Annotated in this window: 46 protein-coding genes, 1 tRNA gene and 2 pseudogenes (1 of these 49 running past the window's edge); 24 read left to right on the top strand and 25 right to left on the bottom strand. The window is 59.3% G+C overall.

Going from position 1 to position 57671, the window contains the following annotated elements:
- From ACIOYV_RS14290 to ACIOYV_RS14255, 8 genes and pseudogenes are all read left to right on the top strand, one after another.
- Positions 1-390: the 3' portion of a cupin domain-containing protein gene (locus tag ACIOYV_RS14290; RefSeq protein ID WP_401324474.1), read on the top strand. The gene continues 102 nt to the left of window position 1, outside the view; the window shows 390 of its 492 coding nt (coding positions 103-492); its start codon lies beyond the left edge, outside the window; the stop codon is at positions 388-390.
- A 306-nt stretch (positions 391-696) separates the two neighbouring features.
- The gene (locus tag ACIOYV_RS14285) at positions 697-1482 is read left to right on the top strand and encodes a carboxymuconolactone decarboxylase family protein (RefSeq protein ID WP_401324764.1); all 786 of its coding nucleotides are present in this window, start codon (positions 697-699) and stop codon (positions 1480-1482) included.
- A 2-nt stretch (positions 1483-1484) separates the two neighbouring features.
- Positions 1485-2561, top strand: coding sequence for an alpha/beta fold hydrolase (locus tag ACIOYV_RS14280; protein ID WP_401324472.1), 1077 nt, complete (start codon positions 1485-1487; stop codon positions 2559-2561).
- 83 nt (positions 2562-2644) lie between these two features.
- Entirely contained in the window at positions 2645-3700 is a 1056-nt protein-coding gene (locus tag ACIOYV_RS14275; protein WP_401324470.1) for an alpha/beta hydrolase, read from the top strand.
- A gap of 127 nt (positions 3701-3827) precedes the next feature.
- Entirely contained in the window at positions 3828-4721 is an 894-nt protein-coding gene (locus tag ACIOYV_RS14270; RefSeq protein ID WP_401324468.1) for a LysR substrate-binding domain-containing protein, read from the top strand.
- Positions 4722-5057: 336 nt separating this feature from the next.
- Positions 5058-6512, top strand: coding sequence for a tyrosine-type recombinase/integrase (locus ACIOYV_RS14265; protein ID WP_401324466.1), 1455 nt, complete (start codon positions 5058-5060; stop codon positions 6510-6512).
- A gap of 175 nt (positions 6513-6687) precedes the next feature.
- A pseudogene (locus ACIOYV_RS14260) lies at positions 6688-7740 on the top strand (transposase); the annotation flags it as partial.
- 243 nt (positions 7741-7983) lie between these two features.
- A complete protein-coding gene (locus ACIOYV_RS14255; protein WP_274610189.1) occupies positions 7984-8517 on the top strand; it encodes a phosphate-starvation-inducible PsiE family protein in 534 nt (177 codons plus the stop codon).
- A 434-nt stretch (positions 8518-8951) separates the two neighbouring features.
- Here the strand turns inward: ACIOYV_RS14255 and ACIOYV_RS14250 are convergent, their stop codons facing one another.
- Complete coding sequence (locus ACIOYV_RS14250) at positions 8952-9740, bottom strand: IclR family transcriptional regulator C-terminal domain-containing protein (RefSeq protein WP_083348756.1); 789 nt, start codon at positions 9738-9740, stop codon at positions 8952-8954.
- Between the two features lie 136 nt (positions 9741-9876).
- Between ACIOYV_RS14250 and ACIOYV_RS14245 the strand changes: the two genes are divergently transcribed.
- From ACIOYV_RS14245 to ACIOYV_RS14210, 8 genes are all read left to right on the top strand, one after another.
- Positions 9877-11136, top strand: coding sequence for an aromatic ring-hydroxylating dioxygenase subunit alpha (locus ACIOYV_RS14245; protein WP_401324463.1), 1260 nt, complete (start codon positions 9877-9879; stop codon positions 11134-11136).
- Between the two features lie 14 nt (positions 11137-11150).
- Positions 11151-11621 carry an aromatic-ring-hydroxylating dioxygenase subunit beta gene (locus tag ACIOYV_RS14240; protein ID WP_401324461.1) on the top strand — a complete coding sequence of 157 codons (471 nt, stop codon included), beginning with the start codon at positions 11151-11153 and terminating at the stop codon, positions 11619-11621.
- Entirely contained in the window at positions 11618-12616 is a 999-nt protein-coding gene (locus ACIOYV_RS14235) for a PdxA family protein (RefSeq protein WP_401324460.1), read from the top strand. The genes ACIOYV_RS14240 and ACIOYV_RS14235 overlap by 4 nt, the downstream gene beginning before the upstream one ends.
- Positions 12613-13623 (top strand): 2Fe-2S iron-sulfur cluster-binding protein, encoded by a 1011-nt coding sequence (locus ACIOYV_RS14230; protein WP_401324459.1) that lies wholly within the window; start codon positions 12613-12615, stop codon positions 13621-13623. Before ACIOYV_RS14235 ends, ACIOYV_RS14230 begins: the two co-directional genes overlap by 4 nt.
- Before the next feature lie 70 nt (positions 13624-13693).
- On the top strand, positions 13694-15037 hold the full coding sequence (locus ACIOYV_RS14225; RefSeq protein ID WP_401324457.1) for an MFS transporter: 1344 nt from the start codon (positions 13694-13696) through the stop codon (positions 15035-15037).
- Between the two features lie 230 nt (positions 15038-15267).
- Positions 15268-16701 carry an alginate export family protein gene (locus tag ACIOYV_RS14220; protein ID WP_401324455.1) on the top strand — a complete coding sequence of 478 codons (1434 nt, stop codon included), beginning with the start codon at positions 15268-15270 and terminating at the stop codon, positions 16699-16701.
- A gap of 479 nt (positions 16702-17180) precedes the next feature.
- A complete protein-coding gene (locus ACIOYV_RS14215; RefSeq protein WP_401324453.1) occupies positions 17181-17852 on the top strand; it encodes an SPOR domain-containing protein in 672 nt (223 codons plus the stop codon).
- A gap of 69 nt (positions 17853-17921) precedes the next feature.
- Positions 17922-18212 (top strand): DUF6388 family protein, encoded by a 291-nt coding sequence (locus ACIOYV_RS14210; protein ID WP_401324451.1) that lies wholly within the window; start codon positions 17922-17924, stop codon positions 18210-18212.
- 104 nt (positions 18213-18316) lie between these two features.
- Here the strand turns inward: ACIOYV_RS14210 and ACIOYV_RS14205 are convergent, their stop codons facing one another.
- Positions 18317-19171 carry an AraC family transcriptional regulator gene (locus tag ACIOYV_RS14205; protein WP_401324449.1) on the bottom strand — a complete coding sequence of 285 codons (855 nt, stop codon included), beginning with the start codon at positions 19169-19171 and terminating at the stop codon, positions 18317-18319.
- A gap of 189 nt (positions 19172-19360) precedes the next feature.
- Positions 19361-20332, bottom strand: coding sequence for an XdhC family protein (locus ACIOYV_RS14200; RefSeq protein ID WP_401324448.1), 972 nt, complete (start codon positions 20330-20332; stop codon positions 19361-19363).
- Positions 20333-20422: 90 nt separating this feature from the next.
- On the opposite strand from ACIOYV_RS14200, the gene ACIOYV_RS14195 reads away from it, so the two are divergent.
- A complete protein-coding gene (locus ACIOYV_RS14195) occupies positions 20423-21202 on the top strand; it encodes an alpha/beta fold hydrolase (RefSeq protein ID WP_401324447.1) in 780 nt (259 codons plus the stop codon).
- Positions 21203-21218: 16 nt separating this feature from the next.
- On the opposite strand, the gene ACIOYV_RS14190 is transcribed toward ACIOYV_RS14195, so the two are convergent.
- The 13 genes from ACIOYV_RS14190 to ACIOYV_RS14130 form a co-directional block, all read right to left on the bottom strand.
- Positions 21219-21842, bottom strand: a complete 624-nt coding sequence (locus ACIOYV_RS14190) for a UbiX family flavin prenyltransferase (RefSeq protein ID WP_401324446.1) — start codon at positions 21840-21842, stop codon at positions 21219-21221.
- On the bottom strand, positions 21826-22779 hold the full coding sequence (locus ACIOYV_RS14185) for a LysR family transcriptional regulator (RefSeq protein ID WP_401324444.1): 954 nt from the start codon (positions 22777-22779) through the stop codon (positions 21826-21828). The genes ACIOYV_RS14190 and ACIOYV_RS14185 overlap by 17 nt, the downstream gene beginning before the upstream one ends.
- Before the next feature lie 20 nt (positions 22780-22799).
- On the bottom strand, positions 22800-24242 hold the full coding sequence (locus ACIOYV_RS14180; RefSeq protein WP_401324442.1) for an aldehyde dehydrogenase family protein: 1443 nt from the start codon (positions 24240-24242) through the stop codon (positions 22800-22802).
- Between the two features lie 14 nt (positions 24243-24256).
- Positions 24257-25015 carry an SDR family NAD(P)-dependent oxidoreductase gene (locus tag ACIOYV_RS14175; protein ID WP_401324440.1) on the bottom strand — a complete coding sequence of 253 codons (759 nt, stop codon included), beginning with the start codon at positions 25013-25015 and terminating at the stop codon, positions 24257-24259.
- An 11-nt stretch (positions 25016-25026) separates the two neighbouring features.
- Positions 25027-26376: an MFS transporter gene (locus tag ACIOYV_RS14170; protein ID WP_401324438.1), complete on the bottom strand. Its 1350-nt coding sequence runs from the start codon at positions 26374-26376 to the stop codon at positions 25027-25029.
- Between the two features lie 78 nt (positions 26377-26454).
- Positions 26455-27888, bottom strand: a complete 1434-nt coding sequence (locus ACIOYV_RS14165) for a UbiD family decarboxylase (RefSeq protein WP_401324436.1) — start codon at positions 27886-27888, stop codon at positions 26455-26457.
- A 74-nt stretch (positions 27889-27962) separates the two neighbouring features.
- Positions 27963-29381 (bottom strand): sodium:solute symporter family protein, encoded by a 1419-nt coding sequence (locus ACIOYV_RS14160; protein WP_401324434.1) that lies wholly within the window; start codon positions 29379-29381, stop codon positions 27963-27965.
- A gap of 194 nt (positions 29382-29575) precedes the next feature.
- Positions 29576-30379 (bottom strand): enoyl-CoA hydratase/isomerase family protein, encoded by an 804-nt coding sequence (locus ACIOYV_RS14155; RefSeq protein ID WP_201112902.1) that lies wholly within the window; start codon positions 30377-30379, stop codon positions 29576-29578.
- 19 nt (positions 30380-30398) lie between these two features.
- Positions 30399-31937: an AMP-binding protein gene (locus tag ACIOYV_RS14150; RefSeq protein ID WP_401324431.1), complete on the bottom strand. Its 1539-nt coding sequence runs from the start codon at positions 31935-31937 to the stop codon at positions 30399-30401.
- Between the two features lie 5 nt (positions 31938-31942).
- Positions 31943-32443 carry a (2Fe-2S)-binding protein gene (locus tag ACIOYV_RS14145; protein WP_008060977.1) on the bottom strand — a complete coding sequence of 167 codons (501 nt, stop codon included), beginning with the start codon at positions 32441-32443 and terminating at the stop codon, positions 31943-31945.
- A gap of 2 nt (positions 32444-32445) precedes the next feature.
- A complete protein-coding gene (locus ACIOYV_RS14140) occupies positions 32446-33252 on the bottom strand; it encodes an FAD binding domain-containing protein (RefSeq protein ID WP_401324429.1) in 807 nt (268 codons plus the stop codon).
- The gene (locus ACIOYV_RS14135; protein WP_401324427.1) at positions 33249-36248 is read right to left on the bottom strand and encodes a molybdopterin cofactor-binding domain-containing protein; all 3000 of its coding nucleotides are present in this window, start codon (positions 36246-36248) and stop codon (positions 33249-33251) included. The genes ACIOYV_RS14140 and ACIOYV_RS14135 overlap by 4 nt, the downstream gene beginning before the upstream one ends.
- A 163-nt stretch (positions 36249-36411) precedes the next feature.
- Entirely contained in the window at positions 36412-38625 is a 2214-nt protein-coding gene (locus ACIOYV_RS14130; RefSeq protein WP_401324425.1) for a putative bifunctional diguanylate cyclase/phosphodiesterase, read from the bottom strand.
- Positions 38626-39330: 705 nt separating this feature from the next.
- Here ACIOYV_RS14130 and ACIOYV_RS14125 point away from each other — a divergent pair.
- The 7 genes and pseudogenes from ACIOYV_RS14125 to ACIOYV_RS14095 form a co-directional block, all read left to right on the top strand.
- Positions 39331-39510: pseudogene (locus ACIOYV_RS14125) on the top strand (site-specific integrase); the annotation flags it as partial.
- A 225-nt stretch (positions 39511-39735) separates the two neighbouring features.
- The gene (locus ACIOYV_RS14120; protein WP_201180478.1) at positions 39736-40305 is read left to right on the top strand and encodes a fimbrial protein; all 570 of its coding nucleotides are present in this window, start codon (positions 39736-39738) and stop codon (positions 40303-40305) included.
- Between the two features lie 65 nt (positions 40306-40370).
- Positions 40371-41069: a molecular chaperone gene (locus ACIOYV_RS14115; protein ID WP_401324423.1), complete on the top strand. Its 699-nt coding sequence runs from the start codon at positions 40371-40373 to the stop codon at positions 41067-41069.
- Between the two features lie 41 nt (positions 41070-41110).
- On the top strand, positions 41111-43693 hold the full coding sequence (locus tag ACIOYV_RS14110) for a fimbria/pilus outer membrane usher protein (protein WP_401324421.1): 2583 nt from the start codon (positions 41111-41113) through the stop codon (positions 43691-43693).
- A complete protein-coding gene (locus ACIOYV_RS14105) occupies positions 43690-44601 on the top strand; it encodes a fimbrial protein (protein WP_401324419.1) in 912 nt (303 codons plus the stop codon). Before ACIOYV_RS14110 ends, ACIOYV_RS14105 begins: the two co-directional genes overlap by 4 nt.
- A gap of 10 nt (positions 44602-44611) precedes the next feature.
- Positions 44612-45079 carry a fimbrial protein gene (locus ACIOYV_RS14100; RefSeq protein ID WP_201180474.1) on the top strand — a complete coding sequence of 156 codons (468 nt, stop codon included), beginning with the start codon at positions 44612-44614 and terminating at the stop codon, positions 45077-45079.
- Entirely contained in the window at positions 45076-45564 is a 489-nt protein-coding gene (locus ACIOYV_RS14095; RefSeq protein WP_401324417.1) for a fimbrial protein, read from the top strand. Before ACIOYV_RS14100 ends, ACIOYV_RS14095 begins: the two co-directional genes overlap by 4 nt.
- Here ACIOYV_RS14095 and ACIOYV_RS14090 read toward each other — a convergent pair whose 3' ends face one another.
- The 9 genes from ACIOYV_RS14090 to pheS all read right to left on the bottom strand — a co-directional run.
- Complete coding sequence (locus tag ACIOYV_RS14090) at positions 45565-46212, bottom strand: response regulator (protein ID WP_401324415.1); 648 nt, start codon at positions 46210-46212, stop codon at positions 45565-45567.
- 3 nt (positions 46213-46215) lie between these two features.
- The gene (locus tag ACIOYV_RS14085) at positions 46216-49137 is read right to left on the bottom strand and encodes an ATP-binding protein (RefSeq protein WP_401324413.1); all 2922 of its coding nucleotides are present in this window, start codon (positions 49135-49137) and stop codon (positions 46216-46218) included.
- A 120-nt stretch (positions 49138-49257) separates the two neighbouring features.
- The gene (locus tag ACIOYV_RS14080; RefSeq protein WP_401324411.1) at positions 49258-50457 is read right to left on the bottom strand and encodes an EAL domain-containing protein; all 1200 of its coding nucleotides are present in this window, start codon (positions 50455-50457) and stop codon (positions 49258-49260) included.
- Positions 50454-53276: an ATP-binding protein gene (locus tag ACIOYV_RS14075; RefSeq protein WP_401324762.1), complete on the bottom strand. Its 2823-nt coding sequence runs from the start codon at positions 53274-53276 to the stop codon at positions 50454-50456. The genes ACIOYV_RS14080 and ACIOYV_RS14075 overlap by 4 nt, the downstream gene beginning before the upstream one ends.
- Before the next feature lie 232 nt (positions 53277-53508).
- Positions 53509-53585, bottom strand: a tRNA-Pro gene (locus ACIOYV_RS14070).
- Between the two features lie 89 nt (positions 53586-53674).
- Positions 53675-54031 carry a MerR family transcriptional regulator gene (locus tag ACIOYV_RS14065; RefSeq protein ID WP_003179985.1) on the bottom strand — a complete coding sequence of 119 codons (357 nt, stop codon included), beginning with the start codon at positions 54029-54031 and terminating at the stop codon, positions 53675-53677.
- Complete coding sequence (gene ihfA / locus ACIOYV_RS14060; protein WP_401324409.1) at positions 54012-54314, bottom strand: integration host factor subunit alpha; 303 nt, start codon at positions 54312-54314, stop codon at positions 54012-54014. The genes ACIOYV_RS14065 and ihfA overlap by 20 nt, the downstream gene beginning before the upstream one ends.
- A gap of 3 nt (positions 54315-54317) precedes the next feature.
- Entirely contained in the window at positions 54318-56699 is a 2382-nt protein-coding gene (pheT, locus tag ACIOYV_RS14055) for a phenylalanine--tRNA ligase subunit beta (RefSeq protein ID WP_401324407.1), read from the bottom strand.
- A gap of 26 nt (positions 56700-56725) precedes the next feature.
- The coding region (gene pheS, locus ACIOYV_RS14050; protein ID WP_401324405.1) for a phenylalanine--tRNA ligase subunit alpha at positions 56726-57671 on the bottom strand (946 nt) is incomplete at its 5' end.

The raw sequence follows: 57671 nt of genomic DNA, 5'->3' as shown, positions 1-57671 counted from the left end.
CCCTCGATCAAGGGCGCAGTAGAAAACTTCACGGGCACGGTGCGTGTTGATGGCTTGTTCAAGGGTGATCTCCCGGCTCGCGTCGGCGGTGGCACGGTGACCTTCGAACCCGGCGCGCGTACGGCCTGGCATACCCATCCGCTGGGGCAAACACTGATCGTCACCGCCGGCGTCGGCTACGTGCAGCAAGAGGGCGCGCCCCGTCAGGAAATTCGCCCGGGCGACATTGTCTGGATCCCGCCGCAAACACGCCACTGGCATGGGGCGACTGCCGACAATGGCATGACCCATATCGCAATCGCCGAAGCCGAAGACGGGAAAGCCGTCGCATGGGCTGAAAAGGTTTCGGATGCGCAATACGAAGGCCGAACGCCCGCTCAGGGCATGTAAATGAAGTATCAGGATGTGTCGGCGCCTCGCGCTCGGCGCGGTTGCTTTCGAGTAACCAACAGCGTGCGCCCCCCCGATCCTTCGGCTCCGCGTCATGGTTTCAACGCCCATTGACGCTCGGACTCGTGAACTCTGCTCATGAGTGCTTGCGCAATTTTGGGGTTAATCGTCACAACCATCCTCCGTACGATCCAGTGACATCGGCAGGCAAGCCATCACTGACTTTTCTCACAGCCTGTCTACATAAACCTCACTGGAGCACTGCCTGCCTGGCGCAGCGTTGTGCAATGGATGGAGCCTTTTACGATGTCCACTGACACACCGATTGCACATCGCAAGACCACCCCCCTCCCCGCGCTGATAGCCCTGTTTCTGGGCCTTGGATTGGTGTCGGGTGTTGCCATTCAGAACGCCGAGGCATCGCAACCCATGACCAGCACACAACCCACGTCAAAAACGCTGTCGGCCAAGCAGCAAAGCATTCCACTGATCGCAGCATTCATGGCAACCAGTGACATGCCCAAGCTCAACGCTGCCTTGAATCAAGGCCTGGACGCCGGCCTGACGGTCAGCGAGGCCAGGGAAATCCTGGTGCAGCTGTACGCGTACGTCGGTTTTCCGCGCAGCCTCAACGCATTGAATGAACTGATGACGGTCGTGCAAGCGCGCAAACAACGTGGCATCCAGGATGCCCCCGGACGTGAACCCGGCCGTGCCATTCCAACAGGTGAGGCCCTGCTCGCGGCAGGAACAGCCAATCAAACCCGAATTTCGGGCGGCCCGGTCAAAGGGCCGGTGTTCGAGTTCGCCCCGGTCATCAACCAGTTTCTGCAAACCCACCTGTTTGGCGACATCTTCGAGCGCGACAACCTGGACTGGCAAAGCCGCGAGCTGGCGACCGTTGGGGCGCTGGCGGCGACGCCGGGCGTGGAATCGCAATTGCGCTCGCACATGCAGGCGAGCATGCGGGTGGGCCTGAGCGCCGATCAGTTGCAGCAAGTCACAGAGCTACTGGTCAAGCACGCGGATGAACCAACCGCCAAGCGTGCAAGCGCAGCGCTGACGCAGACACTCGCAGCGTCTGGAGGTTGAAGATGAAGGTCGGAAAAACTCTGCTGGGCATCACCCTGCTCGGCTTGCTTGCCGCCTGCGCAACTCAGGACCCCAATCATGCCAATGGCCCCTTGCTGATTCAGGAACAGGGCAGCTTCGCCGCTGGAGGGACGATGACCACAGCTCCGGGTACGTTCAACCCGCGCAAGCCGATGACGCCTGATGGCCAGACCTACCACGGCGACCATGCCTACACCTTCTACCAAATCCCGGTCGATGCCCGAAAGCTGCCCATCGTCATGTGGCACGGTGCCGGCCAGTTTTCCAAGACCTGGGAAACCACCGCTGATGGCCGGGAGGGTTTCCAGAACATCTTCCTGCGCCGCCAGTTCGGTGTGTACCTGATCGACCAGCCGCGTCGTGGCGATGCCGGGCGCAGCATGGTCGAGACGACGCTGAAGCCAACGCCGGACGAGCAGCTCTGGTTCAACCAGTTCCGTATCGGCCTGTGGCCCAACTATTTCAAGGGTGTGCAGGTTGCCCGGGATGCGCAAACGCGCGACCAGTTTTTCCGCGCGATGACACCGAACACCGGACCGTTCGACATGGGCGTGGTCTCCGCTGGCGTATCGGCAGTTTTCGACCGAATCGGCCCCGGCATCCTGTTCACGCACTCACAGGGTGGTGGTCCGGGCTGGTTGACGGCGATCAAGAACGACAAGGTCAAAGCCATTGTGGCGTTTGAGCCGGGCAGCAGCTTTGTATTCCCGGAGGGTGAAGTGCCCGCACCGATTCCCAGCGCGTTCGACACGGTACAGGGAGCGGCGGTGCCGATGGATCAGTTCATGGCGCTCACGCGCATTCCGATCCTGATCCTTTATGGCGACAACATTCCGGAGCAGCCCGTCGACCTGCCCGCCCAGGACAGTTGGCGCGCCCGACTCACGATGGCCAGGCTTTGGCGTGATGCCGTCAACAAGCATGGCGGTGACGTGAAGCTGATTCACTTGCCGGAGATTGGCATCAAGGGCAATACCCACTTCCCCATGTCGGACTTGAACAACGTGCAGATCGCGGACTTGGTGTCCAGGTTTCTCGAAGAGAAACATCTGGATTAACGAGAAATCGTGCCGCCACACAGCAGAAAACCCGGTCACCCAAAGTCAATTTTTGAAGCGCTCTTTTGCTCAGGAAACTTCACATGAGAAACACAGTTTTAAAAGCCACGCTCATGGCCGCAATGGTCGGTATTTCAGCAGGCGAAGCCGGTGCCGCAGACTACAAAAAGAACCCGTTCACCCTCGCCTACGATGGCGCAATCACCAGGAATGAGCCCGGCAAGGTCAATATCCATCCGGTCACCTACAAGCTCAATGGCCTGGACATCGCTGCCAACGTCTACACCCCTGCCAACTTCGATGCGAAGAAGGTTTATCCAACCGTCGTTGTGGCACATCCGAACGGCGGGGTGAAAGAGCAAGTCGCCGGTTTGTATGCGCAACGACTGGCTGAGCAAGGCTATATCACGATAACCGCCGATGCCGCATATCAGGGCGCGAGTGGCGGACAGCCGCGCAGTATCGACAAACCTGTGTACCGTATCGAGGATATCCACGGCATGGCGGATTTCATCACTCAGTATGCAGGCGTTGATGGGAAGCGCCTGGGTCTGCTTGGCATCTGCGGAGGCGGTGGATACTCCTTGGCTGCTGCGCAAACCGACAAGCGATTCAAGTCGGTCGCGACGGTGAGCATGTTCAACTCGGGACGGGTTCGTCGCAATGGCTACAACGACTCTCAACTGGATTCTGTCCAACAACGTCTGCAACAGGCTTCCGCTGCTCGCGCCCAGGAAGCGGCCGGCGGTGAAGTGCTCTATTCAGGTGATGCCAACCTCACCGATGAGCAAATCGCCAAGCTGCCGTATGAGTTGTATCGTCAGGGTTACGAGTACTACTGGAAGACGCACGCCCACCCGAACTCGACCTTCAAGTACACCACGAGCAGCCTGCTGGATCTGATGCGCTTCGACGCCACCAATCAGATCGAACTGATTAATCAGCCGTTGCTGATGATCGCGGGCAGCAAGGCCGACAGCCTGTACATGACCCAAGAAGCGTTCCCCAAAGCCACGGGAACCAAAGACAAGGAATTGTTCATTATTGATGGCGCAACACATATCGAAACCTACTGGGTCCCTGAATATGTGGACGCTGCACTTGGACAGTTGACGCCGTTCTACGCCAGAACCTTGTGATTCGAGGACGTCTGCCTATTCTGGTTTCGCCGCGCCTACCACGCACCATGGGTAACACTCACCCCGGATCCAGGCGGGACATAGTTACATGGGATAATCCCGCGTTCCTCATGACAGGTTCTCATCAATGTCCCGAGCCAATCTCAACGACCTGCAAGCCTTCGTGGTCATTACCCGCGAGGGCAGCTTTACCCGCGCCGCCGCACAGCTAGGCGTCTCGCAATCCGCCCTGAGCCATACAATGCGCGCCCTAGAGACGCGGCTCGGCGTCCGACTGCTGACCCGAACCACGCGCAGCGTATCCACCACCGAGGCAGGTCAGCGGCTCTATCTCTCCATGGCACCACGCTTTGAAGAAATTGAACTTGAATTGGCTGCTGTCAGCGAGTTTCGCGATACCCCAGCAGGCAATGTGCGGATTTCAGCCTCCGAACATGCAGCGAACAACATACTTTGGCCCAAGCTATTGAAGGTTCTTCCCGACTACCCAGACATCAAGGTCGAAATCACAGTCGACTACGCCCTGTCCGACATTGTCGCGCAGCGTTATGACGCAGGCGTGCGTCTGGGCGATCAAGTCGCCAAGGACATGATTGCCGTTCCGGTCGGTCCCCAATTACGCATGGCGGTAGTGGGTTCTCCAGAGTACTTCAAGCGGCAACCCTCACCGAAAGTGCCTGGCGACCTCGCGGAACATAGTTGCATCAATCTGCGTTTGCCTACCCACGGAAGTCTTCTGCAATGGGATTTTGAAAAGGACGGCCACGAACTGAAAGCGCGTGTTGAAGGACAATGGACATTCAACAGCAGCATGCCAATCCTGCGTGCAGCTGTCGCGGGTTGCGGGTTAGCTTTCCTGCCAGAAGATATGGTGATGAAGGAGCTTGTCGACGGAAGCCTTGTGCGGGTACTGGAAGATTGGTGCCAACCTTTTTCTGGCTACCATCTCTACTACCCTAACCGTCGTGAACAGTCGTCAGCGTTTGGCGTAGTGGTTGATGCGCTGCGCTATGAGCGATGAGCGATGAGCGATGAGCCGTCCATGATCAAGGTGCTTTGGCGGCTACAGATCCAGTCGTTTCGTGGGGGTAAAAACGACCAGACATAAAAAAGGGCCGCGAGATAAAATCTCGCGACCCCTTTTGAATTATATGGTCGGGACGGAGTGATTCGAACACTCGACCCCTAGCACCCCATCTCCTTTTTCATACTTCTTGAAAGCTTCCAAAATTTTACTCTGGATTTTTATAAGCTAGTATTTACTTGAGCTCCAGCGGTGTTCTGCTCTACGAGAGTCCAGCAACGTCCATCAAGAGCCGACGTTTTTGTGGGGGTAAAAGTAGGGGGAGTCCGTTTCATGGCCAAAATCACCATCAAAGAACTCGAGTCGCTGACCGCCAACGATGCCGGCCGAATCCTCAGGGAGGATGGCAATCTGGCCGGTCGAATCTCAGTCCGTAAGGACGGTGTGTCGGTCAGCTTTTTCTATCGCTATCGCTGGGGCGAGCAGAACAAAGAGTACTCCTGCGGGTCCTGGCCGCGCAAATCTCTGACTGACATCCGTAAAGCACGCAACCAGGCCCGGGCGCTCATCGATGAGCAAATCAATCCCAACGAGCAAAAGAAAACCGCCAAGGCACAGGCATACGCCGCTGCTAACGTAGAGGCCGAACAAGTAAAAACGACGAAGGTGCAAACGCTGACCGTCCAAGATCTGGCCAAGGCGTGGCTGTTGGATGGCGTGGCGCGCAAAGACGGCAATGTTGAATTGCAGCGCCGTTTTAACAAGGACCTATACCCGGCGCTCGGCAAGACATCGGTGAGCAGTGTGTCCGAGCACGATGTTCGGGCATTGATCCGGGTGGTCGTCAGCCGCGGTGCTCACCGGCAAGCCATCAGCTTTTTCGCCGACCTCACCCAGATGTTCAGCTGGGCCAGAACGCGCCAACCTTGGCGGGCCTTGTTGATCGAGGGCGATCCGACGGAACTGGTCGACATCACCCCATTGATTCCTGCTGACTACGAGGCGGAACGAAGCAGGATCCTTTCGGCCACAGAGCTGCTGGAACTGCATAACCGCTTCCAACAAATGACCGCCGATTACAACGCCCTCCCCGCCGGTCAAAAGTACGAGGGCATTCGACCGTTAAAGAAAGAAACCCAACTCGCGCTCTGGATCAGCCTGGGTACGCTGTGCCGGATTGGCGAGTTACTGCAGGCCGAATGGAAAAATGTCGATCTGGACCAGCAGACGTGGTTCCTCCCCAGTGAAAACGTCAAAGGCACTCGCGGCAAGAAACAGGACCACCATGTCTTCCTCTCCTCCTTCGCCCTGCATTTCTTTCAGGAACTGAAGACCCTAACGGGACATTCCCAATGGTGCTTTCCGAACAAGCTCGATGATGGGCATGTGGACGTAAAAGTGGTGAGTAAACAGGTCGGCGATCGCCAGGCGCGGTTCAAAAACCGCAAGGCCCTCTCCAGACGGCGTCATGACGATACGCTGGTCCTTGCCGACGGCCAGAACGGTGACTGGACACCGCATGACCTACGCCGTACAGGCGCGACCATGATGCAGGCCTTGGGTATCAGCCTGGACGTCATCGATCGCTGCCAAAACCATGTGCTAGCCGGCTCCCGAGTGAGGCGCCACTACCTGCATCACGACTATGCCGAAGAGAAGAAACGCGCCTGGAACCTGCTGGGCGATCGGCTCGGTGCGGTGTTGTCCTCAACCTACGAGCACACACCGACCGAGTCGATGATGTCTTTTCCAGCCTACACCGCCACTGAATCCTTGCCGCCTTCTTAAGAAGGATTCTTTAGTGCTGAGTCCTCATAGCTTCGTAGACATCTCCGAGCGATTTCTTTAGCTCGATTTCAACCCGTCATGATCGGCAGTAATCGGCCGATTCTGTTGAAAAAGTAGCTCCCCTGTCTGGCCTGCGGCAAAATCTCTGCATTGGCCAGCAGGGGAAGCACACAGCATGATGGGACAGTTATCGAGTGGGCAGGAGCGACTGTTTTACTCGTTCAACCTTGAAGATCACATCCCAGCCAATCACCTTCTGCGCAGCATTGATCGGTGTCTCGATCTGAGCGACCTGCGCCATTACCTCGCCGATTTTTATAGCCCGATCGGGCGTCCGTCGATTGATCCTGAACTGATGATTCGCATGCTGATCGTGGGCTATTGCTACGGCATTCGCTCAGAGCGGCGGTTGTGCGAAGAGGCCCATTTGAACCTGGCGTATCGCTGGTTCTGCCGGTTAAGCCTTGAAGATGAAGTCCCCAACCACTCGACCTTTTCCAAAAATAGACACGGCCGTTTTCGGGACAGCGATCTCTTTCGCTGGCTGTTCAATGAAGTGCTGCGTCGTTGCATGGACGCAGGCTTGGTCAAAGGTGAAGGCTTTGCCGTAGACGCCAGCATCATCAAAGCGGATGCCAGCCGGCAGCGCGGTGTACCGGGTGATGAACAGGTCAATTGGAGCGATCCGGCCCTGAGCACCCGCGCCGTGCGTGAGTATCTTGAGGCACTCGATGAAGAGGCTCTGGCCGAAACGCTACCGAAGCGCCTATCGCTGACTGATCCTCAAGCCCGCTGGACCGCAGCTCCAGGTGGCCCAGCGTCCTACGCTTACTCCACGAATTATCTGATCGATACCGAGCACGGCGTGATCATAGATGTGGAACCCACACCGGCTCATCGAACCGCAGAAGTCGAGAGCACCAAGACGATGATTGATCGGTTCGAAGCGCAGTTCGACATCAAGCCGGAACGCCTCATTGGCGACACCGCTTACGGTACCGCGCCAATACTGGCCTGGATGGTGGAAGAAAAAAACATCGAGCCGCATGTGCCAGTGTGGGACAAAACCGAGCGCAAGAACGACAGCTTCTCGAGTAACGATTTCTACTGGAATGAAGAGGCTGAGGAATACCGCTGCCCGGCCGGCAACGCATTGCGTAGCGAATGGCGAGCCTTTAAGAACGAGCGTTCGCACGTCACAAAAGCCAACACCACGATTATGAAAAGCCTCTGAGACTGATTCAACCGCCAGAAAAAGGCCCTTGAAATTGATGTGGTGCAACCCATATTCGAGATCGGTCTGAGAGGAGGGGTGACCTGCCGAGTGCGGTGTCCCACCGATAGACACTGTCCATGAGCATTTGCATGAGCACTCGAGGATTCCCCTGTAAGGATTGAGATTGTATCGTTCGCGATTCGACACCAGACTGCTTTTTTGCACTGCTCAGAGTGGTACCCAAAATCGTATCGGATGTGGAGACGAGTCGTGTCAAAGCTTCATTCTGAAAAGCGTGAGAGCAACTCGACGCTTAAAAATTTCAGGCTTCAGTGGGCACTGATGAGTGCATACGAGCGTTTCGAACAAGTGGTCGTTCTTGCGCTAAGTCTCATCATCGCGTCTGTAATCATAATGGCGTTGCTACAGCTCTGCCGAAGGGTGTTGCCGCTCCTAATTGATGGTGCGCTGGATCCTTTAGACCACAATGTTTTTCAGGCCCTTTTCGGCTCAATGTTCACCGTGCTCATTGCTCTTGAGTTCAAGCATTCAATTGTTCGTCCGGCTCTAAGGCGCGACAGCATCGTTCAAGTTCGGACGGTGCTGTTGATAGCGTTGCTAGCGCTCAGTAGGAAGTTCGTCATTTTGGATTCAGCAACCACACCTGCGCTTACTATTGCCGCGTTAGGCTTCGCTACGTTGGTGCTCGGAGTCGTCTGCTGGCTATTGAGAGAACGTGAGGATGGACGCAGCGAGGAAATGAGCACTCCCCCTCAAAATCATACCTGAGTGCTCGAGCCCATTCCGGAGCCGACTGTGCTCAGTTGTGACGGATGATATGAGCAAGCGATGACGCCGGCGTACCTCATCCTTTTTAAACTCATTAGGAGGACGGTGGTCAACCGATCACATATCGAAGATGCGCTCAATGGCGTTAGGAGGAACGAATGGAAACTACCACATTACTAAGGCTGACAAGAACTGGACACTACTCAAGGAAGGGTCGATAGCTGCCGTTGTCGACAGACTGCTATCGGCTGAGCGGTCATACCCCGTGTAGCAGCTGTCAGGATTGCACAGTCGAGCATCCAATTTTGGCCTATGGCAACCACAAACGAGGCCAAGTGCATACTCGTCCTCGCCTCATCCTGCGCTCACGCAAGCGCACGGCGAGTGCCCCATGCTCTCTTCCTCGCACTCTGACTACAGGGTAGCTGGCGCACTCAAAGCATACACCCAAGCAAGGCAGCATTCTGCTGGAGCACCGGCAGGCATTGATCGCGTAATTCCTGAAGGGTCAAACGTGCGGTAAATGTGCTGACACTCATGGCGGCGACCACTTTACCTTGGGCATTTCTCACCGGCACCGCCATCGAACGCATCCCCAGCTCGAGCTCTTCATCGGTAAAAGCAAACCCTTCGATCCGTGCCTGCTCGATCCTGTCCATGATCACTTTCGGGTCGACGATCATGTGAGCCGTGGTCGGTGACGGAGGATTAGTCAGGTAGCGGCGGACTTCTTCGTCGCTCAACCCCGCCAACAAGACCTGCCCCGTTGCCGAGCCATAGGCCGGTAGACGTGCGCCAAGGCGTACGCCGGTAGTCACGACTTTTGCCGTCTCGGCACGGGCGACGAATACCGACCAGCCATCTTCGAAAACTGCCAAGGAAATCGATTCCCCGAGCGCTTCACGGGCCGACGCCAAATATGGCTGGGCCAGTTGCGGTAGCGGCGCTGCATCCAGATACGCCGCACCGAGTCGCAAGAACCGAGGCGTAGGTCTGAAGTGCTTGCCGTCATGGGTCAGATAGCCCAGATCCACCAGAGTAAGCAGGCATCGACGGGCAGCGGCACGGGTGGTGTCGGTCAGTGCCGCCGCGTCCGATACCGTCAACTGCGAGTGCTCTAAACCGAACACTTCGATGATTGCCAGGCCCTTTGCCAGGCCCGACATACCTTCCGGCGCGCGCACAGCTACGCCATCAGCGGACGTATTTTTCTTGACAACCATAATTGTCCAACGCTCTAATTGTTCGATAAATGAAACAATGTTCGCTATTCGAACAAAAATAAAACCTCATGTCAACCATGTGCTTGTCGGAAAGAGCATTTTTCTGCAGCCATGAGGACCTGATCCGGGAGAAAAAATGAACATCATTACTGATCGAGTACCTGAAAACCCGCTGTGGCCCGATGGATTGACCCGTGTGCCCTACTGGGCATTTCAGAGCACTGCCGTGTACAAGGATGAACAGACGCGGCTGTTCCAGGGGCCGCACTGGAATTATCTGTGCCTCGAGGCTGAGATTCCCGAGCCCGGCGACTTTAAGACCAGTTTCATTGGCGAGACCTCGATTGTCGTAACCCGCGACAGCGACGGCGAACTCTATGCCTTCGAGAATCGTTGCGCGCATCGTGGCGCCCTCCTTGCCCTGGAGGACAGTGGTAAAGCTAAAGACTTCACCTGCGTGTATCACGCCTGGAGTTACAACCTGCAAGGCGATCTGACCGGCATCGCTTTCAAGGATGGCATCAAGGGCAATGGCGGCATGGCGCCTTCGTTCTGCATGGAACAACACGGCCCGCGCAAGCTGCGCGTAGCGACTGTTCACGGCTTGGTGTTCGGCAGCTTCAGCGATGACGTGCCCGATATCGAAGAGTACCTGGGCGAGGAAATCCTCAGCCGTATTGAACGGGTTCTCGGCGGACGCAAGCCAGTGGTTCTGGGCCGTTTCACCCAGATGTTGCCCAACAACTGGAAGCTGTATATCGAGAACGTCAAAGACTCGTACCACGCCAGTATCCTGCATCTGTTTTTCACCACCTTCGAGATCAATCGCCTGTCCCAGCGCGGCGCGATCATCGTTGATGAAAGCGGCGGACATCACGTCAGCTATTCAGCCATCGACCGCGAAGCCGAACGTCAGGCCGAGCGCGATGCCTCCTATGCAGAACAAAGCATCCGCTCCGACAGCGCCTATCAGTTGCAGGACCCCTCTTTGCTCGAAGGCTTCAGTGAAGTCGGTGATGACGTCACGCTGCAAATCCTGTCGATCTTCCCCTGCTTCGTGCTGCAACAGATCCAGAATTCGGTCGCAGTTCGCCAAGTGCTGCCACGGGGCGTGGAAACGACCCAGCTCAACTGGACCTACCTGGGCTTTGAAGACGACACGCCCGAACAGCGACTGACGCGCCTGAAGCAGGCCAACCTTGTCGGTCCCGCTGGCTATATCTCCATGGAAGATGGTTGCGTAGGCGGCTTTGTCCAGCGTGGTATCGCTGGCGCGTCCAATCACAGCGCGGTGCTGGAAATGGGCGGGATTGACGCCGAATCGAGTGATAGCCGGATTACCGAAGCGTCTATCCGCGGTTTCTGGAAGGCCTATCGCGCAGCCATGGATCTATGAAGAGGGAATCATTCGTGACACATAATATTTTTGCACTGATCAGCCAGACTCAAGCGCTATATGCCCGCTGCATCGATGAAGGCCCGCTTGAAGCATGGCCGGAGTTTTTCCTGGAGAAGTGCCTGTATACCGTTACCACTGCCGATAACTACCGACAAGGATTGCCCGCCGGCATGATTTGGGCCGACAACCGCGGAATGTTGATTGACCGGGTATCCGCCTTGCGCGACGCCAATATCTACGAGCGGCACAGCTACCGCCATATGCTCAATCAGCCGGTGATCCTGGAATGCAACGGCGACCTGGTGCGCAGCGAGACTGCATTCCTGGTGCTGCGCATCATGCGCGACGGCACGACCGAGAACTTCGTTTCCGGCCGCTATATCGATTGCTACCGGGTCGACGGCGAGACAGCCATGTTGGCTGAACGAACCGTGGTGTGCGACAGCTCACGCATCGACACGCTGCTGGCGCTACCGCTATGAGTCTGCGGGCATCGCGAATCCTCTTGAGCATCGGCGACCCCAACGGCATCGGCCCGGAAGTCGCTGTCAAAGCCGTCGCGGCTCTGCAGAACGAACCCGAGTTGAATCCGGTCATTGTCGGCGACCGGTTTGTCGTCGAAGCCTATGCGCAGGACGTTGGCCTGCGAGTCAAAGAGTCTGACGGCACCGTACCGGCAGAAGCGGGAGTGATCCACCTGCTGCCCGTACATAGTCTGGCATCCGAGGCTTTCGTGCCTGGGCAAGTGAATGCCTCGGCAGGTGCTGCTACGGTGGATTATTTGTCTGCCGCAGTGATGGGTCTGAGCCTGGGCCGGGCACGCGGCATTGTCGCGTGCCCGCATTCCGAGACGGCGATCAATGCCGCCGGCATCGATTTTTCCGGCTACCCAAACCTGCTGGCCAAACTGGTAGGCGTCGAGTCCGACCGTGTGTTTCTGATGCTGATCGGTGCGGGGATGCGGATCGTCCACGTCACCTTGCACGAGCGCCTGGCCGATTCACTGGCCAGGCTGACACCCGAGCTGGTGGTGGCCGCAGGTCATGCCGCAGTTTCTGCACTCCACGCGCTGGGCATCAATGCTCCGCGCATTGGCGTCTTCGGCATCAATCCTCATGCGAGTGAAAACGGCCTGTTCGGTCAGGACGATCAGCAGATAACTGTCCCGGCCGTCGAGCGCCTGCGGCAGGCAGGTATCGATGCCCATGGGCCGGTCGGCGCCGATCTGATGCTCGGCCAAAATGGCTATGACGCCTTTATTGCCATGTATCACGACCAGGGTCACATCCCGATCAAACTGCTGGCCGGGCGCACCGCTTCGGCGCTGTCCATCGGTGCCGGCCTGATCTTTTCCAGCGTGGGCCACGGCTCGGCATTCGATATCGCCGGTAAAAACCTCGCTGATCCCGAAGCGGTGATCCGCGCGCTGCGCCTGGTAGGTGGCACGGCTCTTTCCAGCCAGGAGATTTTGGCATGACGTTCGACGTAACAGTCTCTGGATCGGACATCGTCTTTCCCTGCGAGCCCGGCGAGACAGTGCTGGATGCTGCCGAGCGGGCGGGTTTTTCGATCCCCTACTCCTGCCGCAAGGGCGTGTGCTCGACCTGCGAAGGCAGCTTGATCGCCGGGGAATTGCAAGTGCGCGGACAAGGGATCGCACGCGGGCCTGCCACGGGGGTGCTGCTGTGTCAGGCGCGCCCGTGCTCGCCGGTGGAAATCGCCCCCAAACGCATCGTTCAACGCGCGGCGCCGGTGCGCAAGGTCATTACCACCAAGGTCCATCGCCTCACCCGCCCCAACGCCGATGTCGTGGTTCTGCACCTACGCTTCCCTTCGGGTGTGCGCGCCAAATTCCAGGCCGGTCAATACCTGAAAGTATTGATGGAGGATGGCGACAGCCGTAACTACTCCATGGCCAATGCGCCGCATGAGAGCGATGGCGTGCAACTGCATATTCGCCATGTTCCCGGAGGGCGCTTTTCCGAGGGCGTGCTGGCAGGATTGGAAAAAGGAGACACGCTCAACGTCGAGCTGCCCTATGGCGAATTTTCACTGGACGAAGAGGTCGACCATCCGGTCATCCTGCTGGGCACCGGTACGGGCATGGCGCCGCTCAAATCCATCATCGAAGACCAGATCAAACGCGGTGGCTCAAGACCCATGCACCTGTTCTGGGGGGCACGCAACAGTGACGACCTGTACCTCGGCGACCTGCCGGCACAATGGTCCAGGCGCCTGCCGGGGTTCAGCTTCACTCCAGTGCTTTCCGAGCCCGCGCCCGGGTGGTCCGGCCGTACCGGTTGGGTGCACCGCGCGGTTCTCGAGGATTACCCCGACCTGGGTGCCTATCAAGTGTATGCCTGCGGTAATCCGGTCATGACAACCGCGGCGCTCAATGACCTGACTGCCGAAGGCCAGTTGTCGCCTGACGCATTCTTCTGCGACGCCTTCGTACCCTCTGGAGAGATCCAGCCGCCTTCATAGGCGGCTTTTTCTCCGCCTGCGTGTGCACGCAATAAAAACAACAAGGCCAAAATGGCCATGAGGAAAAACCATGTTGCCCGAATCAAAGCCCTTGCAGCTTCCGCAGTTTGTGGATGAACGACCCGTGAGTCCGTTTCAGTACGTGGTCATCATTCTGTGCGGTCTTGTCATGTTCCTCGATGGGTTCGATACCCAGGCCATTAGTTACATGGCGCCTTATATAGCCAGTGAATGGAACCTGCCCAGGCATATGCTGGGACCGATATTTTCTTCGTCGCTCGCTGGTTTGATGATTGGCTATCTGGTGCTTACCCCACTGTCCGAACGCTTTGGACATAAGAAAGCAATCATAGTCAGCACCATTGTCTTCAGCCTTTGCACCTTGGCATCGGTATGGGCCGACAACGTGACCGAGCTGATGATCCTGCGCTTTATCACCGGGGTCGGCCTGGGCGCCGCAGCCCCAAGTGCGATCGCCATGACCGGCGAATACAGCCCCAAACGCTTTCGTGCAACCTTTGTTCTGGCTATTTACTGCGGTTTCTCCCTCGGATTTATCGCGGCGGGCCTGGCGGCGAACTGGTTCATCCCCCACTACGGCTGGCGCTCGATGTTTTGGATCGGAGCCCTGGCGCCGTTGATGCTGGTACCCGTACTGATTCGTTTCCTGCCGGAATCCATGGTGTTCATGATCCATCGCAAGGTCGCAGCCGAGCGAATCCTGAAAATTTTCCGAAAAATAGACCCAGCCGTTGCCCAACAGGAGAAGCCGACATTCATCGTCGACGCCCTCGAGCAAGGGCAAGGACAACGTGGAGCACTCGCCAGTCTGTTCACCCGTGATCGGGTATTAGGCACCGTACTGTTATGGCTGGTGTTCGCGATTAACCTGGGTGAGTTCTACGCCTTGCAAAGCTGGTTGCCATCAATCATGACGGGGCTCAACTACCCAATGAGCACCGTGGTGATGGCTACCACACTGACCACCGTGGGCGGTATCGCGGCTGCGTTTATTACCGGCCCCTCCATGGACCGGTTGGGCGCCTACAAAACCCTGGGCATTCTTTATCTCGTCGGATTCGTGTGCGTGGCATTGACCGGTCTGGCGTTCAAAAGCCCGCTGTGGATGTTGTTGACCGCCAACTTCCTCGCAGGCTGCTGCATCAGCGGCGGGCAAAAAAGTCTCATCGCCCTGGCGGCGGTTTTCTACCCGGCGCCGATACGTTCGACCGGAGTCGGTTGGGCATTGGGCATCGGGCGGATCGGCGGGATTACTGGGCCCATCGTGGTCGGCACAGCCTTGGGTATGGGCTGGTCACCCTCGGCAGTTTTCTATGCCATGGCCGTGCCGATGTTGATCGCCGGGTTACTCGTCCTGTTTCTCGGTCGACGATACGGCAGCAGCACGCTTTAAAACACGAACAGTACTACTCGACAACTTCAATGAAAGCTCACCAAGGGATGAATAAGGATTTACGTCCCTTGAAATCAACCCACTCTTTATTCAACGCAAACGCAGAGCGCTTCTTTCCAAAGCAGCGAAACGTTTAAACCGGAACAACATCGACGCGAATTCAACTTCATGTTGAGGCATCCCCGCGCGTGTCTACCTGCCCTACGAACAATAAAAACAGGAGTCATCTGATGTCCAGCACAACACTGAAGCGTTACTCGTTCCACCTGCCGATCATTATGGCCCTCGGCCAAACGGTCCTGTCGACCGCTCAGGCCCAAGAGATTCAGTCCACGCCGCCCTCGCCCCTTGAGGTATCCCGCCCTATGCGTCCGGGACCTGCGCGTTGGGTGGAGGATTATCGCTTTCTCGATAACCCGGCAAAACGCACGGACCCGTTCGATGCATTGCGTTTTCAGCGCCTGTCGGAATCTGCCTGGCTGCAGACCGGAGCGGAACTGCGTTATCGCGCCGATGCGGCGGACCAACCGGTGTTCGGCCTGCGCGGAGTAAAGGACGACTCTTATTTAATGCAACGTGCGCAAGTACATGTCGACCTGCACTTATTCAACGACAGCCTGCGCACCTTTATCCAATTACAAAATACTCGGACATGGGGTAAGGACTTGCCCAGCCCTTCCGATCAGAGCCGTAATGAAATACAACAGGCCTTTATCGACGGCAATCTTCATTACCAGAGCGGCACATTGACAACGCGGGTCGGTCGGCAGGAGATGGCTTACGGTAATCAGGTACTGGTGACCTATCGCGAAATCCCCAACATACGGCAGGCGTTTGATGGTGTGCGCCTGAGCTGGATTGCAAAGGATGGTTACAAGCTGGATGCGTTCGCCACCAGACCCGTGGTTAGCAGAGACAATGGCTCGTTCAACGACACAAGTAATCATCAGCAAAAGTTCTACGGGCTCTATGGCACCCTGCCCCTGTCCAGTGTGTTGAAAGCCGATCTGTACGCCTTTGGCCTGGAAACAGAGCAGCGCAAGCTCGACGGTTTTACCGGAGAGGACAATCGCTACACCTTCGGCACGCGATTGTTCGGCACATGGAATAAATTCGACTGGAGCTGGGATCTGATGAAGCAGGTGGGCCATATGGCCAGCGCCGACATCGACGCCTGGGCGGTGTCCAGCGACAGCGGTTATACCTTCGCGGGTCCCTGGAAAGCGCGTCTGGGTTTGCGTGTCGATGCCGCGAGCGGTGATAAGGATGGCGATCACAAGGCCGGTACTTTCGACCCGTTGTTTCCCAAAAACGCCTTCTACGGTCAGGCCAGCCTGACAACGTTGTCGAACATCATTCTGGTAGGCCCGACACTCAGGTTCTCTCCCTTCAACAAGTTCCGTTTCGAGCCGGGCATATTTGCTGCCTGGCGAGAAAGCAACGATGACGGCGTCTATTTGCCAGGCATGATCACATCCCCCGGAACAACTACCAGCAGTGGAAAACGCTTGGGCACCCTGTATCAGGCCAACGCCAATTGGACGCCGACCGCTAACGTTTCCGTTGATCTCGACTATTTGTTCTACGACATCGGTTCGGCGATCGAAAGCGCCGGCGGCAACAACTCGCAAATACTGGTGCTGCGCTCCACGTTTCGCTTTTAGGCATTAAGAACATCCGACAGGAACGCTGCTCGGCAATGTATTAAATTTGCTGTCGACAAACACGTTGACTGTGCGCACCAGATTGATATCGGTGAATCGTCGAGGCTTTCCGACAGCAAGGTGCTTTGGCCTCGATATTCACCTTGAATACAAGTGTTTTAATGCATCACCCTAAAATCCATCTGATACGGTGTTTTTTCGATCACCTGAGCCTTTTTCGTCAACCAACAGTCTATAAAGTGCATGCCCGATGTTCTTTCAAACAACAAAAAGCAGCCAACTAGTTTTGGCTCTTGGGCACACTGACGCGCTCAAGAATTTAGACCATCCCAGGATCAACAATAGAACCCTGTTTATCAGAAAGAAACGGGACAAATAACTATTCACTTGATTTGGAGATGACCGCTGTGCGAAAGCTTGGCTTGGGCTTCCTAGTAACTGGCATTTTGGGGCAACTATCAGCACTACTATGGACCTACATGTCTACAGGACCAATCTGTCAAAATAACGTCGACAATTCGTACATCCAGCAAAAAGTGACAAAGTTCGAACAACTCATCGATGACACCGCTAATAAAGTTGTGACAGAGCTCAGTACAAAACATTCCGACGGGCTCACGTCCCTTGCGAAAAACGGGTCCCACCTACCCGATTCAACGGAGGCTGACGCCGTACAGTTTTTGGTCGAAAAGCCAGACGAAACTCCAGTACTTACGCTGCCTTCATTGCCCGCACAGGCACACAAATGGACGATTATTCTCAGCGGTCTGATCACTGTTACCGGCCTGCTCCTGGCCGTATTCGCCCGCAAAAAAACCATTGATCCGCAATGGCACGTCTTTCGCACCGTGCCAGGCTCGCTAATCACGCTGGAACGCCCGTGTTTGACGTGCGGCGGCTTCATTTCCCACACTGCAAAACCCGCTTCAGCCGCGCCTTCATCCGGCTTGTGGGTGATCGAAATAGCGTTGAACACACCCAACCGTCATCGCGCCACAAAAGCCATTAAGCAGCTGGAGTTGCCGGTAGCGCGTAAAGAAAACAACTTTGTCGTCATCGGCCCCTATAAACAGAAGCAGGACGCGGCTCGAGTCGTGAAAGAGTTGAGTGAAAGTCATGGCGTTAGAGGATGGATGATGGCGGGAAATTGACATAGCCCGATTTAGCACTGGGCCGACCTCGAACAAACGGCTACTTACTTATGACACAAGAGCGCATTCATGATCGCAAAAGAACTTAGGGCCGAAGTCGCCCTGAAGAAATTCCTGGCCGCCAACTTATGGATCCAACTTGAACTCAGCGAGCTGAACTATAGCCTCGCTGAAAACTGCGGGCTTTCGCCAGAAGAATATCGCCTGAAATTTCTGCAAGAAGCATTTGAAGCAGAAGCAGACGCTCACGACTGCGATTGCTGGGACTTCATTCTGCAGTGGGTGGCCGATACTAAGGAAGAGCTTGAGTTGATGCGTGAAGAACGCATGAAAGAGATTTATGACTTTCTGGACGATTAGTAGACCCTACAACTTTCGTAGCCTATACAAACTGCCAGTTTCAAGATGAAAGACTAACTTCATAGGCGGGAGGGTTGCCCAATACCCCCCGCCCTCCTCTCGGTTCAAACCGCCGCATAGCAATCCACTACACGCCGATACTGGCTGGGAGAAGCTCCGATGTGTTGACGGAAAAACCGGGTGAAATGACCTTGCTCGGAGAACCCGAGGTTCTCCGACAACAGGCCCAACGTTCCACTGCGCTCACGCTCCAGCCAGGCAAAAGCCCGGCGCATACGCGCGTCGTTAAGCAGCAGGGTCGGCGTCATCCCGGTATCTTTCTTGAACAGCGCAAAGAAGTGCGCCCGAGACAGACCACAAGCCCGCGCGGCGTTGTCGATCGGGTTCGGATCATCGAGGTGCTCAAGCAACCAGGCGGTGCCACGACGCACGCGCGCGTCCCGGAACTCACCTGAGCTCGGCGCACCCAGTAGCGACAAATGCCGCCAGCTGGAAAAGTCCTCGATCAGTTCGATCAGGAAGTCGAACAGCATGAATTCCATGCGCTCTTTCGGCACGATCCCGCAGCCATGCGCTTCGGCGACCAGGATGTCGGCCAAGGTGCGATTACGACTCGACAGTTCGATGCACGGCTGGGCAAAAAAGTCCGGTCGACCGCTGAGCGCCAGCGACTGCTGGGCAGTGGCCAGCCAGGCGGGCTCGATATAGAGCGCCAGGATTACGGTGGCACCGGCACCCGGCTGCGGATCGTAGAAATGCGGCTCCCAGGCGTTGACCAGCACCGCCGTGCGATCGCTGAGCGGAACCCGTCGACCGTTGACGTTGAAGTAAGTATCTTCGCCGGACACCTTGACCAGCACATGGCATTCGGAATGGGTGTGGGTGACCAGCGAACGATCCATATTCAGCAAGGCGACCCGGCCAAACCTGCCGTGGAAAACCCGTTGGGCAATCGACATCAGATTCCTCCGCTCGCTAGAAGCGATATTGTTTTCGGCCACAATGCAGGATTATCGCGGCGTCTATGTGTTTCTGGACCCCGGCGGTCACTCAATGGTTCAGCAACACGTGGCTGGCTACTATCGCGCGCGAAGGATTGAGGGTCTACCTCGACTTTCGCAGCCCCCACGCTCGTCGGAAAAACCGCCTTACAAGGCATGGCGTTCTTTCCCGTGATAAACGCGCAGGATATCGGCCACCACCGCCAGAGCGATTTCCGCCGGGGCCTTGCTGCCCAGATCGAGGCCGATGGGCATGTGCAAACGGGCAATCTGTTCATCCGTCAGCCCACCGATGCGTTTGAGCCGCTCGGCGCGTTTGGCCGAGGTTGCCTGAGACCCCATGGCGCCGATGTAAAACGCTGGAGTGTGCACCGCTTCCATCAGAGCCAGATCATCGATTCGCGGATCGTGAGTCAGCGCCACCACCGCGGTCGCCGCATGGCAACCACCGGCGGCGATGAACATCGAGGGCAGCACGCGTTGCATCTCCACGCCTTCGAGCTGGATATGCAGCATCTCTTCCCGGGGGTCGCAGGCGATGACTTCGCAGCCGATGGCGCGGGCGAAACTGGCGCAGACTTCCGCGACCGGCGACAGCCCGGCCAGAATCAGTCGTAACGCCGGGCCAACACTGATGCGCACCCTTTCGTCGACGACTTGCACCCGCTCGCTGCCGTGTCCGGTGTCTGCGTCCAGGCGCAAGGCACCGTTGCTCAGCTCGACGTGACGCAGCAGACGGCGCTGGCCCAGTAACGCCGCTTGCAGACTCTCCAGGTGCGCGGTCCATTCGAGACTGGCAGCGCGGTGCTCGACCAGCACGATCAGCACGCCGCCACAGGGCAATCGTAGACGGTGGCGTTGCTCGACGCTGTCGCCATAACTGACGATCTGCGCCGGTTCGCGTAACTCACCGCGTGTCAGGCTTTCGAGAAACTCCTCTTCGACGCAGCCACCCGACAGCGAGCCGACGTGTTCGCCCGCGCCATTGGTCACCAGCATCGCACCCGGCGCACGCGGTGCCGAGCCATAAGTGGAGAGCACCGTGCACAGCCACTGGGCCTGCCCGGCGCGAGCCCATTGCAGTGCCTGATCGATCACCTGAACATCAAGATGACGCATGTTTTCTGTACCTCAAGCAAAGCGTGGTGCTGCATGCAGGGTTACGTTTACGGTAACCTTCGAGCAATCTTGTTCAATCGTTGATTCAACATGTCGCCACAACAATTTTTGCAACTTGGGCCACTGCGCCTGGAATATCGCCAACTGCCTCCGGCTGACCCGTCGCGACCGACGCTGGTGCTGCTGCACGAAGGCCTCGGCAGCGCCGACCAATGGAAAGACTTCCCCCTGCGCCTGGCCCAGGCCAGCGGTTGCGGTGTGGTCACTTACAGCCGTCAGGGTTATGGGCAATCGAGCCCGGTAACCCTGCCGCGTCCGCTGAACTACCTGAGCAGCGACGGCCCTCGTGAACTGCGGCAATTGCTCGATGCCTTGCAACTGCCGCAAGTGGTCTTGCTCGGTCACAGTGACGGTGCATCCATCGTCCTCGCCTATGCCGCCGCCAACGATCCGCGCGTGTTGGGCAGCATTGCTCTGGCGCCTCACGTGATTGTCGAGACCGAGAGCCTCGATGGCATTCGCCATACCACCGAGGTTTGGCATCAGGGCGAATTGCGCGAACGCCTGGCACGCCACCATGGGACGAATGTCGACGGCGCTTTTCACGGCTGGAGCGACAGCTGGTTGCACCCGGACTTTTCCCTGGACGATCTCGAAGCGCAGTTGGCTTATATCGAAAGGCCGCTGCTGGTCATTCAGGGTCGCGAAGACCACTACGCCACGCCCGAGCAACTGGTGGTCATCGAGCGACAGGTGCCTGGGCCGTGCCGCTGTGTGTTGCTGGATAACTGCCGGCACTTTCCCCAGACCGAAGCGACCGAGCAAACCTTGCAGCTGATCTGCGAGTTCCTGGAGCGCCTCCCCGCCTGAATGCCCCAAATGTGACTCAACCATCGACCACCTCATCCAGCGTTGCTACGCGCTCCGGCCGTTCTCGCCAGCGACGGACGACACCCAGTTCGATATCGAACATATCCAGCACCCTGCCTACGGTGTGATCGATCATGTCTTCCAGGCTGGTCGGCTTGGCATAGAACGCTGGCACTGGTGGCGCGATCACTGCACCGAGTTCGGCCAACTCGGTCATGCTGCGCAGGTGATTGCGGTGCAGTGGCGTCTCGCGAACCATCAGCACCAGGCGCCGGCGTTCCTTGAGCACTACGTCGGCGGCGCGGGTCAGCAGTGTTGAGGTCACGCCGCTGGCAATCTCCGACAGACTGCGTATCGAACATGGCGCGATGATCATGCCCATGGTTTTGAACGAGCCGCTGGCAATTGCCGCGCCGATGTCCTGATTGACGTAGCTGACGTCAGCAAGGGTTTTGATCTGAGACCAGGACATCTCGGTTTCATGGGCCAAAGTAATCAGCGCCGATTTGCTGACCACCAGATGGGTTTCAATCGGCGTGTCGCGCAACAGCTCCAGCAGACGCACGCCATAAACGGCGCCGGAGGCACCGGAAATCCCTACGATCAGACGCTGCGGTCGGGTATTACTGGGAGCGCTCATGGTCGCCTTCCTCTATCGGACCTTCTTTGTAGAAATGGATGGTGTCGAGTGCGGTGGTCATGATTTTGCCGATCATCTCGATGAACAGCATTGCCGCCGGGGTCAGTGGTCGACGGGCGTCGTGCACACAGACCATGCGCCGGCTGATACCCGGCGCGGCCAGCGGATAGGCGCGCAACGCGCCTTCGTGCAATCCGCGATGCAGGACAGTTGCCGGCAGCACGCTGACCCAGTCGCTGCGACGCAAGAAGTCCTCGATGACCGCCAGATCGTCCACCTCCAACTGCGGGGTGACTTCAATGCCCTGGGCGGCAAGGTGTTGGTCGATCACCCTGCGCAACCCGTGACGACGCGAGGGCAGCACCAGTTTGAATCCCGCCAGACTGGCCAACGGCAATGGCAACGCTCCGTTAAGGCGATTAGCTGCACCGGTGGCGACCAGTAACTCCTCATCGAAGATGTCGTGGCCGATCAGGTGCTCATGCTGAAAGCTTTGGTTGATGACCGCGAAATCCAGCACGCCGGTCAGGACCTTCGCGATCAGCTCCTGGCTGTAGCCCGAGGTGACGCGCAGTTCGACCTGCGGGTGATGCTCGACAAAATGCGCCAGGGTACTAGCCAACGCGTTGTTGGCGGCAGACGCGATCAGCCCGGCGCTGATGCGTCCGCCAATCTGGCCGCTACGGTCGATCAGGGTCTGACGCGCCGCCAGCAGCTGGCCAAGGATCGGCATGAACAAGCGATAAGCCTGATCTCCGGCCTCGGTCGGCGCCATGCCCTTGGAGCTGCGCTCGAACAACGTCTGCCCGAGTTCTTCCTCAAGCCTGGCGATCTGCATCGACAACGCCGGTTGCACGATATTCAAGCGCTGTGCCGCCCGGGTGACGGACCCCTCCTCGTAGAGGCAGGTGAAATACTTCAGATGACGCAGCTCCATAGTCACCCTCGCGTTCGCGCTCAACTGAGCGTGCCGACGTTCTGATAAACGTGTTTGAGCTCGCTGAAATCCAGCAGCGCATCGACGCCATGCAAGCGCCCCAGACCGCTCTTGCGGTAGCCACCGGTTTCCGCCTCGGCGAACAATTTGTTGTGGTCATTGAGCCACACCGTGCCGTTGCGCAGTGCCCGAGCGACACGCCAGGCGCGAGCGCCCTGCTCGGTCCAGACACTCGCGGACAGGCCGAACTCGGTATGGTTGGCGCGCGCAATAGCCTCGGCTTCATCTTCGAAGGACTCCAATACCAGCAACGGGCCGAAGATTTCTTCCTGACAAAAGAACGCGCTGCTGTCGCGATGGGCGATCAGCGACGGCGCGAGAAATGCGCCTTTGCTCAGTTCACCCTGCGGGCGACCTCCGGCCAGCAGCACTTCGTCACAGCTGTCCAGCGCCTCGCCAATGCGCCGCTCAACGCTGTCCCGGGATTGCCAATCGATCAGCGGCCCCATGTTCGTCGCTGAAGCGAGACCATTACCCAGGCGGATCTGCCCCAGTGCGGCGCTCAGCGCGGTTTTCATTTCGGCGAAACGGCTGGCATGCACCAGCACGCGCCGGGCGGCAGTGCATTGCTGGCCAGAGATAATGGTGGCCGCCGCTGCCAGTTTCGGCGCGATGGCGGCAATATCGGCATCTTCAAAGACCAGGCAGCAGGACTTCCCGCCCAGTTCCAGGGAGAGCTTTTTCATGGTCGCCGCTGAGTCGCGCATGATGCGCTGGCCGGTAGCGGTCGATCCGGTGAAGCTGAGCACATCCACCCGTGGCGAAGCCACCAAATGCGCTGCCCCGGCATGCCCGCTCTCGGCGAATAGATTGACCGCCCCTGCCGGCAGGCCTGGCAACGCGAACAGCGGTTCGAGCATCGCAGCGTTGAACAGCGCGGTTTGCGGCGCAGGTTTGATCACCACCGTGCAACCCGCCGCGATCGCCGGCGCCAGAGCACGCACCAGCAGCACCGCCGGGGCATTCCATGGAATGATCAGCCCGGCCACCCCGGCGGGTTCGCGCAGCATGCTGGAGAACTCACCGGGCGCCACTTCGAGCATGTGCCCCGGGTTGTGCCGGGCCAGGCCGGCGTAATAAAGAATCTCGGAAATCGCCCCGCCGATCTCCCCTTGGGACTGCGCCAATGCCTTGCCGTTCTCGCGGGTCAGCAACTGCGCGAGTTGTTCCTGGCGCGCCTTCAGGCCGGCAGCCCACTCCAGCAATAGCTGCTGACGCAGGCGTGGATTCTGCGCCCATTGCGGGTCGTTGAAGGCTCGTGCGGCCGCTGCCACCGCTGCTTCAGCTTCGGCCTCGCCGCCGTCGGCAAAGCACCCGATCAGCTCTCCGTTTGCCGGGTCGAGACTGTCGGTCCAACGATCCGCTGAGGTCCATTGTCCATCGATGAAGTGTTGGCTTTGCATGAATCCTCCTTCAATCAATGGGTCACCGAACCGCCGTCGACCACAAGGGTCTGGCCGCTCATGAAATCACTGTCGGTGCTGGACAGAAACAGCAGCGCGCCGATCAGATCCTGCGGCACCGCTTCGCGTTTGATGCAGCGGCTGGCGATGTTGTTGCGCACAATATCCCCGGCCCAGGCGGCATTGGCCTGGACGTTGGCGCTCATGGTCAGGCCGGGCGCCAGGCAGTTGCAGCGGATGCCGGCGTCGCCGACTTCGCGCGCTATCGAGCGTGTCAGGGCAATCACCGCCCCCTTCGACGCGACATAAGCCGCCATCATCGGCGCGCCTTTGAAAGCCGTCGCCGAGGCAATGTTGACGATCTTGCCGTAACCCTGACGGCGCATCACCGGCATCACCGCCTTCGCGCACTCGAAGGAACCGCGCACGTTGACTGCCATGATCCGGTCCCATTCCGCCGAGCTGGTCTGCTCGAAAGGTTTGAGTTCCAGGGTGGCGAACAACGCGGCGTTGTTGATCAGCACGTGCACACCGCTGAACTGCGCCACGGCTTCCTCGACCATGGCTTGCACCGCGGTGCCGTCGGTCACGTCACAAGCGATTGCCAGGGCCGTACCGCCCTTGTTGCGGATCGCGGCAGCGGTTTCGTCAGGCGCCTTCAAATCGCAGAGCACCACCTTCGCGCCCTCGGCTGCCAGGGCTTGGGCATAAGTGGCACCGATGCCTTGCGCGGCACCGGTAATGATCGCGACTTTTCCATTCAATCTGCTCATTGCGTGTTCCTTTACTTGAAGTTGCCTTGGGTTTCCGGAATCACCACGCTGCCGATCAGGTAGATCACCGACAGGCCGGCGGCGAAAATCGCCAGCACCATCGGGATCTGCGCGGGGCTGCTGCTGAACAGGGACACAAAGGTCGGCATGGTTCCGCCGAGGGCGAAACCGATGTTCCAGGACAACCCGGTGCCGCTGGCGCGCAACTCGGTGGTGAAGCGCTCGTTGAGGAAGATCAGGATCGGCGCGATGATCGCCCCGCCCATGAAGGCGATGCCCACGCAATACAGCGCAGTGCGGGTCAGCGATCCCGGTTCGGCGACACCGAGGAACAACATCGGCAGACCCACCAGGTTGATCACACCCAGCAGCATGAAGGTCTTCTTGCGACCGATCAGGTCACTTAAATAGCCGAAGGCCAACGCCCCGACAATCGTTGCCACCGAGCCGTACATGAGCAATTGCGATGTCTGCGTATGCGGCACGTTGGCCACCACGTTGAGCAATGTCGGCAGATAACCGCAGGCCAGGTAATACGTGGCACCGCCGCCGAACGTAATCAGCAGATTGACCAGCATCACGCCGCGGTACTCGCGACCAAACAGACGCTTGAGTGGCGACACGACCACTACTGCCGGCCCCTTGGTTTTGCGGGCTTGTTGCAGTTGCTGCCAGACCGGGGTTTCTTCCAGGTAACGGAACATCACCAGACCGAAAAACGTGCTGAGCAGGCCGCAGAAGAACATGAAGCGCCAGCCCCAGACGTCAAATTCCGCCCCGGGAAAGATCTCCGACAACACCAGATAAGTGACTGACGCCAACAGCGCGCCCATGCCGGCACCAGCGCCACCGATCAACCCGGACATCAAGCCGCGATAGCGCGGCGAGATGGATTCGGTGCCGATGGTGTGAGTGGAGGCAACGATGCCGCCAACGAAAACGCCCTGAATCACCCGCAATACCAAAAACAGTATCGGGGCCAACACCCCGACCTGGTGAATAGTCGGCAACGCGCCAAACAGCGCCGTGGAAATACCGACGCCGACCATCGACACCATCAACGCACGCTTGCGGCCGTGTTTGTCGGCATACGCGCCGAAGATCGCCGAGCCCAGCGGACGCACCAGCAAAGCCACGGCGAACGAGGCATACACCGCGGCCAGCGACAGTGTGGGGGTGTCCGAGGGGAAGAACATGCGGCCGATGATCGGCGCCACGTAGAGCAGAATGAACAGGTCAAACAAATCCAGCGCCCAGCCGAATGTCGAGGCAAATGCCGCCAGCAAGGCCTTGCCCGGTGGAATCTGCGGTGTATCAGTAGCGACGCTGGTTGGCGGTGCAGTTGTTGTTGTCGTGGTCATGGTTGCCTCACACAAGACGTGTCTTGAGCTGGTTGGAGCTATCGGGAACAGGCCGCTGAACACCAGCGGCCGCCGGGTTCAATCGTGCGTCTGGAGCACGCATTGCCAGTCCTGCGGCGCCGCGTGCGCCACCTTGTCGAGTTCGACTTCCTGTTGGCCCGGCACCTGGATTCGTTTGAAGCGCATGGTCGGTGCTGACAGCGGCACCGTGGCGTCGTAGCCCATCTTCGAGCCGACACCGTCACGGGTGGACGGGTCGAGTTTCGAGCCCTGGGATTCGTGGATCAGCACCAGGTCGCGATCGGCCTGGAAACGGGTGGCAATCGCCCACTCGACTTCGGTGGGGTCATGAATGTCCACATCCAGATCCACCACAGTGACGTGCTTGATGTCGTAGTGACCGCCCAGTGCGCCGAGGATGACGTTCTTGCCCTCGCCTTCGGAGCGTTTGTCGATCTGCACATAAAGGTGATAACGACACACTCCGCCCCTGCTCAGGTGCACGTCACGCACACACGGAAAGCTGCGGCGCAAATGCGCGAGCATGGTCGCTTCACGCGGGATGCCGCCGAGCAGCAAGTGCTCCAGGCCGCCGCCGACGATGGTGTGAAAAATCGGGTTGTGACGATGGGTTACGGCGTCGACTTCGATCACATGGCGTTCGGCGCGCTCGCCGTAGTACTGCGGAAACTCACCGAACGGCCCTTCCATCTCCCGCGCCTTGGCCAGCAACCGGCCCTCGATGACGATCTCGGCGTCGGCAGGCACGCGAATCTGATGGGTCACGCAGCGCGTTACCGCCAGCGGACGGCCATGCAGAGCGCCGGCGATTTCCAGTTCGTCGTGATCGATCGGCACGATGGCCTGGGACGCCAGCAAGGTCAGCGGATCAGCACCAATGACCACCGCCACGTCCAGATCCTCACCCAGCGCCTCGACTTCCTGGAAGAAGGCCAGCGCATGGCGCGGCAGCAGCAGTGCGCCCAGATGATTAGGGCTGCTCACCTGCAAGCGGTGAATCGAAACGTTCTGCACCCCGGTGCGTGGGTTGCGGGTAATCAACAGGCCAGCGGTGATGTAAGGGCCGCTGTCGTGCTCGTTGTGGGTGGGAATTGGCAACAGTTTGTTCAGGTCGATCTCGCGATGCACCACTTGCTGACAAGCTGCATCGCTGACTTCGCGCCACGGCAGCGGATTGAGGCTGGCCGTTTCGAAACGCGCCAACACTTCAGCGGACTCCACGCCCATGGCCTCGGCCATCCACTGCCGGTCGGACAGCAGGCCGGAAACCACCGCAATCGAGTGGCCGCCAGGCTGGGGAAACAGTGAAGCGCTCTTGCCGTCCAGACGATTAGCAATCGCTGCAACGCCAAAACGCAGGTCCACGCCGGGACGGATCATTGCCAAACGCTGCTGGCGCTGCATGTGGTCGAGCCAGCCACGCAGGCTGGCGCCTGCTGGCAAGTCCCCCGCCATGTCGGCTTCGGGGGTGGAAAGGGTCACAGGCTGCATGGCCTTACCTCGTCATTATTGTTTTGGTGGCATGCCCGGTCACCCGACGGCATGCCCGTTTAATTCGTTGGGGTTCAGCGTCCGGTAGCGTTCGCACTGATGGGTTTGGCGCTGTCGGTGTGTTCAGGTTTGCCACCGCGCAGTAAATGGCTCAGGGTCATGATCACGAGTGGCGTGGCCAGCGCGATGTAGGCGTTGTCGATGCCGTAGGGATTGCCCATCAGGAACCAGCCGATGGTGATGATCAGTGACGCGATGATGCTGATGAACGCACCCTGCCGCGTGCCGAATGTCGGCGCGTAAAACACCATTAGCACCAGCACCGCGAGTGAGGCGCGCAAGGCTTTGGCGAGGAAGGTCACCACCAGCACGTCGGAGGCGTACAGCGCCAGCGTGATGGGCAGCAGGCCGGCGACGATGGTCGCGGTCCGGGCAAAATTGAGGTTCTTGCGATCATCGCCTTGTGGGTTGAAGAACGGCTGATAGAAGTCCTTGAGCAACAACGTGGCGATGCCCATGGTTAGCGCGGCCATGGTGCCGAACAGCGCCCCAGCCAGTCCTGCGACGACGATCCCGGCCATCCATTCGTGCATGTGCCCGAGGATTTGCGGAAAGGCCTGCAACGAAGGAATCTGCGGAAACAGCACCGCGCTGCACATCCCCACCATCGCAGCGATCAAGCCGTAGGGAATCAACATCAACGCGCAGTAGAAACTCGCGTGTTGGGCCTTGCGTCCGTCGCTGACGGTATTCACCGCCTGCACCACGTACTGGGTGGCGAACGTCGCGCCGATACCGGCCACCAGCCAGGCGAAAATCTTCGGCCAACCGACGTTGCCGACTTCGAACATCGGCGCTGGCAGTCGCGCCACCAACTCGCCCATGCCGCCAACCTTGCTCAAGGCAAAACCCAAGGCGAGGATGATCCCGGCGTACATCATTAGCGCGTGCAAGACGTTGGTATAGATCACCGAGCGCATGCCACCGATGCCGACGTACAGCACCGAAACAATGCCAACGATGATGATCGCGGACGTCCGCTCGATGCCCAGCAAGGTCGCGAGCACTGCCCCGCCGCTGGCATAGATTGAGACCGCAACGATCGACAGCGCGCAGATCATGATCACTGACGTGGCGAAGCGTACCGGCTCGCCGTAAGTGCGGGCCAGCGCCCCGGAGATGGTGTTCTCGCCGAGGTCCTTGTACTTCTTCGCCAACAGCATGGAGAAGATCACGAAACCGACGCCCAGGGCGGCGATGTTCCAGGCAGCGGAAATGCCATAGGTGTAACCCGCCTGAGCCGTACCAATGCTCGCGGTAGTGCCAATGAACTCGGACATCATCAGAAAACCGATCAGCACCGCCGGGAAGTCCTTGCCTCCGGTGGTGAAGTTTTTCGCGCTTTGTGTAGAGCGTCGAACCCAAAAACTGATCAACGCCAAGACCACCATGTAGGCGGCCACGATGGTTAATACCAGCCAGCTAGAAGCCATAAGTGGAACTCCGATTTTTATATTTATTGGACGGATTTCGGTGCAGCCGATCTCAGCCTAAGAGCCCCGCAGCGGGTTTTCTATTAACGAATATTGATGCGCCCTATCAGTTTCAGTGAAGGGGCGGCAGGCCCTGCTCCGTAGGGGCGCACGCCGTTTCCGACATGCTCCCGGGCCTGCTCGCCGGTACGCATTTACTCGCCGGTGAACACTGCCGCACGCTTGCTGTGAAACGCTTCGACGCCTTCCTTGAAGTCCTTGGAGCTGCGCAGACGGCTGTAGCAGTGACCTTCCATTTCGATCGCGACGGTCAGCGGCGCATCTTCGTTGTCATTGATCAGTTTTTTCGCCGTGCGCTGAGCCAGCGGCGAGAAGCGCCGCAGTTCATCGACCAATGCATCGACGGTGCTTTCCAGTTCGGTATCCGGCACGACCTCGGTAGCGATACCCCAGGCATAGGCCTGGTCGCCCGTGATGCGTTTGGCGCGCATCACCATGTGCTTGGTGCGGGTGATGCCGATGATTTTCTGCAGGCGTGCGGAGCCACCCGAGCCCGGAATCTGACCCAGGTTCTGCTCAGGCAAGGCGTAGCGAGTGGTTTGCGAAGCGATGCGGAAATCGCAGGCCAGGGACAGTTCGAAACCGACGCCGAAGGTGTAACCACGGTTGGCAACGATCACCGGTTTTTCGCAACGTGCCGGTGCCGCGACATTCCAGGCCAGCTTCGACACGTGCTCCGGCGACGCTTCGAGGAAGCCCTTGATGTCGCCGCCGCTGGAGAAGTGTTCACCCACCGAGCGCAGCACGATGACGCGCACGTCTTTGTGTGCATCGAGGGCTTCGAAGACCAGGCGCAGTTGATCGCGCTGGCCCATGGAAATGACGTTCAACGGCGCCCGGTTGAGGATGATGTCGGCGCGCTCGCGGGACACATCGACTTCAACCTGGAAGCCATCGAACTGAGTGTCGAGAAATTGCTGGATCGCTTGTTGTTGCATGGGAGTGTCCTCTGGATGATTAGCTGATGGCCTTCAAGGCCTGTTCCTGAAATTGGGCCAGCAGCACGCGCCGCAGCACCTTGCCAACTGGAGATTTGGGAATCTGATCGATGAACTGGTAACGCCGTGGCCGCTTGAATTTGGCCAGGCCCGAAGCGATGCAATGGGCATCGAGGTCGCATTCCGAGACCTCGGCGCGCAGCTTGATAAACGCAGCAATGATCTTGCCCCACTGCTCGTCAGGCAGGCCGACCACCACCACTTCTTCCACTGCCGGGTGCAGCGAGAGCATGTTTTCGATTTCCGCCGGGCTGACGTTTTCGCCGCCGGTGATGATCAAGTCATCGACACGACCCGTGACGAACAGATCGCCTTCCAGATCGAAGTAGCCGATGTCACCGGTGAAATACCATCCGTCGCGCAACGCCTTGGCGGTCGCTTCGGGGCGGTTCAGGTAGCCTTCGAACGCCTCGTCACTCGCCAGGTCGGCGATGATCTGGCCCTCCTCCAATGGGTTGGCCTGCACGTCCACCGTTTCAGCATCGATCGGCACCACGCGCACCCGCTGGTTCATTGCACTGCGCCCTGACGAGCCGGGTTTGCGGTTGGCCTGCTGGTCGATGGTGAAGGTGTAGATCTCCGAACTGCCGTAATGATTGACGAACAATTGCGGCTGGAACGCCTGCTCGACGCGACGCATCAAGCCGTCGCTCATCGGCGCACCGGCGAAGCCGATTTTCTCCACACTGGCTACTCGCTCGCGGGCAAAGGCCGGGTGTTCGATGAGCATGTGGTAGAGCGTCGGCACCAGGTACAGGTTGCTGACCTTTTCTCGCTCGATGGCTTGCAGCGTGGCTTCCACGTCGAACTTCGGCACACAGACGAAATGCCCGTCGATCAGCGCCATGGACAGCAACGAACGCACGCCCATGGTGTGGTAAAGCGGCATTACACCCAGCGTGCATTCGCTCTGGCGGTAGAGGTTTTGCGCCACATGGGCCACCGCCGCGGCACGTTCGGAACGGTGCCGACGGGGCACGCCCTTGGGTTTGCTGGTGGTGCCGGAGGTGTACAGCAGCAGTGAAAAGTCTTCGGCGTCGGCCTGCAAAATGATTCCGGACGGGGTCTGCGAACACAGCTCCTCGAAACTCAGGTCGGTGTCGGCGGCACGGATACCGGCGGCGATCCGTGGCAGCCTTGTAGCGGCGCTGCAACCGGCCACCGCGGCCACCGTCGAGTCGTCGTAAGCCAGTGCACGGATTTGTGCATCTTCGATGCAGTAGCCCAGCTCATCGGCAGTCGAGCGCCAGTTCAACGGGGTCATGACGACGCCCGCAAACTGACAGGCCCAATGCAGGGTCGCCATCTGCCAGCGGTTCTGCATCGCTACCAGCAGTCGGTCACCCCGTTGCAACCCTAGGCGTTGCAAGCCCCGAGCTGCGCTCTGGATATCGACGAACCAGTCTTCATAGGTTTTCTTCAACGCACCGTCACTGACCGCCACGGCGTGCGGTCGGCGTTCAACGGCAGCGAGGAAGCTGCGTCCGAGATCGAACATTATTGTTATACCCCTTTGTTCGTTTGGCGCTGGGCAGCGACTTCGAGCACGGCCTGGACAATGCCGGTGTAGCCCGTGCAGCGACATAGATGCCCCGAAAGCATGTCGCGTACCTGGGTCTCGTCCGGGTTGGGTACCCGTTCGAGGAAATCCACGCAGGACATGAGAATGCCCGCAGTGCAAAAGCCGCACTGCAAGGCGTGATGACGGCGAAAGGCTTGTTGCAGGTCGCTCAATGTGTCGTCGTCGGCGAGGGACTCGACGGTCTCGATACGCCGCTCGTGCCCCTGTACGGCGAGCATCAGGCAGGAGCGCATGGCGACTCCGTCCACCAGCACCGTGCAGGCACCGCAGACACCGTGTTCGCATCCGACATGGACACCGGTGGCACCGAGGTCGTGGCGCAGGAAGTCGCAGAGTTGGGTTCGCGGTTCAGCCAGGGCTTCGCGGGAGCGGCCATTGAGTTCCAGGCGAATCGGAAAGGTTTGGTCGGCAGTTACACGCATGTTCAGACTCCTTCGATCAGCTGATGACCCAGCTCGCGAATCAGTTGACGGCGATAGGCAGCGCTGGCGTGCACGTCGTCCTGTGCATCGAGCGACCAGGCGGTTTGATTGAGCGCGTCTGGCAGCGCCGCACCACGAGGCAGGCTGCGACGTTGCGGACGGTCGGCGACACCGCCGATGCCGAGTTCGACCTGGTCCGCGCCGATGGCCGCGGCCAGGGAGACAATTGCAAAGTCGCCGTGGCGCATGGCGATTTCGCGGAAGCGATAGGTGATGCCTTCGCGCTTGAGCGGAAAACGCACCTCGACGACCAGTTCATCCGCACGCTTGTCGGTGGTGAGAATGCCTTGGAAGAAGTCGACAGCCTTGACGATGCGCTTGCCTTTTTTCGACTCGAGTACGATCTCGCCGCCCAGCGTCACCAGGCACAGCGGCAACTCGGCGCTGGGGTCGGCGTGAGCCACCGAACCGCAGACTGTGCCGCGATTACGCGTCTGGAAGTGACCGATCCAGGGCATCGCCAGTGCCAATAAAGGCACCTCGTCCATCAGGGTCGAACGCGCCAGCAACTGCGCCTGTCGCACCCCGGCACCTACCGCCAGGCAATCCTTGCGCAGTTCGATATAGGCCAGGTCAGCCACATGATTGATATCGATCAGCAACTTGGGTTGAGCCAGGCGCATGTTCAGCACCGCCATCAGCGATTGGCCACCGGCGATGATGCGAGCCTCTTGGCCGTACTCGGCGAGCAGCTCAAGCACCTGACGACGGGTGTCAGCCCGAACGTAATCGAAAGCAGCCGGTTTCATTGCGCACCTCCCTTGCCAAACAGCGCACCAAGCGAGGCACGCAGGCGCGCCCACCAGCCGGTGGAGATGGTTTGGCCGCTGACCCGTTGCGACAGGCGAGTAAAGATTTGACCGATAATCACTTTCGAGGCCCCTTGCAACATACGGCCGCCGACCGCGGCAACTTTGCCGCTGACCGCCACCTGGTATTGGTATTCCAGACGTGTGTGGCCATTTTCCAGTTCGACGAAACGCACCTTGGCCTGACCCTGGGCCGAGCCCATCGAGCTGCTGCCGGAACCGGACAGACGCAATGAATGCGGAGGGTCCAGATCACTCAGGGCAACCTTGGCCTCGAAGCGCGCACGGATCATGCCGACGCCGACGGTGACGTCTGCGCGGTAACGGTTTTCGCCTTCAAGCACGAGGTCGTGACAACCGGGAATGATCGCCGCCAGCGTCTGCGGGTCGAGCAAGGTATCGAAGACCTGTTGCGGCGATGCAGGAATCACCACCGAGTCGTTGGCCCGCAGTGCCGGTCCTCCAGCAGGTGCTGCGTCCAGGTTTTCATCGGGCTCCATACCGGCGGGCCGTGGCGGCTCGTCGATCCCGATGAGCGTGCGTACTTTCGATGGCGTCAGTGGCAGACGGATGTCCGAGCGACCGAGGGCGTCGGCCACCGCGTTGGCGATGCACACCGGCGTGCTCATATTGTTGCCCTCGCCCACACCCTTGGCGCCCAGCGGGGTGAATGGCGATGGCGTTTCCATGTGCAGGATCACCGGTTCGATCACTTCCGGTGCGGTCGGCACCAGATAATCGGCGAAGGTCCCGGAGAGGAAACTGCCGTCCTCGCCATAGGCGAATTCTTCCATCAGCGCCGCGCCGAGGCCTTGGGTGAAGCCACCACGAATCTGGCCATCGACCAGCGCCGGGTTAAGCAGGCGGCCGGCGTCATGGCAGGTGACGTAGCGATCGATGTGGATCTCGCCGGTCATGCGGTCGATTTCCAGACCACAGATGTCGAAGACAAAGCCGTAGCACAGCGAGCTATTGACCTGATCCTGGTCGTCCGGTGCCACCAATTGCGGCGGGCTCCAGAACGCGGTTTCGCGCAGACCGCCGCTTTCACCTTCCGGCAGCAGGCCCGGCGACCAGTGGGTCGCACCGGCAATCCGATGGAATGGCGCCACCGCCCCGTCATTGACGACAAAAATCTTGCCGCCCGCGAAACGAATATCTTCGGGACTGGCCTGCAATTGCTCGGCGGCAATCGCGGCGAGGCGATCGCGGATCTTCAGCGCCGCCTTGTAGACGGCACCGGCCACAGCGCCGGCGAAGCGGCTGGAATAGTTGCCCGAGGCAATCGACCAAGCGTCCTTCTGGGTATCCAGCTCGACGTTGACCACAATGGATTCCAGCGCAACCCCAAGCACTTCGGCGACGACCTGAGCGACGGTGGTTTGATGGCCCTGCCCTTGCGGTGCCGAGGACACGTGCACACTGACGTCACCCAACGGGCCGACGTTGATGGTTGCGGTTGCGACAGCGCCGTTTTTCGGACCAGCCTTGCGCCGCTCTTCGGGCGTCATCGCGGTGGTGATGTAACCCATGTTGGAAATTGATGGTTCGATGACCGCGGCGTAACCGATGCCATAGATTCGGCCTTCGGCACGCGCCTGATCACGACGTTTGAGCAATTCGTCGAGACCACCGTCAGCCGCCGCCAAGGCAATACCTGCCTGGTAATTGCCGGAATCGAGCAATGCACCGGCGGCCGCGCGATAAGGGAAGGCATCGGCCGGCACCAGGTTGCGGCGGATCACGTCCAACGGATCAAGCTTCAACTGCACGGCGATGTGTTGCAGCAGCCGCTCAAGGGCGAAATACACCTGCGGGCCACCGAAACCACGGTTCAGGCCGGAAGGGGTTTTGTTGGTCAGCACCACGCGGTTGCGCACTTGCAAATTGCGGATCGCGTAGGCACCCGTCAGGTTGCCGTGCATGCGGTAAAAAGTCGCCGGTTCGGGCGCTCTCAGGTAGGCACCACAATCGTCGATCTGGTCATAACGCAAAGCGGTGATGCGGCCGTCGGATTCTACCGCCGCTTCGATTTCGGTCACCCGATTGGTCGCCGAAGAAGCGCCCTGCAAATGTTCCAGACGGTCCTCGACCCACTTCACCGGTGCGCCGACCTTGCGTGACGCCAGGCCCATCATCACCACGTAAGGGAAAACCCCCTGCTTGATGCCAAAACTGCCGCCGGAATCTTTCGGGGTGCGCAAACGCAAGCGGTTGCCGGGCACATTCAGTGCACGGGCCATGACCGTGTGCAACGCGTAGGGGCCCTGGAAATTGGCCAGCACGTCATAAATGCCGGTGGCGCGCTCGTACTGAGCCAGCACCACATAGCATTCAATGGGTGTGCAGGAACTGCGCGGAAACTTCACTTTGAGCGAAACCTTGTGCGGCGCCTGCTCGAACGCCTGCTCCGGCTCGCCATAACGAAAGCGCCGTTCGTTGACCACATTGCTGCCGACTGCTTCGTGCAAGATCGGCGCTTGTTCGGCGGTGGCCAGTTCGGGATCGATGATCGGGGGTAGCGGCTCGTATTCAACGCGCACACCTTCGATGGCGTCCTCGGCCAGATAGCGGCTCTCAGCGATCACCACGGCCACCGGCTCTCCGACGTAGCGCACCTTGTCGACAGCGACGCACCAGTGCTCCATCGGCTGACGTACACCCACCGGAAACGGCAGCGCCCAGCGTTTGACGTCTTCACCGACCAGCACGCCGTGTACGCCTTTCATCAGCAGCGCACTGGAAAAGTCCACCGAGGTGATCCGCGCATGAGCGTGGGGGGAACGGATAATTGCGGCATGCAGCGTACCCGGCGGGATCGCAGCGTCATCGGCATAGCAGCCGAGACCGCGCAACAATGCGGCGTCCTCGACACGGGCCTGACGGGCGCCGATATGGCCGGTCTGGCTTTCGGTAGCAGGTTGGAAACTAGTCATTTTTTTCGCGGCTCTTGTTGTTATGCAGCGCGATAGCGTTAGAGCCGAGTGTGTGAGAAAGGCGCAGGGAGCGCCTTGCCTGGGGAGAGGGAGTTCTGCGTTGGGGTCTGAAAATTTGCCTTAGCGTCTGATTTTAAGGGCTGGGACTGGGCAGAATTTCCGGTCAGGGATGGGACGCGGGATGGCTCAGGAAAGCTTCGATTTCTGCATAGGGCATCGGTTTGGCAAAGTAATACCCCTGAAAAACATCGCACCGACTGCCCTTCAGGAAATCCACCTGAGACGCAGTTTCCACGCCTTCGGCGACCACCGTCAGGCTGAGGTGATGGGCCATGGAAATGATGCCTTGGGTGATCGCGGCATCGTGATGGTCGGTGGTGATTTCCTGGATGAACGAGCGGTCAATCTTGATCTTGTCGATGGGCAACCGCTTGAGGTAGCTGAGGCTGGAGAAACCGGTGCCGAAATCATCGAGCGCAATGCGTACACCCAGGGCTTTGAGCCGGTGCAACGTGTCGATTGCCTGTTCAACGTTATGCAGCAAGAGCGACTCGGTAATCTCCAGTTCCAACTGCCCGGCGCTGAGTCCGTGCTTGCTCAGCACTGTCTGGATACACTCAACGAACTGGCCACGCTGGAAATGCATCGGCGAAATATTCACTGCCATCGAAATGCCCGTGATGCCCTGCTCGCCTAGCTGGCGCAGCTGCGCGCAGGCCGTATCGAGTACCCAAAGGCTCAGCGGGATGATCTGACCACTGTCTTCTGCCACCGGCACAAACACCGCTGGTGAGATAAATCCTTTTTCCGGATGCTCCCAGCGCAGCAACGCTTCGATCCCGACCACCCGACACGTGCGCGCGTCTATCTGCGGTTGATAATGCAGCTTGAACGACTGAGTTTCGATAGCCTTCTGCAGGTCATTGCGTAGGCTCGCGTGCTCGCAAACGCGCTGATTAAGATCGCTGGTGTACCACTGAAAGTTGTTGCGCCCTTGCTGCTTGGCTTTGTACATGGCCATGTCAGCCTGCTGGATCAGCTGCATCGGCTGCTCGATATGACCATCGCTCAGGGTGATGCCGATACTTGCACTCACGTGCAGGTCAATGCCCTGGATGCAGTAGGGTCTGGCAATGCTGGCCATCAATCGCTCGGCCACCGGTACAACGTCCTCATCACGAAGCAAGTCCGGCAGCAGAACGATAAATTCGTCACCGCCCATGCGCACGATGGTATCGCCGGGACGAACCTGCTGGGTCATACGCTGCGCCACCTCAATCAGCACTTGATCGCCGAAGTAGTGCCCGATCGAATCGTTGATGGATTTGAATCCATCCAGATCAATGCACATCACCGCCAGACGACGCTTACGCCGACGACTGATGTGACAATCCAGAATAAGCCGGTCTTCAAGCGAAACACGGTTAAGCAAACCGGTCAGCCGGTCATGGCTGGCGTTGAAGCTCAATTGGCGCTCGTAATGCTTCTGCTCGCTGATGTCCCGGGCAATGCCAAATACCCCGACGATCTCTCCGTTGACCATGATCGGCAGGTTAGAGATGTCCATGGTCAACAGCTTGTCGCTCACGTCGCGAACGCGTGCCTCGAAGCGCTGGGGCTCTCCGGTGCTGGCTGCAGAGAAATGTTGACTGACCCGCTCCAGGTCTTCTTCGACCACCAGATTGGCAAAGTGATGACCGATGAAGTCGGTTGCGGTGTGCGGCTTGAGCTTCAGGCCCGCTGGATTCACGCTCTGGATGTTGCCGGCCAGATCGAGGGCGAACACCGGGTTGGGGTTGTAGGTGAACAAAGAACGAAAACGTTGCTCGCTTTCCTCCAGACGTTGGCCGTCACGCTCATGGCGGATCGCAATGGTTGCCAGTTGGGCCGCGCAGGCCAGTCGTTGAATCTGCACCTCGTCCGGCGCATGGGCGCGGTTCTGGTACAGGGCAAACGTACCCAACACGCTTCCTTGATGGGAAAGCAAAGGCACCGACCAGCAGGAGCGCAGGTTATGCCCCAGCGCCAGGCCGCGAAAACGCTCCCAGCTTGGGTCCCGGGCGATGTCTTCGGTGACCACCAGCTCGCGCCGGAACGCTGCGGTGCCGCAGGTTCCTTCCTGTGGACCAATGGCCATTCCATGAATCGCCTGGCTGTATTCGGCCGGCAGGCCGGGCGCCGCGCCACTCAGCAAGCATTTGCCCTCGGCATCAGTGAGCAGTATCGAACAAAGCGTGTCAGGATCTTGTGTGTCGAGCATCAAACAGATGGCGGCAAGAATGTCGTCCAGTTGATGATTGGTCGCGATCATGCCGAGAATGTCACGCTGCGACTCGGGGAGAGCCACGCTGTGAAAGCTCGTGTGGCGGGTATTCATGGTGGTTCCTGAGGACTGCCGAGACCATCCGATCTTCAAAGAGTCTGGAAAAGTGGGCGGCCGGGCGCAGTCCGCTCGCACTCCGGTCGCGCACTTTATAAAGCACCGACCCAGCAAAAAAAAAGGCTCAGATTCACCATAAAAAACCGTATCAGACTACCCCCGTCCGGCTGGCTTCGCGGTCCTCGAATCGCGGCAAAATTCTCGGCCAACTTCTTCCACCACCTGAGCGGCATCGCGTTCGCCGTACTTGAAACTCAAAACCACATGGTTGACACCGGCCGCACGCAGACCTTCGAGAAACTGCAGGATCACAATGCGCGTGGGATCTACTCTGCTGGTCTTGATCCACTTACGGCATGAGGTATTGAGGCCTGGTTGGCTGACGAATGCAGGCTTGACGTAAAACTGCAGATCCAAGCCGAGCGATAGCGACTTTGCGCCCCTAGGCCTGCTCGCCAACGTCAGCGGCACACAAAACCTGCTCAATTAATGACCAGCACATTGCAAGCCCTGTATTCCGCAGTGCCTGGGTCATTATCCACAGATATACCCACGCCTTTTGTGGATAGCTTTGACGCCTATACGCACACTCCTCAGAAAGCAGAGGGACTCTGCGGCCTGCGCGGCTCCCAATGGCTATTCGATCCCGGTATCGCCAAGTAGAACTACCGGTACGCGCGAAGGCTCTGTCGGCCTGACGAGCAAGCCATCAGTTTCTTCGCCGACCTCACCCAGATGTTCCGCTGGGCCAGAAAGCGCCAGCCTTGGCGGGCTTTACTGGTCGAGGGCGATCCGACGGAACTGTTCGTCATCACCCCATTGATTCCTGCTGACTACGAGGCCGAAAGAAGCCGGATTCTTTCGCCCGCTGAGTTGTTGGAAAATCTGCAAAAAATCTGGAGGAATTGGGGAGTCAAGACCTGAAAAAACCTCTTTAGCAAGAGGTGGCCGGCCATAAAAAATAGAAAAATAAATGTGTAGATAAAAAGCCTAGATCGTCCTTTTTAAGATCCGTCTCATGTGCCTCTCAAAGGCAGCAATGCACCATGGATTGGCTTACCCACGGGATAGGCAGACAACCATCCATCTCTCAAAAGGGGCATTGCAATGCTGAATAAATTGAGCAAATACACTCTCGCCTGCGGCGCTTGCTGGCTGCTGGCTAGCACCGCTGCACAGGCTGCGGACGGGCAGATCGAATTCACCGGATCAGTGACCGACAACGCTTGCACCATCACGACCGGTGACGTGAACAAGTCCGTCACCCTTGACCCGGTACAAATCTCCGACTTCGGGCCAACCGTTGGTGCCGCCGCCAAGGCGAAAGCGTTCTCCATCAGCCTGGACAACTGCAGCACCGCGACCCGCAAGAACGTCGCGATCACCTTCAGCGGCCAGCAAGACGGCACCGACTCGAGCCTGCTGGGCCTGACCGGTGAAAATCAGGTGCGCGGTATAGCCATTCAGATCGCCGACGCCCGCACCGGCAACAAGCTGCCGCTGAACTCGCCGACCGCCGACTACGACCTGCGTCCGCAGTCCAACACCTTTGACTTCACCGCCGCCTACGTTCGCACCATCGCCGACACCAAGAATGAAGAAGGTGAAGTGACTGCATCCGGTATCGGTACCGGTCAGGTCTACGCCCTGGCCAGCTTCGACGTCACCTACAAGTAATTGCTCGTCAATACCGTGGGCCTGGCGCTGTAACGCTGGCCTACGGACTTCAAAGGTTCCCCATCATGCGTTTGAAACTTTGTTTTTTTCTCGCCCTGTTGCCGCTCTGGCATAGCGGGGCAGCGAACGCCGCCGTCACCGTTGGCGCCACGCGGCTGATCTACGACGGTGCCTCGAATGAAGCCAACCTCACCATCAGCAATCGCGAAGACGACTCGCCGTACCTGGTGCAGTCCTGGGTCAGCCGCTTCGGCAGCGCCAACGACGAAAGCGTCGATAACTTTATCGTCACGCCGCCGCTGTTCAGGCTCGATGCCAACCACGAAAACATCCTGCGCGTGATCTTCGCCGGCGGCGCCGACGTACCTCATAATCGGGAAAGCCTATTCCTGATGAACGTCAAGGCCATCCCGGCCATGAGCGATGAACAACGCGGCAAGAACGTGCTGCAGATCGCCCTGAAAACCACCATCAAGCTGTTCTACCGCCCGGCCGGCCTGAAAGGCTCACTCAAGGACGCGGTGGCGCAGGTGAGCTGGAAGGCCAGCGCGGGCGCACTGACGTTCGACAACGCCTCCAAATACCACGTTGTGGTCAGTGAGCTGAAGCTCAACGGCCATCCGATCACCCAGGCACCGGATGTGCTCCGTCCCGGGCAACAGCAGGAACTGCCGATCCAAGCCAAGGCCGGCGATGAAGTGCTGCTGAGCTACATCGATGACTACGGCAGCACCGTGACGGCGCCGACCATCCGCATTAACTGATACCCAAGAGCTACCCCAAGAGCTCCCGTCCAGGAACGCCCATGTCCCGTTCACGCCCACTCACGCGCCGTCGCGCCGTGAAGGCCTTCGGCTGCCCGCTTGCTGCTGCCGTGGCCTTGCACCTGGCACCCGCACAGGCCGGATACCAGTTCGATGCGTCGTTCCTGGAGATCGGCGGCGGGCAGAGTTCGGCTGCAGTGAAACAACAGGTCAGCGCCATGAGCGAAGGCCAGTTGCCGGGGATTTACCGGGTGGATGTGTCGGTCAACCAGCGTTTCGTCGAGCAACGAGATGTGCGCTTTATTCGCGCCACCAGCACGGCAGACCGTTCCGCCACCGGTCTTTTCCCGTGCCTGGATGCCGAATTTTTCCGCGCCCAAGGGGTGGCCGACAGCGCCCTGCAAAACCGCACCGACGCCGATACCACTTGCCTGGCGTTCGACCAGGGGTTGGCTGGGGTGAGCTACGACTACGACTTTAACCGCCAGGTGCTGGCGATCGAAATTCCTCAGGCTTACCTGGGCAGCATTGCGTTTGAAGTGCGGCGCCGGCAGTGGAGCGAAGGCGAACAGGTGGCGTTCACCAACTATGCGTTTTCTGGCAGTACGGTGGAGTCCGATACAGGCCGACGCCAGGATCAGTTCGGCAGCTTGCGCAGCGGCGTGAATGCCGGTGCCTGGCGCCTGCGCAACTTTTCCACCTGGCAGAAAGGCACGGGCAACACCGGGCGCTGGGAGTCGTTGGAAACCTATGCTCAGCGCGACATGGGCAACATGATGGCGATTGCGACGCTGGGCGACGCCACCACCGAAGGCGACCTGTTCGATGCTATCCCCTATCGCGGGCTGGGCATCGCCTCGGACCTGGACATGTTGCCGGACCAGGCCCGTGAGTTTGCGCCGGTGATTCGCGGCATCGCCAATGGCCGCTCGCGGGTGATCATCCGCCAGCGCGGCTACGTGATCCATGAGCAGTGGGTGCCGTCGGGACCGTTTGCCCTGACCGATCTGTACCCCACCGCCAGCAACGGCGATATCGAAGTCACGGTGGAAAGCCCGGACGGCCAGCGCCAGGTCTACACCCAGTCGTTCTCGTCGGTACCCTACATGCTGCGCGAGGGGCAGCAGAGCTATTCGGTGTTCGCCGGTCAGTACCGGCCCGCAAAGTCGACTCAGCAGCAGGACATCCCGACCTTTATCCAGGCCTCCCTGCGCCGTGGCTTGGCCGGTGGCACCACGCTGTTCGGCGGCAGTCTGCTCAGTGATCAATACAACGCCGGCCTGCTGGGGTTTGCCCATGACTTCGCAGGGTTCGGCGCGATTTCGGTGGATGTGACCCACGCCCGCAGCGAAGCGATGGGCCACGAAAAATCCACCGCCAGTGGCCAGTCGTTTCGCTTTCGTTATTCCAAATCCCTGGCGGCCACCGACACCAACTTCAGCCTGATCGGCTACCGCTATTCCACCGGTGGCTACTACTCGTTCAACGAGGCGCTCAGCAGCCGCAGCACCGAGCAGTCCCTGGAGGCGTACCGCAGCGGCCACATGAAGAGCAACTTCACTGCCAACGTGTCCCAGCAACTGGGCGGCTACGGCGGCGTGTACACCAACGTGTCGAAAACCGCCTACTGGGACAAGAGCAAGGCCGACACCTCGATCCAACTGGGCTACACCCTGAGTTCCGGGAGTATTTCCTATTCCTTGGGACTGGGCCTGAACAAAGGTGCTGACGCCGACAATCGCACCTTGTCCCTGAGCATCAGCATGCCCCTGGGCGGTACGCGCAACCAGCGCGTGTCGGTCAACGGCAGCCAAAGCGCCCGCGGCTCGGCGTCGCGCACCGCCACCCTCAGCGGCAATGCGTTTGAAGAGGACACCCTGGCCTATAGCGCAGGCGTGTCGCAGCAGGTCAACGCCAACGATCGCGTGGTGGGCGGCACCTTCGCCGCACGCTATGACGCGCCCAACGCCATCGTGCACGGCGCCTATAACGAGTCCACCGGCAATCGGCAGTTGGACCTGGGCATCGAAGGTTCGGTGGTGGCCTACGGCAGCAACCTGATATTCAGCCAACCCCTGGGCGAAACCAACGTGATCGTCGCCACCCCTGGCGCACCTGACGTGGGCATCAGCAACAAGCGTGGGGTGCGCACCAATGCAAAAGGTTACACGGTGGTGCCATCGGCCCTGCCCTACCGCAAGAACCGCGTATCGCTGGATACCCAATCGATGCCCGATGACGTCGACATCGCGCAGCTGGTGCAGGAAGTCACGCCCAATCGAGGCGCCTTTGTGCTGGCGGATTTCGACACCCGGCGCGGTAAACGCATTCTGTTTCGCATCAGCGACGCACGCGGCGAAGCGGCGCCTTTTGCCGCCAAGGCCGAACTGTTCGCGCCGGATGGCCGCTCCCTGGGCAGCACCCTGGTGGCCGACAAGGGTCGGACCTACCTGACCGGCGTACCGGTGCAATCGCGTTTGTTGATCAGCGTGGATGGGCAGCCTTGGTGCAGCCGCGAATTGAAACTGGAAGACGGCAGCTCCACCGAGGGCGGGATCACTCAACTGAATATTCAATGTGAGCGCGCGGCCGGTGGGTCGGGTGCCAAGGATTTGCAATCATGATCGTGAACATAATCGATGAGGTGCGCGTACGGATTAGCCTCGCGCTGCTGTGCGGGGTGTTGTGCTGCATGCCACAGCAGGCACAGGCGTTGATCGGCGGCAACCTCGATTGCTCGACGCCGGGCTACCCGACCTTCGGCTACCGTTTCCAACCAGGTGAAGCGATCAGTGTCGAGTTCAGCGGTACTTGTACGATTCGCCGTGCCTTTCCCTTCGCCGCCGGGGTGAACACAAACATCACTTACCTGTCAGGTTCCAACCACGCCACTCTGTTCTTTGTAGACCCCTCGAGCTGGACCTATGTACCCGTGCTCCCGCTGGGCCAATACAGCGGTATTTGCCTGGGGGGCACGTGCCAGAGATTACCCATCAATACGGTGGTTCGATACCGCTACAACCTGGTAGGCATGGCGCCCAGAACAACAGGTACGCGGCAGACGCTGGTGCAACTGGGAGTGACCTCCCTCAACTACTTGGCCTGGGCCCAGTGGTTTCTGGAGATGCCCTTTAACTACACCGTTTACAACCCTGCCTGCACCCTGAGTTCGCCCAGCAGCGTCAACCTGTCCTTCGGCACCATCAGCAGCGCCGACCTCAGCAACCAAAAGCAATCGACCACTGTCTCGGTCAACTGTCCGGCCGCCGTACAAGCCACCGCCACCCTGTCGCCAAGCCAGGCGGTAGTCAGCGCCAGCACCGGCGTGTCGCGCACCACCCTGGCAGGCCTGAACATGCAAGCGCGCTGGGATGACAACAATACGCCTGTGCCCCTCAACAGTCCGCGCACCCTGCAACTGCGCCAGGGCAGTAACAGCCTGATTCTAGGGTTCACCCCGCAACTTCAGGCCGGGCAGTCGCCCGCCGGTGCGTTCCAGAGCCAATACACCCTGACCATCGATTACCGCTGAGGCCTTTGCCATGAAAACGTCACTGCTCGCCCTGGCGCTGCTCAGCGCCACCGCCCAGGCCGCCGACACGGTGAATATCACCGTGCGTGGCACCCTCACACGCCCGCCTTGTGTAATGAGTACCAACACCAACCTGATCGCCGAGTTCGGCGATGTACGCATCGACCAGGTGGCCACCACCGGCACGGCGCTTGTGCCGGTAGTTTTGGTCTGCCCGGCAGGTTCCTCGCTTAACGTCAGCTTCACCTCCAACAATGGCACGCACACCGCCACCGTGGCCAAAACCACGGCCGACAACCTCGGCGTGTCGCTGCTATGGGACGACAACTCGGCGGCGAATTTCAACGGCAGCACCAAGGCCTACAACAACCTCAGCGGCAACGTCGATATCAGCCTCAGGGCTCAGTTGGTCGCTCGCGGTGCACTGACGCCGGGAGCGTTCACTTCGTCGATGGTCATGACCATCAATTACCTATGAAAGCGCTGCTTTGGATACTGCTGACCGTGGCCAGTGCGGCGGTCGCGCAACCGGCGGATGAGGCGAAGATCGACATCAACGGCAAGCTGATCGCCCCGCCCTGCACGCCACGCTTTCCGACTTCACAGCAGGTGAAATTGGGTGAGGCCAACCTCAACCAACTGCAGGATGACAACGTCGCCGCCACCGATGTGCCGTTGATCTTCGATTGCAACGCCGGCAGCCGAGTGACCCTTACACTCTCGGCGGGCTTGGGCAGCGCCGATAGTCAGACCCTGCTCACCAATCGCCCTGCCCTGGGGCTGCGTCTGAGCCTGTTGAATAAAAGCGTCAAGGCAGATTTCAGCCTGGGGGAAACCGGCACCTGGTCGGTGGAAGAAGGACCGCTGGAACTGACCCTGCGGGTCAAGCCCGTGTCACTGGGTGAACTGCCCGAAGCAGGCAGCTACAGCGCGACGCTGTTGATGCAGATGACCTACCGCTGACTACTGGAACTGCCTGGCCTCGATGCAATAGGTCAGCAAGGCCTGGTCACTGTTGACATCCAACTTGCGCATGGCCGAGATCTTTTGCGCGCTGACGGTCTTGTTGCTGCGGCTCAGTTGCCGCGCGATATCGCTGACGCTCATCCCCGTGACAAACAAACGCAGCACTTCCATCTCCCGGGGCGACAGGCTCTGGAAACGCTCCTGTACCTGATAAGGGTTGCCCACCACCGAGGTCGCCACAGTCTCCGGCCCCTGGTAACTGCGCTGGGCACTGATGGCGCTCAAGGCTTTTTCGATTTCGCCATGCAGGTGTTTTTTCTGGATCACCCCCACCACGCCTACCTCCTGCAAGCGGGTGAGGATCAGGTTGTTGGAGATCATGGTCAGCACCAGCACCTGGGTCTCGGGGAAGTGGCGCAGGATGTATTCGATCAGCTTCAAGCCATCGCCGTAGGTATCGTCACCCGGCATGTTGAAATCGGTGATCAAGACTTGCGGCCGATGAATGCGCAACTGTTCGATCAGTTGGCTGGAGCTGACTGCCTCGCCCACCAGGCTATAGCGCGAATCGCGCTGGACGATTTCCCGCACGCCCACCAGCACGATGGGGTGGTCATCGGCGATGACGACGTTTATTTCTCGCATGTTTTATCTCTCTTGTAGAGGGCGTTCATCGACTGATGACTCTGCCAGCAAGCATTGCGCCACCGCCGTCAACCGTGTGCACAACACCCGGATCTGCGTGGTGGCGTGCGTATCCAGGGAGCCTTCGTACAGGGTGTTCTCCCACTCCTGGCAAGCGTTGGACAGCGCCCCGGCGCGCACACTGGCCAGCGCGCCATTGAGGCTGTGCAGGCGCTGGCGGACCAGAGTGGAATCGGCGGAAGCCAGGCCTTGCTCGATCTGCTGGACGTCGACCAGCAAGGTGTCGCCCATCAATTGGCGCATGGCCGGGGATAACTCGATCCAGCCTTCGCGGTCCCGATCCGGTTGCGCAACCGACAAGGCAGTCGCCCGCCGACAGTGCGCCATCAACGCCTGGCGCAGCATGCTCAAGCTCAGCGGCTTGACCACCCACGCATTCATGCCCACCGCCAGACAACGCTCGCCCTCCTCACGCAGGGCATTGGCGGTCACCCCGATAATCGGCACCTGCACGCCTTGTTCACGCAAGGCGCGGGCCAAGTCGTAGCCATTGAGCCGCGGCATATTGATATCGGTGATCACTAGGTCGAACGGCTGGGAGCCCCAGATTTGCAAGGCGTGCTCGCCGTCCCGCGCCACGGTGGGGTGAGCCCCCAGGGCTTCGAGCTGCTCTTGCAACACGGCCTGGCTGACCGGGTTGTCTTCGGCCACCAGCACGCGCACGTTCAAACAAGGTGCATCAGTACACAGTGGCATCGACGGTTGCGCGGCTGATGACGGGGTCTCCTTGAGCACCGGCAAGGTGATGAACAGCGAAAAGCTGCTGCCCAGCCCAGGCTCACTGACCACGCGCATGCTGCCGCCCATCAGCTCACTCAACCGCGAGCAGATAGACAAGCCCAGGCCCGCGCCATTGCCGTCCTGGCCGCCCGTCACCTGATAAAAAGGCTTGAACAACTGATCCAGAGCCTTTTCCGGAATGCCCACGCCAGTGTCAGTGACCTGCCATTGCAAGGCGACTTCATCCTCAAGCAACTGTTGCACCGTCAAGCGCAAACGCACCCGCCCGGAATCAGTGAACTTGATGGCGTTACTCAACAGGTTATGCAAGATCTGCCGGATCCGACCGGCATCGCCAAGCAGTCGCGGCGGCAGTTGCGGGTCAATTTCGGCATCGATCCGCAAGCCTTTGTTGCGCGCCGTCGCGGTAAACACCAGCACCGACTCTTCCACCAACTGGCCCGGGTTGAACGCCGCCGCTTCCACGGCCATTTGCCCGGACTCGATTTTCGACACATCCAGCACGTTGCTGATCAGTTGGAACAGCACGGTGGAGGAGCCTTGGATAATTTCCAGGTACTGGCGCTGGCGTTCGCTCATATCGGTCAGGGCCATCAGTTCCAGGTTGCCCAGCACGCCATACAACGGGGTACGGATCTCATGGCTCATGGTTGCCAGGAATATGGTCTTGGCCTCGTTGGCAGCGGTGGCTTCTTGGCGTGCCAGGTTCAACAGCTGGGCCTCGTCCACATGCCGGGTAATGTCGTTGCAGCCGCAGAGAAACACGTCCTCGCCCTCGTAGCGCGCAGCCACCACCACGACCTGCAAATAGCGCCCCTCCACCGCCAGGCACATCTCGCCGGGTTTGTCCGGGCCATCGTTGGCTTTCAGCACTTCCAGCAACGGTGCGGTGCCGCGCAGTTGCAGGGCGCGCTGGTTTTCCAGGAGCAATTGGTGGTCGCTGCGGCGCACCACGCACAAGCCCACCGGGGCGTTATGAAGCATGATGCGGTTGAACGCTTCGCTCTCGAACAGACGCTCCTGGGCGCGCTGGGCCGGGCTGACGATACGGGTCTTGTACCAGTGGTTGATCCACCAGCCCAGCAGCACCGCGGCAAGGAACGTCAGGCCCAGGCCTAACAGCGGCCATTTGGCGTAGCGCAAAAAGTCCTGGTAGTTGATGGCATACAAACCGGTCCAATGCTCACCGCCCTCCCTGACCATCTTGAAACGCAAACCCTGGCTGCTGAAGCTCAGGCCCAGGGGCGCCATGTGTTCATCCCCCAGGCTGCCGAGCAACACATCGCCCTGGGGCGAGATCAGGGTGAACTGGTTGTAGACCGACAGCTGCAGCACCCGCTCGAACTCATCGACCTGGGACGTGTCTACCACGGCCGCCAGGGTCAGCAGGCCCTGGGGCTGATTGGTAGGCAGCACAGTGGCAGGCGCGTCGAGGCCGATCATCGCCACCACGCTGCGGCTGTTGCGGTAGAGCTGCAATGGCGCGCGCATCCAGCGCACGCGGCTGTCCGTCAGCAACAGGCTTTGGCTCTGTTGCAGTTGGTGCAAGCGGCTCACCACTTCGCGGTAGTGCTCGCGCAACAACGGCTGGTGCTGGCGCAATCCGCCAATGCCAGGCACGGCCAGGCTGGCGACATCATTGGGGGTAAACACGAACAACTGCGGTGAGGCGTAAAACGAACTGGACCAGAAGCCACCATAGTAGTCGGTCAGTTGCACGCCAAACGCCAGCGCCCGCCGCGTGTCATCCGCCGAGAAAGTCTCAGCGTGGGACAAAGTGAACGGCAGCGATAAGGCGAACCCCTTGGCCTGCAACACCACCTGCCCGGCATCGCGCTGCAACTCCACCACAGAAGTCGACTGCACTGCCGGCAGCGGCGGCGCGTTGCTGCGGCTGTAGCCGGTGGCCACATTACGCAGGAACGCCTCATGCTCATGGATGATCTCCACTACCCGGGCGAAGTGAAACTCGACTTTTTCTTGTTCGGCTTCGAGCAACCGCGACACCGCCCAGTAGCAACTGCTGGACAGCAACAAGGCGAGTCCCGTCAGTAATAAAAGGGCTTTGTTCAGGCGTTGGGAGCTTTGCGCCAGCTTATCCAAACGCAGACTTGCATGTTTCATCGTCAGGACCGCAGAAGCCTGTATCAGGACGTGGGGCCTATGCTTGATCCCGGCATTGGCCAATAACACCCGGCTAACCGGGCGACCCTTCCTTTGGGCTTCATGTGTGACCTTGGCAGTTTACATAAGTGCTGGCGTAGGGCCATCCTCTATCAACAACGCACTGAATTTATCCACCGCCACGGCTTGGGAGATCAGGAAGCCTTGTACCTGATCGCATCGAATGCGCCGCAAGACAGCCAGCTCCGCCTGGGTCTCGGCCCCCTCGGCGATGGTGGTCAGCCCGAGTTTACGGCCCAATTCGACAATGCTCTGCAAGGCCGACGCCAGGCTCTCGTTCTCAGCACACCCATGCACCAGTGAGCGGTCAATCTTGACCTCATTGAACGGCGTGGACACCAGATTGAAGTAGGAACTGAATCCCTTGCCGAAATCATCTTGCGCCAGCCCAAAGCCCATCATGCGCAAGCGGCATGCTCCAGCGTAGTAGTTACTGGGCAACAGTGTGGTGGAGCTTTCCATCAATTCGAACGTGATTTGCCGGGGTTCAGCGTCGCTGCTCTGCACTTGGGCCAGCAGGCGATCGACCAGCTCGCACTGGTCAAGTAAATGCGTGGGGAGGTTGATCGATACCGGCAGCCTGTAACCAAGCTGCACCCACTGGGCCTGGGCGGTGAGAGCCTGGGCAAGGATGCAGGTCAGCAACTGGGTTTCTAGGCCTAGGCGCTCGATCTCACCGAGGAACTCCCCTGGCATCAATAACCCTTCCACTGGGTGCACCCAGCGCGCTAGGGCTTCGGCGCCGACGATCCGCCCGTCGTGCAGGGATTTCTTGGGTTGGAACCAGGCCTGGATCTCACCGTTCGCCAAGGCGTTCACCAGGTTTTCCTCGGCATGGCTGACACCCCGATGGCAACACGGCGTGCGCGCCTGCTCAGCCAGTTTGTCCAGGCAATCGCGCAGAGTGCGCACCTCGGGTTCGCGCACCGGCTTGGAGATCAGCCCAGCGACGGTCAGCCCCAGGTTCCCGGCCACCTGCCCGGCGCCCACCAGCATGCGCCGCGACGCCACGCTCATCAGCGCCAGCGCCGGCGGCGTCTGCATCCGGGCCAATTGCTGGATCAGTTGCACGCCGTCCATCCCCGGCATCATCAAATCGCTGAGCAACAGGTCGTAGCGCTGTCGGGCCAGGCGTTGCAATGCGGTGGCGCCATCCCAGACCACGTCGACGTCAAAGCCGCCGATGGCCTGGAAGACGCTGATCAGGTACTCATGCTGAAAAGGATGGTCCTCCACAATGAGCACGCGATAGGCACTCAAAGCACCCTCCTCTGATAGCGATCCAAGCACTGATAGAGGGCCCGCAGGGTAAAGGGCTTGACCAGACAATGATCCATACCCGCGCTCAGGCAACGCTCGGCTTCGTCGAGCATCGCGTTGGCAGTGGCGCCGATGATCGGCAGCGAGCAGCCCAGGCGCCGTAGTTGTTCGGTAAATTCGTAGCCATTCATGCGCGGCATGTTGACGTCGGTGAGGATCATGTCGAACACGGTGTCGTCCCACAGTGAAAGGGCCTCAACGCCATCGCCGGCCAGCACCACGGTGCAGCCGAGCTCTTCCAGTTGATCACGCAGGATCAGTTGGTTTATCAGGTTGTCTTCGGCCACCAGCAGGCGCAGGTTGAGGCTGAGCTCGGCGGGTTTCTCGCTGATCCTGGGCGACAGCTGCTCCTCGACCCCCTGGGCGCGGCTGACCGCACGATTGAGGGCGTGCAAGTTGTTCAGGCCGATCTGCCAGCACGCACCGGGCCCTGGATAGGCGCCATGTTCATCGACGGCAGCCATGACCCGAGGCCCTGACCAACGCATCAACTGTCCGGGCTCGGTCGGGCCGGGATAAAGCTCTACCAGGACCGCGCCTGAGTCGGCCTCTACGGACTCTGGCGCGCCGAGTTGCGCCCGGGCGCCCCAGCGGCGCAACCAGCCGCCGACACTTTCCGCCAGCTCCCGCACTGGCGACACAACATAGACCCGCTCTCCCAGCAGCGGTTGGGCCCAGGGGTCATTGCCGTCGTCACTGACTTGCTCCAGTGGCAAAGTGAAGGAAAAACTGCTGCCCAGGCCCGGCTCGCTGACCACGCGCAACGTGCCGTTCATTAAGTGCATCAGACGCTTGCAGATCGACAACCCAAGGCCGGTGCCGGCGACAACATTGGCATTGCCACTGGCCTGGAAGAACGGCTCGAAAAGGTACTGCTGGTCCTCTTCGGCAATACCCTTGCCGGTGTCGACCACCTGCCACTGCAACATGGCGCGCTCTCCTTCACGGCTTTCCAGGCGCAGACGCAAGACAATCCGGCCGCTCTCGGTGAATTTCAGCGCGTTGTTCAGCAGGTTATTGAGGATTTGGCGGATGCGCGTGGCATCCCCGCGCACGCGGTCGGGCAGTTGCGGATCCAGGCAGGCAAACAACTGCAGGCCCTTGCCTTGGGCAGCGCCCGCGTAGACTTGGATCACCTCCTGCACCAACTCAATCGGCGAAAAAATGCTGAACTCGAGGGACAGTTGCCCAGCCTCGATTTTCGACACATCCAGCACATCACAGATCATTTGCAGCAAATTCGCCGACGAGCCTTCGATGGCATTCAGGTAGCCGCGCTGCTGGCCGTTGAGGTCGGTGCGCGCCAGCAATTCCAGGGTACCCAGCACGCCATACAGCGGCGTGCGGATTTCATGGCTCATAGTCGCCAGGAACAGGGTCTTGGCCTCATTCGCCGCGTCCGCCAGAGTGCGCGCCTGCTGCAACGCCAACTCCACCTGTTTACGCTCGGTGATATCACTGAAGGCGCAGATCAACACATCTTCACGCTGGTAACGGGTTGGCGCGAAACTCAGGTACAGGTGGCGACCGTCGGCCATTTGCAGCTCGTCGGTACTGCCTTGCTCGGACTCATGGAAGGCGCGGCGAATCCAGCCGTGGCACAGCTGCTGGCGCTCCTGACCGTTGCCCAGCCATTGGCGAGACAAGGGGTTTTCCAGCACCACCTCGCCATCGCTGCGACGCAGTACACACAAGGCCACCGGGGCGATACGAATCACCGCGCTGCTGAACGCCTCACTTTCCACCAGCGCTTCGATGCGATTGGCCGCCGGGATAATCAACCGCTGATCGATGCGCCGCACCAGCCGCACCATCACCAGGCTCGCCAATACGCACAGCATCAGGCACACCAGCAACGGCAAGGCCAGACTGGGCAACAGTGAACGCAACTCCAGGCTGTAGACGATCTGCCATTGGGAATAACCCAGGTGCTTTCGAATAGCCAATCGGTCCGGCAACCACCGACTACCCTCCCACCCGAAACTGGCCGTGGAATGATACTGACGCAGTACCTGCACAGCGGCGGGTTGATGCGGCGAGCTGCTGAAAATCAGCTCGCCTACGCCGTCGAGCAACATGAAGTCGCCGGCTTTTTCATGCTGCAAGGCATTGATCAGGTCCGGCCCGTCCACCTCCAACCCGAGCCAACCCGAGGTGGGGCTACGGTCGTCGAGGCGGGTGAAGATGTACAGCGGCGAATCCAGGCGGTTCTGCTCGGTCAGCCACAACTCATCGCTGACCGAAACCTTGCCGGTGTCCACCGCCATCAACCGCCGCAATACCGGCTCCGGCACATTCGCGGGGGCAATGCCTACGGTAAACAGGCGTTCCACCACAGGCTCGGCACGCTGGGCCACGTAAATCAGATTGACCTGATTGACCTCCAGGTAATCGAGCATGCGCTTGGTCAGCCACAGGCTCCAGATATTGCCCGCCTCGCCCAGGGTGATATGCACCTCCTCGGCCGGCACTTCGTTGAAATTGCCCACCGGCGCCGTGACATGACGCACCGTCGACAAGCCCAAGCTTTTCAGCAACGTCTGGCGACTGACAAAAAAACTCTGCGCATCGGAAATCGCCTCATTCATATAACTACGCCGCAGCGAAATCTCCTCATTAAACGCTGCCCGCAGGTAACTGTAGGCACCCACGTAAACGCCAAGCACTAACGCTAGAGCGAACAGACGCAACAGTTTTCTGGCGGCCTTAGGCGTGGAGAAGGAGGAGTCGAGCGGTTGCAGGAAATGTTTGAGTTTCATCGCCGAGAAGTTAAGCGTGGCGAGGCGGTAGGTGAATAAGACGGATCTCAAAAAGGCGGGATGCCGGTGAGCCTGTGGTGAAGGCTGCTGCCAAAAGGGGCGAACCTTGAGCAGAGTTTCTGCCCCCCTTTGAGCTGTAGATTCCACCGAGAGCTAGCCATTTTGTAGGGGTAAAAACGCCACAAAATAAAAAAGGGTCGCGAGATAAAATCTCGCAACCCCTTGAATTATATGGTCGGGACGGAGTGATTCGAACACTCGACCCCTAGCACCCCATGCTAGTGCGCTACCGGACTGCGCTACGCCCCGACTAGGCGTTAAACCTGTTCCTCAGCTCGAGGAACGCTCAAGAATATATCGCAAGCTTTTGAAAACTGGAAGTATTCAAACGCAGGAATTTATTTCTTGAGGACAACCAACACGTCTTCCAATTCAGCAATCATCTGCCGAATCATCTGTTTGTATTGGGTGGTGTCGTCTTTGGCTTCATCGCCGGACAAACGCAAGCGTGCGCCGCCGATGGTGAACCCCTGATCGTAAAGAAGCGCGCGGATTTGCCGGATCATCAGCACGTCTTGTCGCTGATAATACCGGCGGTTTCCGCGGCGTTTGACGGGGTTGAGTTGAGGAAACTCCTGCTCCCAGTAGCGCAGCACGTGTGGTTTAACCGCACACAGCTCGCTGACTTCACCAATGGTGAAGTAGCGTTTGCCTGGGATGACGGGTAGCTCGTCGTTATGACTTGGTTCCAGCATAAGCCTCAACTCGGGCCTTCAACTTCTGCCCTGGACGATAGGTGACCACACGGCGAGCCGTGATCGGGATTTCTTCACCCGTTTTCGGATTGCGGCCAGGCCGCTGGCGTTTGTCCCGAAGGTCGAAATTGCCGAAACCGGACAATTTGACTTGTTCGTTGTCTTCAAGAGCGTGCCTGATTTCTTCAAAAAACAGTTCGACCAATTCCTTGGCCTCCCGTTTATTCAGGCCCAGCTCTTCATACAGACGTTCCGCCATCTCAGCTTTCGTCAGAGCCCCCATACGTCACTTCCTTAACGTGGCGTTCAACCTTTGTTCGAGCGAGGTGAGGATATTTTGCGTCGTGTTATTCACCTCATCGTCATTAAGAGTGCGCGATGGATGCTGCCAGGTCAAGCCAACTGCGAGGCTTTTTCTATCAGGATCAATGCCTTTACCCTGATACACGTCAAATAGCCTGAGGTCCGTCAGCCATTCCCCTGCATTTTCACGGATTACGTCCAGTACCGCGCTGGCTGCGACGTCTTTTTCGGCAATCAGTGCAAGGTCACGACGTACTTCAGGAAAGCGCGACAACTCTTGGAATTTAGGCATTTTACCCAATGCCACTTCCGCCAGAACCAACTCGAAAACGAAGACCGGACGGTCGAGACCGAGGGTTTTCGATAATTCCGGGTGAATCGCGCCGACGTAACCGACCAGACGACCTTCACGCTCGATGCGCGCAGTCTGACCTGGGTGCAGCGCCGGGTGCTTGCCTGGCACAAAAGTGAACGAATCCAGTGCACCGGCAAAGCCCAACACCGCTTCCACGTCAGCTTTGACGTCGAAGAAGTCCACGACATCGCGACCTTGCGCCCAGCCTTCCGGCAGACGGCTACCGCACACAACACCTGCCAGCATCGGCTCTTGCTTCAAGCCTTCCAGTTGACCGACAAAACGTAGGCCGCTTTCGAACAGGCGGACGCGATCCTGCTGACGGTTCAGGTTGTGCTGAAGCGCCTTGACCAGACCTGGCCACAGGGACGAACGCATCGCCGCCATGTCGTTGGAAATCGGGTTGGCCAGCAACAGCGGTTCAACACCCGGATTAAACAGTTCGAACTGTTTCGGATCGATGAAGCTGTAAGTGATCGCTTCCTGATAACCACGGGCTACCAGCAGGCGGCGCAGTTCAGGCAGGTCGCTACGGGCTTCGGCCTTGGCTTGCGGCGCCAGACGGGCTTGCGGGTAACGAACCGGCAGACGGTTGTAACCGTACAGACGAGCCAGTTCTTCGATCAGGTCAACTTCGAGGCTGATATCGAAACGATGACTTGGCACTTCTACGCGCCACTGCCCTGCCCCATCGGCGGAAACGGTCAGGCCCAAGCCGTTGAGCAGACGCTCGACTTCGGACGATTCCATTTCCATGCCCAGCATCTGGGTGATGCGTTGCGCGCGCAAGGTAACCGGCGCGATTTTCGGCAGGTGCTGCTCGCTGACGGTTTCGATGATCGGGCCGGCTTCGCCGCCAGTGATTTCCAGCAGCAGGCCAGTGGCGCGCTCCATGGCTTCACGGGCCAGTTGCCAGTCCACGCCACGCTCGTAGCGGTGCGAAGCGTCGGTGTGCAGGCCGTAGGAACGGGCCTTGCCAGCGACAGCAATCTGATCGAAGAACGCGCTTTCAAGGAACACGTCGCGGGTGGTCGCGGTGTCGACGCCGCTGTGTTCGCCACCCATCACGCCAGCAATTGCCAGGGCGCGGGTATGGTCGGCAATCACCAGCGTATCGCTACGCAGGCTTACTTCCTGACCGTCGAGCAGAACCAGCTTCTCGCCTTCTTCAGCCATGCGCACGCGGATGCCGCCATTGATTTCGGCGAGATCGAACGCGTGCAGCGGTTGACCCAGTTCCAGCATCACGTAGTTGGTGATGTCGACGGCAGCGTCGATGCTGCGCACGTCGCCACGACGCAAGCGCTCGACCATCCACAGCGGCGTTGGCTTGGACAGGTCGACGTTACGGATCACACGACCCAGGTAACGCGGGCAAGCAGCAGGTGCCAGCACTTCAACCGAACGCACTTCGTCGTGCACGGCTGGCACGACAGCCACTACCGGACGGGTGACTTCGGCGTTGTACAGCGCGCCGACTTCACGGGCCAGACCGGCCAGGGACAGGCAGTCGCCGCGGTTCGGAGTCAGGTCAACCTCGATGCTTGCGTCGTCCAGGCTCAGATATTCACGAATGTCCTGACCAACCGGCGCATCGTCCGGCAATTCCATCAGACCATCGTTGCCTTCGCCCACTTGCAGCTCGGCTTGCGAGCACAGCATGCCGTTGGACTCAACGCCACGCAGCTTGGCTTTCTTGATCTTGAAGTCGCCTGGCAGTTCGGCACCGATCATGGCGAACGGGATCTTCAGGCCCGGGCGCACGTTAGGCGCACCGCACACGACCTGGAAAGTCTCCGAGCCATTGCTGACCTGGCAAACACGCAACTTGTCGGCGTCCGGGTGCTGCTCGGTGCTCAGCACCTCGCCCACCACTACACCAATGAATTCGCCGGCGGCTAGCGTAACGCTGTCGACCTCAAGACCGGCCATCGACAGACGAGCAACCAGCTCGTCACGACTTACCTGCGGGCTTACCCAGCCACGCAGCCATTGTTCACTGAATTTCATCCTGCTCTCCTAAGAATTCGTTACGACTAGCGAAATTGCGCGAGGAACCGCAAGTCGTTGTCGAAGAACAGACGCAAGTCGTTCACGCCGTAACGCAGCATGGCCAGACGCTCAACGCCCATGCCGAAGGCAAAGCCCGAGAACTCTTCCGGGTCGATCCCGGACATACGCAGCACGTTCGGGTGAACCATGCCGCAACCCATGACTTCCAGCCAGCCAGTCTGTTTGCAGACACGGCAGCCTTTACCGCTGCACATCACGCATTCCATGTCGACTTCGGCGGATGGCTCGGTGAACGGGAAGTACGAAGGGCGGAAACGCACGGCCAGCTCTTTTTCGAAGAACACGCGCAGGAACTCTTCGATGGTGCCTTTGAGGTCGGCGAAATTGATGTCGCGATCGACCAGCAGGCCTTCGACCTGGTGGAACATCGGCGAGTGGGTGATATCGGAGTCGCTACGGTACACACGGCCTGGGCAGACGATGCGGATCGGCGGTTGCTTCGATTCCATGGTGCGGACCTGTACCGGCGAGGTATGGGTGCGCAGCAACATGTTGGCATTAAAATAGAAGGTGTCATGCATCGACCGGGCCGGGTGGTGGCCTGGGATGTTGAGCGCTTCGAAGTTGTGATAGTCGTCTTCAACCTCAGGGCCTTCGGCGATGCCGTAGCCGATGTGGGTAAAGAACTGTTCGATACGTTCCAGAGTGCGCGTAACCGGATGCAGACCACCAGAGGTCTGGCCACGGCCAGGCAGGGTCACGTCAATGGACTCGGCAGACAGTTTGGCGGCCAGGTCGGCCTCCTCAAACAGTGCCTTGCGGGCATTGAGAACCTCTGTGACACGCTCCTTGGCAACGTTGATCAGTGCGCCGACTTGCGGACGCTCTTCTGCCGGCAAATTCCCCAGGGTCTTCATCACCTGAGTCAATTCACCCTTTTTGCCAAGGTAGTGAACCCGGATTTGCTCC

The organism is Pseudomonas sp. NPDC087342, from assembly GCF_044744265.1.
Taxonomy (GTDB): Bacteria; Pseudomonadota; Gammaproteobacteria; order Pseudomonadales; family Pseudomonadaceae; genus Aquipseudomonas; species Aquipseudomonas nunensis.
This window is presented reverse-complemented; position numbering and strand designations above follow the sequence as displayed.

What these genes read in the sequence shown, in the direction of transcription:
- ACIOYV_RS14120 (WP_201180478.1), top strand. Translation starts at nt 39,736, where the DNA reads ATGCTGAATAAATTGAGCAAATACACTCTCGCCTGCGGCGCTTGCTGG.
- ACIOYV_RS14210 (WP_401324451.1), top strand. Translation starts at nt 17,922, where the DNA reads ATGATCGCAAAAGAACTTAGGGCCGAAGTCGCCCTGAAGAAATTCCTG.
- ACIOYV_RS14225 (WP_401324457.1), top strand. Translation starts at nt 13,694, where the DNA reads ATGTTGCCCGAATCAAAGCCCTTGCAGCTTCCGCAGTTTGTGGATGAA.
- ACIOYV_RS14255 (WP_274610189.1), top strand. Translation starts at nt 7,984, where the DNA reads ATGTGGAGACGAGTCGTGTCAAAGCTTCATTCTGAAAAGCGTGAGAGC.
- ACIOYV_RS14095 (WP_401324417.1), top strand. Translation starts at nt 45,076, where the DNA reads ATGAAAGCGCTGCTTTGGATACTGCTGACCGTGGCCAGTGCGGCGGTC.
- ACIOYV_RS14180 (WP_401324442.1), bottom strand. Translation starts at nt 24,242, where the DNA reads ATGCAAAGCCAACACTTCATCGATGGACAATGGACCTCAGCGGATCGT.
- ACIOYV_RS14250 (WP_083348756.1), bottom strand. Translation starts at nt 9,740, where the DNA reads ATGGTTGTCAAGAAAAATACGTCCGCTGATGGCGTAGCTGTGCGCGCG.
- ACIOYV_RS14155 (WP_201112902.1), bottom strand. Translation starts at nt 30,379, where the DNA reads ATGCAACAACAAGCGATCCAGCAATTTCTCGACACTCAGTTCGATGGC.
- ACIOYV_RS14135 (WP_401324427.1), bottom strand. Translation starts at nt 36,248, where the DNA reads ATGACTAGTTTCCAACCTGCTACCGAAAGCCAGACCGGCCATATCGGC.
- ACIOYV_RS14200 (WP_401324448.1), bottom strand. Translation starts at nt 20,332, where the DNA reads ATGCGTCATCTTGATGTTCAGGTGATCGATCAGGCACTGCAATGGGCT.
- ACIOYV_RS14165 (WP_401324436.1), bottom strand. Translation starts at nt 27,888, where the DNA reads ATGCAGCCTGTGACCCTTTCCACCCCCGAAGCCGACATGGCGGGGGAC.
- ACIOYV_RS14195 (WP_401324447.1), top strand. Translation starts at nt 20,423, where the DNA reads ATGTCGCCACAACAATTTTTGCAACTTGGGCCACTGCGCCTGGAATAT.
- ACIOYV_RS14100 (WP_201180474.1), top strand. Translation starts at nt 44,612, where the DNA reads ATGAAAACGTCACTGCTCGCCCTGGCGCTGCTCAGCGCCACCGCCCAG.
- pheT (WP_401324407.1), bottom strand. Translation starts at nt 56,699, where the DNA reads ATGAAATTCAGTGAACAATGGCTGCGTGGCTGGGTAAGCCCGCAGGTA.
- ACIOYV_RS14085 (WP_401324413.1), bottom strand. Translation starts at nt 49,137, where the DNA reads ATGAAACATGCAAGTCTGCGTTTGGATAAGCTGGCGCAAAGCTCCCAA.
- ACIOYV_RS14285 (WP_401324764.1), top strand. Translation starts at nt 697, where the DNA reads ATGTCCACTGACACACCGATTGCACATCGCAAGACCACCCCCCTCCCC.
- ACIOYV_RS14115 (WP_401324423.1), top strand. Translation starts at nt 40,371, where the DNA reads ATGCGTTTGAAACTTTGTTTTTTTCTCGCCCTGTTGCCGCTCTGGCAT.
- ACIOYV_RS14280 (WP_401324472.1), top strand. Translation starts at nt 1,485, where the DNA reads ATGAAGGTCGGAAAAACTCTGCTGGGCATCACCCTGCTCGGCTTGCTT.
- ACIOYV_RS14230 (WP_401324459.1), top strand. Translation starts at nt 12,613, where the DNA reads ATGACGTTCGACGTAACAGTCTCTGGATCGGACATCGTCTTTCCCTGC.
- ACIOYV_RS14150 (WP_401324431.1), bottom strand. Translation starts at nt 31,937, where the DNA reads ATGTTCGATCTCGGACGCAGCTTCCTCGCTGCCGTTGAACGCCGACCG.
- ACIOYV_RS14205 (WP_401324449.1), bottom strand. Translation starts at nt 19,171, where the DNA reads ATGTCGATTGCCCAACGGGTTTTCCACGGCAGGTTTGGCCGGGTCGCC.
- ACIOYV_RS14140 (WP_401324429.1), bottom strand. Translation starts at nt 33,252, where the DNA reads ATGAAACCGGCTGCTTTCGATTACGTTCGGGCTGACACCCGTCGTCAG.
- ACIOYV_RS14265 (WP_401324466.1), top strand. Translation starts at nt 5,058, where the DNA reads ATGGCCAAAATCACCATCAAAGAACTCGAGTCGCTGACCGCCAACGAT.
- ACIOYV_RS14145 (WP_008060977.1), bottom strand. Translation starts at nt 32,443, where the DNA reads ATGCGTGTAACTGCCGACCAAACCTTTCCGATTCGCCTGGAACTCAAT.
- ACIOYV_RS14235 (WP_401324460.1), top strand. Translation starts at nt 11,618, where the DNA reads ATGAGTCTGCGGGCATCGCGAATCCTCTTGAGCATCGGCGACCCCAAC.
- ACIOYV_RS14245 (WP_401324463.1), top strand. Translation starts at nt 9,877, where the DNA reads ATGAACATCATTACTGATCGAGTACCTGAAAACCCGCTGTGGCCCGAT.
- ihfA (WP_401324409.1), bottom strand. Translation starts at nt 54,314, where the DNA reads ATGGGGGCTCTGACGAAAGCTGAGATGGCGGAACGTCTGTATGAAGAG.
- ACIOYV_RS14190 (WP_401324446.1), bottom strand. Translation starts at nt 21,842, where the DNA reads ATGAGCGCTCCCAGTAATACCCGACCGCAGCGTCTGATCGTAGGGATT.
- ACIOYV_RS14220 (WP_401324455.1), top strand. Translation starts at nt 15,268, where the DNA reads ATGTCCAGCACAACACTGAAGCGTTACTCGTTCCACCTGCCGATCATT.
- ACIOYV_RS14065 (WP_003179985.1), bottom strand. Translation starts at nt 54,031, where the DNA reads ATGCTGGAACCAAGTCATAACGACGAGCTACCCGTCATCCCAGGCAAA.
- ACIOYV_RS14185 (WP_401324444.1), bottom strand. Translation starts at nt 22,779, where the DNA reads ATGGAGCTGCGTCATCTGAAGTATTTCACCTGCCTCTACGAGGAGGGG.
- ACIOYV_RS14130 (WP_401324425.1), bottom strand. Translation starts at nt 38,625, where the DNA reads ATGAATACCCGCCACACGAGCTTTCACAGCGTGGCTCTCCCCGAGTCG.
- ACIOYV_RS14160 (WP_401324434.1), bottom strand. Translation starts at nt 29,381, where the DNA reads ATGGCTTCTAGCTGGCTGGTATTAACCATCGTGGCCGCCTACATGGTG.
- ACIOYV_RS14110 (WP_401324421.1), top strand. Translation starts at nt 41,111, where the DNA reads ATGTCCCGTTCACGCCCACTCACGCGCCGTCGCGCCGTGAAGGCCTTC.
- ACIOYV_RS14215 (WP_401324453.1), top strand. Translation starts at nt 17,181, where the DNA reads ATGTCTACAGGACCAATCTGTCAAAATAACGTCGACAATTCGTACATC.
- ACIOYV_RS14170 (WP_401324438.1), bottom strand. Translation starts at nt 26,376, where the DNA reads ATGACCACGACAACAACAACTGCACCGCCAACCAGCGTCGCTACTGAT.
- ACIOYV_RS14105 (WP_401324419.1), top strand. Translation starts at nt 43,690, where the DNA reads ATGATCGTGAACATAATCGATGAGGTGCGCGTACGGATTAGCCTCGCG.
- ACIOYV_RS14090 (WP_401324415.1), bottom strand. Translation starts at nt 46,212, where the DNA reads ATGCGAGAAATAAACGTCGTCATCGCCGATGACCACCCCATCGTGCTG.
- ACIOYV_RS14075 (WP_401324762.1), bottom strand. Translation starts at nt 53,276, where the DNA reads ATGAAACTCAAACATTTCCTGCAACCGCTCGACTCCTCCTTCTCCACG.
- ACIOYV_RS14270 (WP_401324468.1), top strand. Translation starts at nt 3,828, where the DNA reads ATGTCCCGAGCCAATCTCAACGACCTGCAAGCCTTCGTGGTCATTACC.
- ACIOYV_RS14275 (WP_401324470.1), top strand. Translation starts at nt 2,645, where the DNA reads ATGAGAAACACAGTTTTAAAAGCCACGCTCATGGCCGCAATGGTCGGT.
- ACIOYV_RS14175 (WP_401324440.1), bottom strand. Translation starts at nt 25,015, where the DNA reads ATGAGCAGATTGAATGGAAAAGTCGCGATCATTACCGGTGCCGCGCAA.